Consider the following 57,671-nt stretch of genomic DNA (forward strand, 5'->3'; position numbering starts at 1 on the left):
GTCTTGGCGGTGAGGGCGGACGGGTAACCGAGCTCGCCAGTGAGTGCGATGAGGGCGAGGTGGACGCCGCGGCTGGTGGCGTCGCCCGCGGCCCAGGATTTGCGCGGGCCGGTGTTGGGCGCGTGGCGGTAAGTGCGGAGGGCGGAGCCGTCGATCCAGGCGTGGGAAAGCGCGGCGATGACCTGCTCGCGAGTGCCGCCGAGGAGCGCGGTGACAACGGCGGTGGTGGCGACGCGGACCAGCAGCACGTGATCGAGCCCGGCGCGGTTGAAGGCATTCTCGAGGGCGAGGACGCCCTGGATCTCGTGGGCCCGGGTCATGGCGACGAGGACGTCGCGCACGGTCGGGGCGGGACGCTCGGGCAGCGGGGTGTGGAACGCGGCGGGGCGCTCGCCGGCGCGGCGGTGGCGCGCAAGCCAGTCGGTGACCGCGAGGATGCCGCCGAGGTTGTCGGACGGATGGCCCCATTCGGCGGCGAGCCACGTGTCGTTGAAGTCGAGCCAGCGGATGGCGGCGCCGATGTTGAAGGCGGCCTGGATGGGATCGAGCACGTGGTCGGTGCCGGGGACGCGGGCGCCGAGCGGGAGCGACGCGCCGGGTACGATCGGCCCGAGCAGCCGGGTGCACGCCGGGTAGGCGAGCGCGAGGATGCCGCAGGCGAGGGTGTCGAGGAGGCACCAGCGCGCGGTATCAAGGGCTTCCTCGCTGGGCGGCGCGGAGCCCAGCGCGTAATCGGCGAGCTCGGCGAGGAGGGGGTCGGGGGGAGGACGAACGTTGAGGGCGGGAGCGGACACGGAGGGGAGCGGAGTGAAGATGGGGACGGGAGATCGGACGGACGGGCGAGACTAGGTCCGGGCGCTGAGCGGGGCGAACGGGACGTCCTCCGGACCGGTGTAGGTGGCGCTGGGGCGGATGATTTTGCCGTCGAGGCGTTGTTCGATGATGTGGGCGCACCAGCCGGCGGTGCGGGCGATGACGAAGAGCGGGGTGAACATGGCGGTCGGGACGCCGAGCTGATGGTACACGGGGGCGCTGTACCAATCGAGGTTGGGGAACATGCGTTTCTCGGCGGCCATGACCTGTTCGATGCGTTCGCAGATGGCGAAGAAGTTCGCGTCGCCGGCGCGCGTGCAGAGATCGCGGGCAACCTCCTTGATGAGCGCGCTGCGCGGGTCGACGAGCGTGTACACCGGGTGGCCGAAGCCGATGACGATTTCCTTGCGGGCGAGGCGGGCGCGGATGTCGGCCTCGGCCTCGTCGGGCGTGCGGTAGCGCAGCTGGATCTCGTGGGCGACCTCGTTGGCGCCGCCATGCTTGGGACCGCGGAGGGCGCCGATGGCGCCGGTGACGCAGGAGTAAACGCCGGCGCCGGTGCCGGCGATGACGCGGGCGGTGAAGGTGGAGGCGTTGAACTCATGCTCGGCGTAGAGAATGAGCGACTGGTCGAGGGCGTGGACGTGTTCGGCGGACGGACGACGCTGGTGGAGCAGGTGGAGGAAATGCGCGGCGGTGGTCGGGTCGTCGGTGCGAACCTCGATGCGCCGGCCGGTGGTGGCGAAGTGATGCCAGTAGAGCAGCATCGAGGCGAAGCACGCGATGAGCCGGTCGCCGATGGCGCGGGCGATGGCGGCGTTGTTGGGACCGCTGCCATCGGCGGCGCGGGGCTCCGGGTCGATCGCGCCCAACGCGGAGCAGCCGGTGCGCATCACGTTCATCGGGTGCGTCGAGGCGGGGAGTTGCTCGAGCATCGTGCGCACCGCGGGCGGCAGGTAGCGCAGTTGGGCGAGCCGGGCGCGGTAACCCTCGAGTTCGGCCCGGTTGGGCAGGCGCTCGTGGATCAACAGGTGGGCGACCTCCTCGAAGGAGGCGTCGCGGGTGAGATCCTCGATGGCGTAGCCGCGGTATTGGAGGTCGTGGCCGCTGGGCCCGACGGTGCAGATGGCGGTGTGGCCGGCGGGAATGCCGGACAGCGCGACGGATTTTTTCGCGGAAAGAGCGAGTGGGGCGCTCATGGGGGATGTGGCGTTGGGTTGGGTAAACCCGCTGGCAGGGGTAGCGGAACGAACCACGTTGCGCGCGAGTTGCCAGCGCTCCGCGCGAATTTTCGCCGCGGACGTCGCGGACGCGAGGATGAGCCCGGCGTTCCGTCGCCGGCTAAAGTCAGACGCGTTCCGAGCGACTGGCGTCGAGCTCCTGCTCGTACCGATGGTAATCGAGGACGTCGTAGAGCTCGGTCCGCGGCTGCATGCGATCGAGCACGGCCCGCTGGTTGCCGTCGCGGCGGATCGCAGTGTACACGTCGCTGGCGGCGGCGCTCATGGCGCGGAAGGCGGAGAGCGGGTAGAGCACCATGGCGATGCCGGCGCCGCGCAGTTCCTCGAGGGAGAAGGTGGGCGTCTTGCCGAACTCGGTGAGGTTGGCGAGCACCGGGACGCGCACGGCGGTGGTGAAAGCCTGGTATTCGGCGAGGGAGGTGAGCGCCTCGGCGAAGAGCATGTCGGCCCCGGCGGCGACGTAGGCCTGGGCGCGGGCGATGGCGGCGTCGAGTCCCTCGACCGCGGCGGCGTCGGTTCGCGCCATGAGCACGAGGTCGGAGTCGGCGCGGGCGGCGTGGGCGGCGCGGACGCGGGCGATCATTTCCTCGGTGCTGACGAGGACCTTGCCCGGGCGGTGGCCGCAGCGTTTGGCGGCGACCTGGTCCTCGAGGTGGACGGCGGCGATCCCGGCGCGGGCGCAGGCGCGGATTGTATCGGTGATCGCGGGGGCGTCGCCCCAGCCGGTGTCGATGTCGACGAGCAACGGCAGGTCGACGCGGCCGGTGATGCGGCGGGCGTCGGTGAGGACGTCGTCGAGCGTGGTGAGGCCGAGGTCGGGCAGGCCGAGCGAGGCGTTGGCGACGCCGGCGCCGGAGAGATAGAGGGCGCGGAAGCCGGCACGCTGGGCGAGGAGGGCAGAGTAGGCGTTGATGGCGCCGGCGATCTGGAGCGGCTGCTCGGTGGCGAGGGCAGTGCGAAAGCGGGCGCCGGGGGTGGTGAGATTTAGCATGGGGCCTGACCGCGAGTGGCGGTGAAGAGACGGTGGAAGGGGCCTGACCGAGGCGGGGTACCGGGCGAGGCGTGCAGAGGGCAGGAAAGCGCGATCCGCGCGCGTGCCAAGTCGGGGGATTGAAAACGCCAGCGTGGCGGCGATCGGCCTCCAGGCCCTGAGTCCCTCTCCCCGATCAAGATGCCGCAGCCATTTTGATGAGCAGCCCGCCGGACCGGCAGGCTGCTAGCGGGCGGCGGTCAGCGCGATGCAGCTGCCGACGGCGACGATGCCGCCGAGGAGGGCGCGACGCGTGGGGCGGTCGCCCTCCATCCAGTAGGCGATCGGGATGGAAAGGAGTGGCGCGGTGGCGGCGATGGGCAGGACGATGCCGCTGGGCGTGGTGGCGAGGGCCCATTGGTAGCAGCCGACGCCGAAGACGGGGCCGGTGAGCCCGGTGGCGAAGAGCCAGCCGATGGGGTGGCGTCGATCGCGCTCGTTGGCGGCGGTGGCGGGGGGCGGCGGCGGCACGCGGTTGAGCAGGCGGAGAACGACGTACCAGAGCACCATGAACAGCAGGCCGGCTAGGATGCGCTGGTACGCGGCGGTGAGGCCGAAGGTGAGGTTGCGGGTGGCTTCGCCGGCGGCGGTGGCGGTCATGACGCCCTTGCGGCTGACGAGCGCGCCGAGGCCCATGCCGGCGGCGGCGAGGAGGCCGAACAGGAAGCCGGCGGGGCGGACCTTCACGCGGGGTGGGCTCTTGCGGCTGGGCATGATGGCGATGCCGACGCCCACGAGGATCATCGTGCCCCAGAGAATCTGGGCGTGGGTGAGGGCCGTGCCGAGCCACCACCATTCGCCGAGCGCGGCGATGGGAGCGGCGAGACATTGCGTGATGAGGATCGTGATACGCGAACCGAGGAGGGGCAGGGCGCCGAAGGTGCCGATGTCACCAATGCCCATGCCGATGACGCCGCTGAGCATGAACCAGCCAACGCTCGCGCTGGTGAAACCGTTGCCGAGCAGGTGCCCGTACAGCGCGAGGACCGAACTCGCGACGATCAGCCGCCCGATGTTGAGCCGGAGCGGCCCATGCACGCGCACCCCGTGGACGCCGAACGCGGCGCTGAACGCGAAAAACAAAGCAGCAAAGAAGGCGGCAAACATCGGAGCAGTGAAAGTGAGAGTGAAAGTGAAAGTGGGAGAGCGAAAAAGTGGAAGGAGGAGTCTGTAGGTTGGAGGAGCGGTCTTGTCCGGTGGCGGCAGGAGAAGTGGCGAAACCTATCGTAGGCGGCGAGTGCCGTCACGGCCGGTGTCGTTTGCACGTCGGAGCTTGGGCCAAGGCATGGGTCGGTCCGGCGCGTTACCCCTTTCACTTTCACTCTCACTTTCACTCCCTTCGGGTGCTTTCCGCGGCGGCGATTTTGTGCTTCTTTGTCGGCTCCTGCTCACCCACCTTTATTCGCATCATGAAAGCCAAACGTCAGGGCAAGCGGCCCGAAGATATCCATGCCGCCCTTGCCGCCAAAAAGGGCCCGGTTTCCAAGTTCCTCGCCCGCAACTACCGCCACTTCAATGCCGCCGCCCTGATGGATGCGGCCATCGCCTACGACGCCCATCTGGCCGCCGGGGGCAAGATGCTGATGACCGTGGCCGGGGCGATGTCGACGGCTGAGCTGGGGATCTCCCTGGCCGAGATGATCCGGCGCGACAAGGTGCATGCGATCGTCTGCACCGGGGCCAATTTGGAGGAGGACGTGTTCAATCTCGTCGCGCATGACTACTACGAGCGGGTTCCGCACTACCGGCAGTTGTCGCCCTCCGAGGAGCACGCGCTGCTCAAGCGGCACATGAACCGCGTGACCGACACCTGCATCCCGGAGATGGAGGCGATGCGGCGGATCGAGGCAGCGGTGTTGGAGGAATGGGTCGCCGCGGATCGCGCCGGGGAGCGCTACTTCCCGCACGAGTTCATGTATCGGCTGCTGCGCAGCGGTAAGTTGAAGAAAAGCTACCAGATCGATCCGAAGAACTCGTGGCTGCTGGCCGCGTGCGAGAAGAACCTGCCGATCTTCGTCCCGGGCTGGGAGGACTCGACGCTGGGCAACATGTACACCGGCCACGTGATCACGGGTGACGTGAAGAACGTCCACACGGTGCGCACGGGGATCGAGTACATGCAGGAGCTGGCGGCCTACTACACGAAGACCGCCAAGACGCTGCGGAACGGCGAGGGCTCGATCGGCTTCTTCCAGATTGCCGGCGGCATCGCGGGCGACTTCCCCATCTGCGTCGTGCCGATGCTGCATCAGGACCTCCAGCGCACGGGCGTGCCGCTCTGGGGCTACTTCTGCCAGATCAGCGACTCGACGACGAGCTACGGCAGCTATTCCGGCGCCGTGCCGAACGAGAAGATCACCTGGGGCAAGCTCGGCCAGCACACGCCGAAGTTCATCATCGAGAGCGATGCCACCATCGTGGCGCCGCTCGTGTTCGGCTGGGTGCTGGGCCAGTAAGCGGCGCGGCTCTTTCCGGCAGAGGCGAGCGCCCGGCGGTCACGTCGGCGCTCGCGGCTGTTGGTGAGGAGACGTGAACGTGGGCGGAGTGACCGTGCGCGAGGGGGCTGGGGCCCCGCGCGAAGTCCGGAATTGCCGCCTACGTTGAAAGAGCCATCGTTCCCCGCATTGTAGATGCTTCGCATCTGTCTCGCCGCCCGCTTCCATCCGCCATGGTAGTGCCCAATTCAGCCGCCGCCGGATCGCGGGCGCCCTTCGCCAGCGCGCGCTCACTGCAGCTCATTCCGTTGGTGATCCTGCTGCTGGGCCTGGCGGGATGTGCGGTCTTCTTCGTCCAGGCGCGGAATGAGATACTGCGGTCCGATGCGCAGGACTTCGTCCGGCTGTCGGCGAACGCCGAGCAGGCCGTTCGGAGGCGGGTGGAAACGTACCTTGACGCGATGAACGCCGCCGCGGCGTTCTTGCGCGCGTCCACCACGGTGGAGCGCGCCGAGTGGCGTGAGTTTGTGGCGACGCTCGACCTGCCGAGCCGCTATCCCGGCATTCGCGGGCTCGTGGTGATCTACCCTGTGCCGGCAGGCCAGACCGCAGCCTTTCGGCAGCGGGCGCAGGAGCTCGGGGCGCAGGAGCTGACGTTGCATGGGCTCGAGGGGCCGCTGGCGCCCAATGCGGACTACGCGATCATCACTTTCGCCGAGCCGGAGCAGTCGAACTACCGGATTCTGGGCCTGGACGTGTATTCCGAAGCGGACCGGCGGGAGGCGGCGCTGCGCGCGCGCGATACGGGCCAGCCCTGCATGACGGCCCGGCTGCGCATGGCCAACGACGGTCTGAGGCGGTATGGCGCGGCACTGTACGTGCCGGTGTATCGAGCCGGGACGAACGCGCGTACCGTGGAGGAGCGGCGCGCCCTGCACGTGGGCTGGGTCGGGGCGCCGTTCATCGTCGAGGAGGTGTTCGAGGGCGCGCTCGCGCCGCGGGCGGGCAAGTTGCGACTGGAGTTTTTCGAAGGGAGCGGCCGGCAGCGCGAACGCCTCATCTATAGCTCCGACGAATCGTCCGGGCCGATCCAGGAGCCCGAGCGCGTGCAGTATATCGAACTCGCCGGGCAGCGTTTCACGATGGCCTGGGCACGGGGGCGCGAGTTCGTCGTCACCTCGCAGGCGCCGGTTTACTGGACCACGGCTGGCGCCGTCCTCGGCACGCTCCTGCTCACCGGCCTGCTCTGGAGCATCCAGAACACGGGCCGGCGCGCCCAGCGGTTGGCGGACAAGCTGACGCAGGAGATGGCCCAGACGCAGCACGAGCTCGAGGCGGTGACCCGGCTGCAGCGCGGCGTGCTCGACGCCAGCGTGCACGCGATCATCGCGACGCGACCGGACGGCGTGATCACCGTGTTCAACCTCGGCGCCGAGAGAATGCTTGGCCACCAGGAGGCGGAGGTGGTCGGGCGCGAACTGCCACTGCGGTTTCATGATCCGGCGGAACTCTCCGCGCGGGCGGCGGAGCTGTCGGCCGCCACGGGGCGGACCGTTACTCCGGGCTTTGAGGTGTTCACGGTCGTGCCGGATCGCGGACAGGTCGACGAGCGGGAGTGGACGTATGAGCGGAAAGACGGCGGGCACCTGCCCGTGCTGCTGAGCGTCACGGCGCAGCGGAACGCGGCGGGCGGAATCGCGGGCTATCTCTTCATCGCCCAGGACCTGACGCTGCGGAAGCAGGCCGAGGTGGCGTTGCGGCAGAGCGAAGAAAGGCTGAGCAGCGTGCTTGGGCACGCCGACTGTCTCGTGTGGGAGGCGACGGTGATGCTCAAGCCGGACGACTGGACCTGGCGGATGGTCGTGTATCCCTCGGCGCTCTATCGGAGGCTGCTGGGCAATCGGGAGGCGCGGCAGGAGGCCGGACTGTGGTACCATTTCAAGATTCCCGAGCAGGCCGAGATGAACCACCGCGCGCGGGCGGCGATGGAAGAAGGGCGGGAAGGCTACACGCAGGAATTCCGGTTGCTGGATGGCACGGAGACGGTGTGGCTGCGCGAAACGGTGGCGATCACGCGGGAGGGCCCGACCCAGTTCTGGCTGGTGGGTGTCGCGACAGATATCACCCAGGGAAAACGCGCCGAGGTCGCCCAGCGGGCGAGCGAGCAGCGGCTGGCGGATGTCTTCCGCTCGATGGCGGAGGGCGTGGTCGTGGTGGTGGAGGGCAAGGTGGTGGAGTGCAACACCGCGGCGCTGGAGATGCTGCAGCTGGAGCGCGAGCAGTTGATTGGTCGCAGCCTCATCGGTCCCGCGTGGCAGCTCCGCGGGGAGGATGGCATCGTGTTGCCGGAAAGTGAGTATCCATCGGCACGGGCGCGGCGCAGCGGCGAGCCGCAACGCGATGTGGTGCTGGCCCTGCGGACTTCGGGCCAAACGGAGCGGTGGCTGTCGGTGAACACCATGCCGGTGCGGGATGAGGACGGTGCGATGAGCGCAGTGGTGGTGAGCTTCATCGACATCACGCGGCGCAAACTGGCCGAGGCCGGGCTGGTCCAGAGCCAGCGGCTGCTGGAGACCGTGCTGGGCATCCTGCCCGGCATGGTCGCGTACTGGGACGCCGGCCTGCTATGCCGGTTCTCGAATTCCGAGTACATCGACTGGTTCGGGCGGACGGCCGAGCAAATGCGGGGCATGCACATGCGTGACCTGCTGGGCCCGGAACTCTTCGCCCTGAACGAACCCTACGTCCGCGAAGTGCTCGCCGGGAGGTCACAGCGCTTCGAGCGCACGCTCACGAAGCGGGATGGTACGGTGCGGCTCACGTGGGCGCAGTACATCCCGGATTTCGACGTCGACCAGGTGACGGTGCGCGGGTTCGTGGTGCTCGTATCGGATGTCACCGAGATCAAGCAGCAGGAGGCGGCGCTGCGGGCGAGCGAGGCCAAGCTGCGGGAGTCGCTGCGCGAGGTGAACAACCTGAAACTGGCGCTCGACGAGCATGCCATCGTCACGATGACGGACCCGCAGGGGGTGATCACGTATGCAAACGAGAAGTTCTGCCGGGTCACCCAGCAGTCGCTCGAGGAGGTGATCGGCCAACCCTATGACGCGGTGGCGCCGGCGGTGGTGTCGATGGAGACCCATGCGGAGGTGCACAAGCTGGTTCAGCAGGGCCAGGTCTGGCATGGGGAGATCTGCCATCGGCGGCAGGACGGGACGTGCTACTGGGTGGACGCGACGGTGGTGCCGATCCTGGGGGATGACCAGAAGCCGGTGCACTACATCACGGTGCGCACCGACATCACGCCCCGGAAGAACCTGGAGCAGAGTCTGGCGGTGGCGCGGGATCAGGCCTTGGAGGCGTCGCGGCTGAAGTCGGAGTTCCTGGCGACGATGAGCCACGAGATCCGGACGCCGATGAATGCGATCATCGGCATGGCGGGGCTGCTGTCCGACACGGCCCTGAGCCCGGAGCAGGCCGACATGGTCCGGATCGTCTCCGGCGCGGCGGAGGGGCTGCTCGCGATCATCAATGACATCCTGGATTTTTCGCGCATCGAGGCGGGCCAGCTGCGGCTGGATGTCGGGGAATTTGACCTGGCGCGGGTCATTGAGGACACGGTGAAGCTGCTGGAGGCGCGGGCGCGGGAGAAGGGCATCGGGCTGCGGAGCGAGTTCGATCCGCCGCCGCCCGCGCGGCTCCTGGGGGATGCCGGGCGCGTCCGCCAGGTCCTGATGAACCTGCTGGGAAATGCGGTGAAGTTTACAGTGCAGGGCGAAGTGGTGGTGACCGGCACGGTGGTCAGCACGACGCCGGAGCGGGTGCGTGTGCGGGTGGCGGTGAAGGACACGGGCGTGGGGATCGCGCCGGAAGCGCGGGATCGGCTGTTCCGACCATTCGTCCAGGGGGACGGCAGCACGACGCGACGCTTTGGTGGCACGGGCCTGGGCCTGGCGATCACGCGGCAGCTCGTGGTGGCGATGGGCGGCACGATCGATTTCGAGAGTGAGCCGGGCAAGGGCTCCACGTTCACCTTTGAGCTCGAATTCGGCGGTGGCGGCACGCTCGCGGCGGCGACGTCGGCGGCGCTGCCGCCCGGGAAGCGGGCGCTGGTCGTCGACGACAATGCGACGAACCGGGCGATCCTGGTGCGCCAGCTCGAGCACTGCGGGGTGGAAGCGGAAACCGTGGGCAACGGGGTGGCGGCGCTGGCGCGGCTGCGGGACCCGGCGGGGGCGCGCATCGACCTGCTGGTGCTCGACGTCGCGATGCCCGGGATGGACGGATGGCAGTTTGTCCGGATGCTCCGGGCAGATGCCGCGCTGGCGACGGTGCCGGTGGTGCTGCTTTCGTCGGACGATGCGGTCGATCCAGGGGAGGCGAAGGCGTTGCAGGTGGTGTCCTGGGCGCGGAAGCCGGTGACCGAGGAGGCGCTAGGACGCTGCGTGGCGCGGGCGCTGGCGGACCGGACGCCGGTGGCGGCGGAGGCCCGGCCGGCGCCGGCGGTGGCGAGCCCGCGCCCGCGGCGGCTGAAGGTCCTGCTGGTGGAGGACAACCTCGCGAACCAGCAGGTGGCCTCGCTGCTCCTAGTGAAACTGGGGCACGACGTGCAGATCGCGGGCGACGGACACCAGGCGCTCGAGCGGTTGGCGGACGGTGAGTTCGATGTGGTGCTGATGGATTGCCAGATGCCGGAGCTCGACGGCTACGAAACCACGCGGTGGATCCGGCACGGGCAGTTGCCGGGGATTGATCCGAAGATTCCGATCCTCGCGGTGACGGCGTACGCGCGGCCGGAGGACCGGAGGCGCTGCGTCGAGGCGGGAATGGACGGTTATCTTTCGAAGCCCGTGCGTTTCGACGAGCTGAGGACGGCGCTTGATGCCATCGCGGGCGGGGAGCCGGCGGGGAATGCAGCGAGGGAGGAAGGACGCGCGGACAATCCGGAGGTGATTGACGAGGTGGCCTACGAGACGACGCGGGCGCTGCCCGGCACCACCGGGGAGTCGCTCCTGCCGGAGGTGATCGCGCTCTACCTGGGCGAGGAGCCGGCGCGGCTGGACCGGCTGGCCAAGCTCGTGGCGGACCGCGCGGCGAAGGAAGTGGCGGCGGAGGCGCACAGCTTTGGTGGCGGGGCGGTGGTGTTTGGCGGCATCGGCGTGCGCCGGGCGTCGCTCGAACTCGAGGCGGCGGCGCGGGCCGAAGACTGGGGACAGGCCGAGGACCGGCTTGCCAGGCTGAATGCGGCGGCGGAGCAGCTGCGGGCGGCGCTGCGCCAGCGCGGACTGGCCACCTGAAGTCCGGCGCCGGCGGCGCTTTGTCTTCCGGGGAAAGCTGGGTTTGCTGCGCGACCATGCCGAATGCGCTCGCCCAGGAAAAATCGCCCTACCTTCTCCAGCACGCGGACAATCCCGTGGCCTGGCTGCCCTGGGGGGAGACGGCGTGGGCGAAGGCGCGGGCGGAGCAGAAGCCGATCTTTCTGAGCATCGGCTACTCGACCTGTCACTGGTGCCACGTGATGGCGCACGAGTCGTTTGAGCACCCGGAGATCGCGGCGCTGCTGAACGCGCACTACGTGCCGGTGAAGGTGGACCGCGAGGAGCGGCCGGACGTGGACCGGGTTTACATGGCGTATGTGCAGGCGATGACAGGGCATGGTGGCTGGCCGCTGAACGCGTGGCTGACGCCGGACCTGAAGCCGTTTTATGGCGGCACGTATTTTCCGCCGGAGGACCGGCCTGGGCGGCCGGGATTCCCCGCGGTGCTCGGAGCGATCGCCCACGCGTGGGAGAACGAACGCGACAAGCTGATGGCGGAAGGCGAGCGGGTGATCGAGGCGCTGCGCGGGCATTTCGCGGGTGAAGCGGAAGGTGGTGTCGGCGAAGCGGGAAGTCCGCCTGCGGGCGGCGGGCTGGTGGAGGCGGCGAGCCGGGCTTTCGAGGACGGCTTCAAGCACTACTACGAAGGCTTCGATCCCACCCATGCGGGCTTCGGTGGCGCGCCGAAGTTCCCGCGGGCGGCGAATCTCACCTTCCTGTTGCGCGTGGCCGCGCTGCAGGGCGGCGACACCGAACTGGGACGCGAGGCGGTGATGATGGTGGCGGCGACGCTGCAGGCGATGGCGCGCGGCGGCCTGCACGATCACGTCGGCGGCGGGTTCCACCGCTACTCGGTCGATGACCGCTGGTTCGTGCCGCACTTTGAGAAGATGCTCTATGACCAGGCGCAGATCGCCGTGAACTGCCTGGAGGCGGGCCAGGCGACGGGTGACGAGCGCTTTGCCTGGCTGGCGCGGGACGTCCTCGATTACGTGCGGCGCGACCTGGCGGACCCGGCGGGCGGCTACTACACGGCCGAGGATGCCGACAGCCTGCTGGCGGCGGACCGGCCCGAGCACGCGGAGGGGGCGTATTACGTTTGGTCGTACGCGGACTTCCAGGCCGCGCTGGGCGACGATGCCGGCTGGGTCGCGGCGCATTTTGGGGTGAAGGAGGGCGGCAACGTGCCGGCGGAGTACGACCCGCACGGGGAGTTGCAGGGGAAGAACATCCTCGCGCAGCAGCGCCCGCTCACGGAGACCGCGGCCGCGGCGAAGCTTGACCCGGCCGAGGCCAACGACCGGTTGCTGACGGCGCTGGCCCGTCTGCGGGCGGCGCGGGCCGCGCGGCCACGGCCGCACCGCGACGACAAGATCGTGACCGCGAACAACGGGCTCATGATCTCGGCGCTGGCGCGCGCGCACCAGGTGCTCGGCGGTCGGCCCGAGGCGGGAACGGAGGCGGAGGAGTATCTCCTGGCGGCGGTGCGAGCGGCGGAGTTTGTGCGCCGCGAGCTGGCGGACGAGACGGGGGGCCGGCTGTGGCGCAGCTGGCGGCAGGGGCGGTCGAACATCCCCGGTTTCGCCGAGGACTACGCGTTCCTGATCCAAGGGCTGCTGGACCTCTACGAGGCCGGCTTCGATCTGCGTTGGCTGCAGTGGGCGGAGCAGTTGCAGGGCACGATGGACGCCCAGTTCTGGGATGACCAGGCGGGCGGGTATTTCAACTCCGCGGCCGACGATCCGAGCCTCGTGCTGCGGCTGAAGGAGGATTACGACGGCGCGGAGCCGGCGCCGAGCAGCGTGGCGGCGCTCAATCTATTCCGGCTGGCGGCGATGCTGAACCGGGAGGAGTTGCGCGCCCAGGGGCGGCGCACCCTCGAGGCATTCCGGGCGCGCTGGACCCGCGCGCCACACGCGCTGCCGCAGATGATGAGCGCGCTGGAGCTCGCTTTGGAGCCGCCGCGGCATGGGGTGATTGCCGGGGATCCGGCGACCCCGGAATTCCGGCGTTTGGTGTCGGTTTTGCACGAAAAACTCGGGCCGCGCCGCGTGCTGCTGGCGGCAACCGGGGGAGAATCCCAGGCCTGGCTCGCGCAACGTTCGCCCTGGCTGAAGGAAATGATCGCCGTCGACGGCCGGCCAACGGTGTACCTGTGTGAGGAGTTTACCTGCCGCGCTCCAGTGTCTGATCCCGGTGTACTCCGGCAGCAGCTGGGGTGAAGACGGGGATTGCTGTTGCCTGCCCGCGGGTGAGCCGGCACACCCGGGGACCGCATTTTCCCCGCGGTCCCACGTGAAAATCCTCGCCGTAGAAGATGATGCTGTCGCCCGGGCGGTCCTCCGCCAGGCCCTCCGTCGCCTGGGACACGACGTGATCGAGGCGCATGACGGCGATGCGGCGTGGAATCTCCTGAACGACGACGTGGTGCGGGTCGTCGTGAGCGACTGGGTGATGCCGCGGGCCGACGGGCTGGAGTTGTGCCGGCGGATCCGGGAGCGCACCGGCGTGGAGTACATCTACTTCATCCTGCTGACCGGACTGGATGCCACGAATGACAACCAGCGGACGGCGGCGGACGCCGGGGTCGACGATTTTCTGACGAAGCCGCTGAATGTGGCGGAACTCTGGACGCGGCTGCGGGTGGCGGAGCGTATCCTGCGTTACACGACGCAGGTGCGGCAGCTCGAGCAGATGCTGCCGATCTGTTCCTACTGTAAGAAGATCCGCGACGATCAGAACTACTGGCAGCAGATCGAGGGCTACATCAGCGAGCGGACCGGCAGTGATTTCAGCCACTCGGTGTGCCCGGACTGCTACGAGCGCGTGGTGATTCCGGAGATTGACCGGATGAAGGAGGAGTTCCCACGCTCGGTGCCCCATGTTGAACGAAGATAGTCGCCGGCTGGAGGAGAAGATCGCCTACCTTGAGCGGCATGTGACCGAGCAGGACAAGGCGATGTTCGAGATGGCGGAGGACATCGCGAAGCTTCGGCGCGAGCTGAAGCAACTGCGCGAGCAGCCGAGCAGCCGCAGCGGAGCGGACGAAGACCTCCCCGACGAACGTCCGCCGCACTACTGAGGTTATTCGCGCTAGAACGTGGCGGTGACCTCGTGCTGGTGGCCGGGGTCGATGGCGAGTTCGCCGAGGGCGCTGCACTCCTGTTCGTCGTTCTTGTACAGCTTGCAGCGGATCGGGCCGCTGGCGTCGCTGGTTTCCCAGCGCCACTTGCCGATGGAGATGAACTGGAGCGGCACGCCCTTTTCCCAGCTCAGGCCCGGGCCTTCGCCGCGGACAAACAGCCGGTTGCCGATGCCGATGTAGGCGGTGACGACGAGGCGCGTGGCGCCGTCGGAGGTCAGCACGCGTTCGACGACGCCGGCGGGCTCGCCATTGGCGTCGCCCATGTCGCCGAGATCGAGGCCGAGACCGGGTTGGTCGTCGTCGACGCGGCGCGAGGCGCGCTTCCGCGCCGGCTTCGGAAGTTCGGGCGCCGCCGAGGGAGCGGGGACCGCGGTGGGCTCGGGCGTCGGAGCCGCGACGGAAACGGGCTCAACGGCCGGCTCCGAGGCAGCGGAAGCGACGGGCACGGGGGCCGGCGCGGAAGAGGGGGGCTCGACGGGAGTCACGGTCGGGGCCGGGGTGTCGGCGACAGCCGCCGGCGTGGGCTGAGGCTCAAGGCGGGGTGACTCGCTCGGGGCGGATGCGGCGGTGGGCTCCGACGGGGCGGACGCGGTGGTTTCGGGGGCCGGGGTGGTGACGGCGTCGGCGGGGGTTGCCGGTTCGGTCGAAGCGGGCGCGGTCTCAGTCGGAGCAGGCGCTTCGGTCGTCGCGGTGGGTGAAATCACGGGTGCGACGGGCGCCGGCTCCTCGCGGCGCTTGCGCGAACGCTTAGCGGGGGCAGGAGCCGGGGCTGGCGTGGCTTCGACCGGTATGGAGGGCGACGACTCAGCACCCGACGAGCTGGGCATCGGGCTGACGGCTTCGGCGGCGCTCGGCGTCGAAATGGGTTCAGCGGGCGAGGGAGTGGACGCACTCGGCTCGGAGGCGGGCGCCGTAGGGGCCGGGGCGGCGACTGCAGTCGCGGTCGTCGGGAGGGACGCTGCCGGGGCGGTGGCGAGTGAGGTCACGGCGGCCTGCAAGGCGACTATCTTGCCGTCGAGCTGCTGGCTGAGCTCGGTGAGCCGGACGAAGGAAGCGTCAAACTGGGTGGCGAGGCTGGAGATTGCCGCGATGCGGGCGGTCTCGATGGCCTGGAGGCTGGCGGCGGTCGACTGGCTGATCTCGCGGTTGGCCTGGCCCTGGGTGTCAGTGAGCGCCTGGCTTGCGGCGGCCTGGGCTTGGGCGACGGCGGCGGTGGTGCCGGTGGCGAGCTTGGCCAGGGCCTCGGTGGCGCCCTTGAGATGCTGCTGGGTGGCGGCTTCGAGTTTGGCCAACTCGGCGGTGGTCTTGGCGATGCGATCGGCGGTCGACTGCAGGCGTTCGCTTTCGCTCGAGCGAAGCTCCTCGAGCTCCTTTTCCAATTCCTCTTTTTCGACGTCACCGGCGTTGGCGAGCTGGGCCTGGAACTCGGCGATCTTCTCCTGCAGCTTGTGCGGCAGCTGTTCGGCGGCCTTGAGGTTCTTCTGCGCGACCTCGGCGATCTCGTGCAGGCCATTGGCCGCGATGCTGATCTGCTCGGCTGAGTTCGAGACCGTGCGGGCAAGGGCTTCGAGCGCCCGCTGGCGGTCGTCGAGCATCTCGTTCTTCTGGCGCTCGTAGAAAATGATCAGCGGCACAAGGCCGATGACGGCGCCACCGATGATGCAGGCCACCACGGCGAACATCGCCGGTTCGGACAGCGGGCGCGGGCTCGTGTAGGCGATGTAGCCGGCGGCTGCGAGGAACGCGACGTCGGTGACGAGATAGATCCAGAGCGGCAGTTTCGGAGCGGGGGAGGTCATTGGCTTCGTCCCGCGTCCGCGTCGGGCTCTGGGGCCGGTCCTTCCGATGGGCAAATCCCACGCGAACAGGTACTGGCGACAGAAGCGGCGCGACCGACGGGTGCGGAATGTTTCTGCGCGTCGCGTTGGCGCGGCTCAAGGACAAAGGCGAGGCCGGGCTGGGCGCTCAGCGCAGGTGTCGCCACCAGAGCATGGCGCACAGGGCGAACAGGAGGCCGATGCGGATGGCGCCCTCGAGCGTGAGAATGACGAGAATCCACTTGAGCGGGGCGCCGCGGCGGATGGCGAAGCCGAGCATCGACACGGCCAGGAGCGCGATACCCTGGCTCCGGCCGGTGCGGGTGAAAAGGAGCAATGCCATCCAGGCCCAGTAGACGAAGAGCGTGGTGGACCAGAAGAACGCGGTGACCTCGCGGAGCCCGAGCGTGCGCGGATCGGCGCCCCGGGCGATTTGTTTCAACCCCAGGTAGCGTTCGCTGATGACGAGCTGCCACACCTCAAACAGGAGGAAGAGCGGGGCGAGGAACGTCAGCAGGTCCACGGACGGAAGGAACGCGCTTCGGCGGGCGGAGGCAAGGCGGTGGGCGGGCGACCGGGCGGCCGGCCTCGATTTGGCGCATTGGTTTTACCGATTACCCGGCGAGGGCCGCCTGGGTGTAGCGTGCCGGCGTTCAACCCATGGCAACATGAAGACAATCCTCGGAACCATGCTCCTTGCCGGGATGCTTGCATCCCTTCTCCCAACGTCGACGACGGCCGCGGAAGCCTGCGCTGCGCCCGCGATGGAAAAAGTCGGCGTGTACGATTCTCGCGTGCTGGCCTACGCCCATTTCTGGAACCCGGAGACCACGCGCGCACGAAATGAGCTGGTCCGGTCGGCCCGCCAAGCCCGGAAGGATGGCAACGACGCGGAGTATCAGAATCTCCACGACAGGATCGAGCAGCTGGACCGGCGCAATCACCTCCAGGTGTTCAGCACGGAGTCGGTGGCGGAGCTGCTGGCGGCAATCGCGCCGCGGCTGGAGTCGCTGCAGCGCGAACTCGGGGTGGTGCGGTTGGTGTCGCGTTGGGACGAAGCCGCGCTCGCGGCGGTGCCGGAGACGGCGCGGGTGGATGTGACGGACCGGCTGGCGGCGGAGTTCCTGCCGGCACCGACGGACCGGCAGCGCGAAATCATGGCGCAAATGAAGGAGAAGGCGCCGTTGCCGCTGCCGGTGGCGCGGATGATGGCCGCGGCGAACAAGCTCTAGCAGCCTGTCGGACTTTGTCCGCAGGCTGCTTATCAAAATGGCTGCGCCATTTTGGTTGAGGTGAAGGAGCGCGGAGTCGGATGGGAGCTTTTTGGGGAAAAGGGGCGGTGTTTTGTCATGCCAATCAGCCAAGTAGGCCGTCGATACGTCTGCGGCGAAAATGGCGCAAGCGAGGCGGGGGAAGCCCGGGGGCTACGCGCTCATGCTGCGCTCGGTGGGGCGCGCGGAGAACTCGCGGACTGGCGCGTAGCCGTCGGGCATGGCGTGGTCGAACTTGGCGATGAGCCGCTTGCGCCAATGCGTCGGCGTGAAGGCGTGGGCGCGCTTGTACTCGCGGCAGAGGTGGCTGGCGCTGACGAAGCCGCACTGCCGGGCGATGGCGTCGAGCTTGTACGCGGAGCTGCTCATCAACTCGTTGGCGCGCTCGAGCTGCAGACGTTGGAAGGCGGTCTTGGGGCTGGTGCGGCGGACCTGCCAGAAGAGCCGGCGCAGGTGGCTGGGCGAGACGTGAACGGCGTCGGCCACTTCGCGCACGGCCGGGTTGCGGCTCATGTGTTCGGTGTACCAGGAGATCGCGCTCTCGACCTTGAAGTTGGCCAGATCGGGCAACGCAGGTGTCTGGCTGGTGGCGAAATCGGCGAGCACGATCGTCGCGAGATCCATCAGCCGTGCCTGGAAGAACAGTGGGCTGAGGAGGCTGGGATTGACGAAGTGCGGCTCGAGCTCGGCGGCGATCTGCCGGACGCGCTCGATTTCGGCGGGGGTGAGCTCCTTGGCGAACCAGCCGCGCTCGCGGACGATCTCATCGAGCGGGTACGGCACGCTGCTGAAGTGCAGGGCGATGCGGTGGAACGAACGGTGGTCATCGCCCCAACCGTGGGAGCAGCCCGGGGCGAAGACCCACAGCGTCTTTTCGGTGAGGAGGGGGGCCTCGCCGTCGCGGAAGATCGGGCCGCAGCGGCCGCGGATCACGGCATAGAACTCCCAGTTTGTTCGGGTGTTGCAGCGGATCCATTCCTTCCAACGGATGCGACCGTTCGCGAAGTAGCGCAGCATGGGGAGAGGGGTGAGAGCGGACGTTGTGCGATATGGGGGACCCCACAACTGGAATGCTGCCGGCCAGTCCGACCAAAAAGAAGGCGCGGCCGCGGAGGACCGCGACCGCGCCTGTAACCAGGCCGGCGAACCCGAGGGACCGGACCTAGAACTTGTAGGTGAAGGACGTCTTCCAGTTGCGCGGCGTGCCGACCACGACGGACGTGCGGCTGCCGGCGGCCTGGATGTAATCCTCGTCGAGGACGTTGTTGACCATGAGCGCGACGCTCCAGTTCTTGGCGCGGTAGCTGATACCCGCGTTCACGAGCGTGCGGCCCTTGACCCAGAAGGAAGGCTGGTTGGCGACGAAGGTGCCGTTCGGCAGCGGACGGGTCGTGGTGTAACCGGTAGCATTTTCACCGGCGACGTCATCCTTGTAGTCGACGCCGACGTTCACGCCGAAGCCGTTGAGCGCGCCGGAGGTAAACTTGTAGTCGGCGAATGCGCCCCAGCTCCGATCGGGCACGCCGCGGAGGCGGACGTCGGTGACCGGCTGGCGGATCTTCATCGTGGTGAGATTGGCCACGAGGGTGAGGTTCTTGTTCACCGACCACGTGCCTTCGAACTCCCAACCCTTGGACTTGAGGTTCATGTAGAGCGCCTGCGGGAGGGCGGCCGCCTCGGCCAGCTTGCCGGCCGCGACGAGCGCGTAGTACTCACTGTTCGTCACTGCGTAGTTCTGTTGCTCGATATCGAAATGCGCGATCGAGCCGGTGAGCTTGCCATCGAAGAAGTCGGTCTTGACGCCGAACTCCTTCTGGCCACCGCGAGCGAGCTTGGCGGTCGGATCGGTGACGCCGGCGTTCAAGGAACCCGGGAGCGAACCGCCGGTGGTGTTGCGGCTGTAGAATACGGACACCTGCTTGATCGGCTTCACGACGACGCCGAAGGAGGTGGCGTTCGTGGTGAGGTTGTAGTCCGGCGAAGTCGGCAGCGAGGCCAGGATCGCGGAGCCGTTGGTGTCGGTGCGGCTAAGGGAGCCGAAGAAGCGCGAGACGCCGCCCGAAAGCTGGATCCGATTCTTCCAGAAGCCCAGGGTCTCATAGGAGAAGACCTGGAGGTCGTTCTGCAGGCCGGTGCGGTCGGTGCCGCGGTTGTCGGTCGTCAGGCCCGGCAGGATGGCGTTGAAGCTGTAGGGCGGGTAGGTGATCGAACCCAGGTTGTTATTCGGCACGTTGGGCCGTGCAACGGGCACCCAGGAACGGTAGCGAACCTTCGAGGTATTCGCGGCGAAGCCGGCGATGGTGGTGGACTTGACCCAGGGCCACTCGAACGCCGCGGCGTAGTCGTTCTTGACGTGCGCCTCGGTGTACTCGAGGTCCACCTTGCCGTTGTTGCGGGTGTAGAACCAGGTCGAGGGATCGGTGATCGGAGCGGCGGAGCCGACGAGAGTGACGGTGCCGTCCGCATTGTAGGCGGAGGTGTTCCAGTTCACACCCGGCTCGTACATGCCGGTGAAGGGGTTGCGGCTGCCGCCGCCGGCGCCGCCCACGGCGGCACTGGTGCCGCCGACGTCGATGCGGCGGATGTGGTCGGCCATGACGAAGAGGCGGGAGGTGATGTGCGAGGACAGCGTCGAAAGGAGCTCGGCGCTGATGCGCTGGGTCTTGCGGCGACGACGGTCGATCTCGTTGCCGAACTGGAAGTCCCGGGGTAGTCCGCGGGCGATGGTGGCGTAGTCATTGCTGCCGACGCTCGGATCCAGCGGCAGGCCGCCGAGGTTGGTCTCGCGGTTGAGGACGAAGTCGGCCTTGAGCGTGAGCTTGTGCGCCGGCCCGAGCTTGAACGAGAAGGACGGGGAGATCTCGTAGCCGTTACGTACCTGGCCATTGATGTAGTAGTCGGTCTTCCAGAAGGCCGCGATCAGGCGCGCGCTGATGCCGTATTTCTTCGAGAGGACACGGTCCACGTCGATGCTGACGGCGTTGGTCGCGTACTGGGCGATTTCAACGGTCAGCGAATTCTGGTTCGTGCCGGACGGCGCCTTGGTGATCGGGTTCATCACGCCACCGGGGCTGCCGCCGGGGACGAGGATGGCGTTGGGGCCTTTGATGACCTCGATGCGCTCAATGTTGTACGGCATCTGGGACATGCTGTAGCCGTCCGCGCCGGAGATGTTGGTGCCGTCGACGAACTCGGCGGACACGGTGAAGCCGCGGATGGTGTAGCGGTCGCCGCCGAACGGGAGGGTATTCTCCTGCACGGGCGTGACGTACTTCGCGACGTCGAGCATGCGCATGCCCTGGGTGTCCTGGATCAGCTCCTTGGGCACGACCGAGAGGGTCTGCGGGATGTCGAGGATGGGCATCGCGATACGGGAGGCGGAGAGCGCCTGCCGCGCCTGGTACGGATTGGATTTGCTCTCCGTGACCGTGAACTTGGGCAGCTCGACGACGTTCTCGTCGGTGGGTGGCTGCTCCTCGGCCTGCGCCCACGCGGCGGCGGGGAGGGCGAGAGCGGCGAGAGCGGTGGCGGCCACCAACCCTCGGACGGTATGAATCGAATGCAGTGCGGTTGTCATGGTTTGGGTGAGGCGTCCGCTCCGGACGGGACAACCTGAGCCGGTGCAACCCGGATTCGATCGGTGGCCGGACGCGAGGTACGGCCGGGACGAAGGGCGGGACGCGCTAGGGTTCGGGGTGTCGGGGTGGTCAGGAATCGCTCGCCTTGCGTTCGCTACGACATGCCGGGTGCAGAGGAGGTAAAGGCGGGGCGGCGCTCAGAAAATTGCACAGAACGCTCCTCCGTCCGAATTGGGCCGCGGTGGGCGCGAGCGACCGGAGTGATCAGCGGGCCAGGATGAGGCCGGTGACGCCGACGACGGCGAGAACCGCCCCGGCGTAGTATGGCGCGCGCGGGCGGCTGCCCTCGAGCCACGCGGCGAACGGTATCGTGAGCAGGGGCGCGGCGGCGACGATCGGCTGCACGATGCCGGCCGGCGTGGTGCGCAGAGCCCACTGAAAACAAGTCACGCCGAGCACGGGCCCGGTGAGCGCGTTGGCGGCAACCCACGGCGTGGCGGACGAAGCGGCGGGCGGGGTCGGCGTCCGCCGCCGCAGCAGCCAGCACATCGTGACGGCGGCAACGCCGAGTCCGCCCAGGGCACGCAGGTACGCCGCCGTGCCGGGGTCGGTGAGCACGTGGTGCGTGGCGGCGACGGCGAACGCCTTGCGGCTGATGACCACGCCGACGCCCTGTCCGAGGGCGGAGACGAGCGCCCACGCGACGCCGGCGGTCCACTCCCGGGGAGAGCGCCGAGGGAGGCTGCGCGGGAGGAGTCCGAGGGCGACGCCGAGGAGGGTGAGGGCGGCACAGGCGAGCTGGACGGCGGTGAGGCCGGTGCCGAGCCAGAGCCACTCGACGCCCGCGGCGACCACGGCGGAGACGCACTGGACGATGAGCGTGGAGAGGTTGGAGCCGAGGCGCGGGAGCGACTGGAACATCGCGACTCCGCCAACGCCGAAGCCGGCGATGCCGCCAAAGACGAACCAGCCCACGGCGGGGCCGTGCAGCCCGCGGCCGGCGAAATGCGCCCAGGCGCCGAGCAGGGAGGTGGCGACCAGGAGCCGCCAGAAGTTCGCGCGCAGGCTGCCGAGCAGGCGAGCCGCCCGATGGGCAAACACGGGGGTAAGCGCGAAAAGGAAAGTTGTGGCGAGGGCGCCGAGCATGGCGGGGGGCGGGGTGAGGCGAGCGTGGAACCGGTGGGTGAAGTCGTCCAGCGTGCCGCGCGTCGGGCGAACGCGCCGCCGCCGTGTTCACCAAGCGAGCTTCACGGCGAGCCATGGAGCGCGGCCGGGACTGGGCACGCGCTCGCCGGGCTGGAGGGACCCGCTCGCCGGCCGGGACGGCGACACCGGTGGGGAGAGATACTCGGTGTAGTTGCGATCGAAAAGGTTCTCGATCCCGGCGCTGACGCTCACGGTGTCGGTCAGCGAAAGACCCACGCGCAGGTGCCAGACGGAGAAGCCGGCGGTGGTTCCGAACAACGGGTTGTCGAGGGGGGCGGGGTTGGTGCGCGCGCCGGCAAGACGCGCGCCAAAGTCGAGCGCGCTGAGGTGCTGGCGCAGGCGGCCAGCGTAGCGAACGGCGGCGGAGGCCTCCCAGGGCGGGAGGTCGGGCAAGCCGGTGCCGGTGGCGCGGAGCCAGCCGGTGGCGCGCGCCAAGGTCAGTGGGATGCTCCAGCCGTCGGCGGGGCGCCAGGTGGCGCTGAGTTCGCCGCCGCAGAACGCGGCATCGGCGTTGCGATAGCCAAACACGACGACGCGGCTGGCGGTGGTGCCGATGGGGCGGCGCTGGATGAAGGCGTCGATTTGATACGCGTAGGCCGCGGCCTCGACCAGCAGCCAGGGCGTGCGCCAGGTCGCGCCGGTTTCAAGGGCGAGCTTGCGCTCGGCGGCGAGCGCGGGGTTGCCGAGCTCGAAGGCGTTGCCCCCGCGGCCATCGCCGCCGAGGGCGTTCAGAAACGCGCGGTAGCGCTCCGTGGCGGCGGCGGGTTGGGCGCTGAGCCCGGCGCCCAGGAAGGCGGAGAACGGGGAGCTGGGTTGCCAGCGCAGGAGGAGATTGGCGGCGCCGACGGCGTCATGGCGTGAGACCCTGGCGGCGGCCGGCCCATTGTAGGCGATGAATTGCTCCCGCACCGACCGGCCGAGCGCGGGCTGGTCGGCCGCGCGCGCGTCACTGCGCAGGGCGTCGCCGCGCGCACCGGCGCGAAGCGACCAGCCGGGGGCGAGATCGCCATTCCACTCCGCGTATAAGCCGAGTTGGGACGTGATGACGTCGGGCCAGATGTGATCACGGCCGGCACTGGTGGTGCGGATGGCGCGGCGCTGGTGCCACGAGGCATCGGCGCCGACCACCAGCGTGGCGGTCGGCGCGGGGTGCCAGGTGGAGGCAAGCCCGGCCCCGGCGGAGCGGGCGACGCTTTGCGAGAAGATGAGCGGGGAGGCCGGCCGGGCGGCGTTGGTGAGGTAGGGATCGGCGGAGGCGTACCCGATCCGCCATGACACGGCCTGGAGCGACGCCGGGGCGAGCGTGGTCCAGCGGTCGCGCAAGGCCACGACGAGCGTGTCGGTATCGCGAACGTCGAGCGGCAGCGCGAGCGTGTCCTGCCGGAGCAGCCGCCGATGGGTCACTTCGAGGCGGGCGTCGTGTTGGGCGTGCTGCCAGCCGAGTGCGACGGAGCCGCCGTGGTCCTCGTAACGAGCGGCGACGTCGCGACCTCCGCCGATGTAGTTGCCGAGCCGGTGCTGGAACAACGAGGCGTCGACGTACGCAGTGTCGTGTCGGGCGCTGACGCTGGCGACCGTGCTGAAGCCAGCGCGGCCGGCGTCGTAGCTGGACGTGAGCGAGGCGGAGTTGGCCGTCACGGTGGCCGCGCGTGATCCGCCGTGCAGGACGATGCGGCCGCCGGTGGGGACGGGACCGAGGGTGACGGACGGGAGCGCCTTGCTCACGGTGATCGCGGCGGCGGCGGTTGGGCCGAGCAGGGCGATGGGAGCGCCGGTGCGGTCGGGGGAGGCGTTGAGGAGCGGGAGACCGTCGAAGCTGGTGGCGATGCGATCGAAACTGAAACCGCGGATGCCGGGCTCGAGCGCATCGGCGCCGCGGGCTTGGCCGAACACGCCCGGCAGGGCGAGGAGATCGGCGGCGAGGTTGGGGCTGGGCGCGCGCAGGCCCTCGCGGGGTACAGGGAGCTCGAGCTGACCGACGCGCTCGCCCGGCACGAGAAACTCAGGGAGGCGTGTCGGAGTATCGCTGCTGGACGTGGACTGGCCGCCGCGGGTGGTGGCCGCGAGGAGGGCGAGGGTGGCGGCGAGCGGGAGGAGGCGACGCGTCAGGCAGGCCATGGGGCGGGCGTGCGTGGAGGAAAGGCGAGGCAGGGTGGGACGAGTATCCGGACATTATTTCCAAGTATCCGGACATTATTCCGGAGTATCTGGACATTATCCCGGTACTGATTGCCGTTGTGGTGGTTATAATTGTTGGCCTCGTTGCCTCTGTGTCCTGGGGGGTGGTGGTGAGGAGGGCGCAGACGGGAAGATGAGAGAAAGAGTAGGAGTAAGAGAAAGATATCCCGGGCCGGCGCCGAAACGGCGCCGGGGGTTGCATCCCACGTTCAGTTTTCGCGCAGCGAAGACTACGAGAACCGGGGGATGGCTGTCGCCCCCCCGGTTGGTTCGAGGAGGGCTATCGCTTGTAAACCGGGCGGGCGGTGTAGCGGGTGTGGAGGAGCTCGTGGGCGCGCTGGCCGAGCGGTTTGCCGAGGAACTCCTGATACAGGCGGATGACCTCCGGGTTCTCGTGGGAGAAGCGGATCGAGCAGTCGCGGTCATCCTGATACAGCCCGGCGGTGCGCAGCTTCCGGCGTTCGTTGTCGACGCCGTACGGCTGGCCGCCGCCGCCGATGCAGCCGCCGGGGCAGGCCATCACCTCGATGAAGTGGTAGGGCGTTTCGCGGCCGGCGTTGCGCGCCTCGCGCACGCGATCGAGCACCTGCTCGACGTTGGCGAGCCCGTGGGCAACGGCGACGCGGATCGGGGCGCCGCCGACTACGACGGTGCCTTCCTTCACGCCCTGGAGCCCGCGGATCGACTCGAGCTCGACCTTTTCGAGCTTCTTGCCGGTGGCGTAGAAGTAGGCCGTGCGGACCGCGGCCTCCATGACGCCGCCGGTGGCGCCGAAGATCGTGCCGGCGCCGGAGTAGTCGCCGAGGATGGAATCGGCGGCGCCGTCGGCCAGCTGGAGGAACTCGATGCCCGACTGCTTGAGCATGCGGGCGAGCTCGCGGGTGGTGAGGGCGACGTCGACGTCCTTGTGGCCGGAGGCGTACATCTCCTCGGTCCGTGACAGCTCATACTTCTTGGCGGTGCACGGCATGATGGAGACGACGTACATCTTCGCCGGGTCGATCCCGAGTTTCTTCGCGTAGTAGGTCTTGGCGAGGACGCCGAGCATCTGCTGGGGCGACTTGGCGGTGGAGAAGTTGTCGATGAAGTCGTAGTGGCGCTTCTCCATGAAGTCGGTCCACGACGGGCAGCACGACGTGATGAGCGGCAACTGGCCGCGTTTGTGGACGAAGCGTTCGATGAACTCGCTGGCCTCCTCGACGATGGTGACGTCGGCGGAGAAGTTCGTGTCGAACACGGCCTTGAAGCCGAGGCGCCGGAGGCCGGCGTAGAGCTTCTTGGTGAGGTTGGTGCCGGGCGGGAGCCCGAAGGCTTCGCCGACGGTGACGCGGACCGACGGGGCGATCTGGACGACGCAGACCTTGTCGGGGTCGTGGAGGGCACGCCAGACCTCGGCGGTCTCGTCGTTTTCGACGATGGCGCCGGTGGGGCAGTGGGCGGAGCACTGGCCGCATTTCACGCAGGGGGATTCGGCGAGGGTGATGTCACCGGCCGGCGCCATGCGGGTGTTGATGCCGCGCTCGAGAAACGACAGGGCCCAGACGTTCTGCATCTCCTGGCAGACCTGGATGCAGCGGCCGCATTTGATGCACTTCTGGAACTCGAGGATGATCGAGCCGGTGGAGCGGTCGGGCGGCGTGTCCTTCACGTACCGCTTGATGGACTCCATCGGGATATTGAAGTCGGCGGCGAGGGACTGGAGCTCGCATTCGCCGTTGCGGCCGCAGGTGAGGCACGCCTGGGGGTGGTTGGACAGGATGAGCTCGAGCGTGGAGCGGCGGACGTCGACGATCTCGCGGTCGTGCGTCGTGATCTCCATGCCGTTTTCGAGCGGGGTGCAGCAGGCGCGGATGAGTTTGTTGCCGCCCTTGTTGCGGACGATGCAGATCCCGCAGGCGGCGGTGGCGAGCAGGTCCTTGTGCTTGCAGAGGGTGGGGATCTTGACCTGCACCTGGCGGGCGGCGTCGAGAATGCTGGTGCCCTCGGGGACCTCGACTTCGATCTGGTTGATGCGGGCTTTGATCATGGCTTGGACCCTCCTTTCGCGGCGAGTTCAGTGGGGAGCGGCGCGATCATGGGGGGCGCCGAGGGAGGAGGTGGAACCGCAGCGCCGCCGCCGCGGCTCATCTTGCGGGCGTAGCTCGGGCCGCCCTCGATGAACGCCTGATACTCTTCTCCGAAGTAGCGGAGCGTGGAGAGGACCGGGTTGGGGGCGGTCTGGCCGAGGCCGCAGAGGGAGGCGCGCTGCATGGCGACGCAGATGCGGTGGATGAGCGGGATGTCGTCGGCGGTGCCGCGGCCGCGGGAGATGCGGTCGAGAATCTGGAGCAGCTGGTAGCCGCCGATGCGGCACGGCGCGCATTTGCCGCAGGACTCGTCGACGCAGAACTTGAGGTAGAACTTGGCCACCTCGACCATGGAGTCGGACTTGTCCATGACCAGCATGCCGCCGGAGCCCATGATGGACCCGAGCTGCTGGAGGGATTCGTAGCTGACGGGTGTCTTGAGGTGTTTGACCGGGATGACGCCGCCGGACGGACCGCCGGTCTGGACGGCCTTGATTTCCTTCCCGTCGAAGACCCCGCCGCAGACGTCGTAGATGATCTCATGCAATGTGGTGCCCATGGGCACCTCCACGAGCTGGGCATTGCGGACCTTGCCGGTGACGGCGAAGACCTTGGTGCCCTTGGAAGTGTCCGTGCCGAAGCCGGCGTACCAGGCGCCGCCGCGGATGAGGATGGCCGGAACGCTGGCGAGGGTTTCGACGTTGTTGATGGCGGTGGGCATCTGCCACAGCCCGCGTACGGACGGGTAGGGCGGCCGGGGCGTGGGACTGCCGCGGCGGCCCTCGATCGAGGCGATGAGGGCGGTTTCCTCGCCGCAGACGAAGGCGCCGGCGCCGAGCCGGATCTTCGCGTTGAAGGAGAAACCGCTGCCGAGGATGTTTTCCCCGAGCAGGCCGCGTTCGCGGGCCTGGGCGATCGCGTGCTCGACGCGTTCGACGGCCTTGGGGTACTCGGCGCGGATGTAGAAGTAACCCTTGCTGGAGCCCATCGCGTAGGCCGCGATGATCATGCCCTCGAGCACGGCGTGCGGATCACTCTCGAGCACGCTGCGGTCCATGAACGCGCCGGGATCGCCTTCGTCGCCGTTGCAGATGACGTAGCGCTGGGGCGAAGGCTGGGCGCGGGTGAGCTGCCACTTCATCCACGTGGGGAAGCCGGCGCCGCCGCGGCCGCGCAGGGCGCTGGCCTTCATCTCGGCGATGACCTGCTCCGGGGTGAGCTCAAACAAGGCGCGGCGGAGCCCTTGGTAGCCCTGCATGCGCTGGAGATAATCATCGAGACTCTCGGGATCGACGTCGCCGCAGTGGCGCAGGACGACGCGGACCTGCCGGTCCGAGGTCTTCCAGAGCAAGTCCTCGACGACGCGGCCGCCCTCGACCGACTCGCTGACGATGCGTGGGATGTCGTGGGCGAGGACGTTGGCGTAGGTGACGCCGCTGGGCAGCAACTGCACCACGGCGCCTTCGTCGTAGATGCCGATATCGAGCACGCGGACGACCGGGATGCGATCACTGAGGCCGCGGCGCTTGAGTTCCTCGACGAACGAGAACTGCAGGAACGGCGTCTTGGCCGCGCCCTCCGCACCGGTGTCGCGGACGAGCAGGTGGGTGACGGGAGCGGTGAGGGTGAGGCTGCGCTGGCGCGGGGCGACGATGTGGTCGTCGACGAGGCGGTGCCCAACGAGGTGCTGATCCGCGATTCGAAGGGCGGCTTCAGGGGTGACGTGGCCGTAGTGGATGCGGGGCAGGCCGGCGGCCTGGACCTCGATCACGGGATCAGCGAAAGAGTAGCCGACGGAGCCGGCGCGCAGGATGGGGGCGCTGAGATGGCGCTCCTCGACGTGCTGGCAGAGGGCTTCGTAGACGGCCTGGGCGCCGGCGGCGATGCCGCCGGTGTCGAGCTGGACGCGGATCCACTCGGGCGGATCGGAGACGGGCGTCCGGGCCAGGTGCTCGAGGTCGGCGCGGGTCAGCGGGTTCATTTCTTCACCTCCGTTTTCTTGGCGCGGACGGTGGCGATGTGGCCGGCGATGTCGGCCGGCTTGGCATGTCCGCAGGTCTTGCCGTCGACGACCATGGCCGGGGCCATGCCGCAGCAGCCGATACAGCGGACAACATCGAGGTGGATCTGGCGGTCGGCGGTGGTCTGGCCCTCGGCGACGCCCAGCTGCGTGCGCAGCTCGTTGAGCAGGTCGGTGGAGCCCTTCAGGTAGCACGCGGTGCCATTGCACACGGTGATGTTGTGAGCACCCGGGGGCTGCAGTTTGAAGTAGTGGTAGAAGGTGATGACCTCGTAGATGCGGGCCAGCTTCACCCCGAGCTCGCGGGCGAGCTCCATCGCGACCTCACGCGGCACGTAGCCGTGCTGATTCTGGATCGCGTGCAGAATCATGATCAGATTGCCCTCTTCGTCGCGCCACCGGGCGACGTGGTTCTGGACGTCGCGGCGAATCGTGGTGTCGAGTTTGGACTGAATCCGCCGCAGGCGCTCGAGTTTCACCTCGACCATGCGGGAGATCTCGTCGGAGACCTCGCGGGGAATGAATCCGTGTTTCTGAACGAGTTGATCGAGGAGATCGATCAACGCGGCTTCGTCGCGTTTCACCAGATCGGGTTCGGCGCTGCTCTCCGCGAATCTGGGGTGTGATGCGGTGGGGTTCATGACCGAAAACGGTGACAGGGTGGACCGGGGGCAAAAGGTTAGCCACTCGCAACGGCCCGGCGGACGAAGTGTTAGGGGAGATAATCTTTAGGATGATAGCCTTGCATCCGGCGGCGGCTGAAATTGTCCCACGTAAACAGAAAATGCGCATTGCGCGCCGCCGGGCGGGCCGGCAGGTAAACGGAGCATGAACGCGGCCCACGAGCGGAACCGGATCTGGAAGGTGGTGACGGGCTGGTGGGGGCGACGGACGCTGCGTTTTCGCCTGGCGCTTTGGTATGCGGCCGGCGGGACGGTGCTGCTGACGCTGTTCAGCGTGACGCTGTATCTCTTTGTGAGCGCGCGGATGGCGACACCGCTGGACGGTGAACTCCGGCGCGATTTGGGCATCATCCAGCAGCGGCTCAGCGTGAGCACGGACGGACGCCTCTGGTGGGCGGGCCGGCCCTTGCCGGAGCGCGGGGCATGGGGGACGCAGAATCCGTGGTTTGAGCTGTGGGATGATGAGAGCCGGCTGGTCACGCGCATGTGGCCGTTCACGGACAACCGCGTGGAGCAGATGCCCGCGGCGCCGGTGCGCGGACGGGAGACGATCTCGGTGTTCAACGTCGCGCAGGACCTGCGGCTGCGCGTGCTGTCGGTGCCCTACACCGGGCCGGGGGGCGACACGTCGTGGATGATCCGTGTGATGCGCGTGCACGAACCGGCGGCGGATGCGCTCGGGGCGCTGCGGTTGATCATCCTGGTGGCGCTGCCTGTCGTCGTGGCGCTGCTGGTGATCGGCGGCTATGTGCTGACGCGCCGCTGGCTCGCGCCGTTGAACGAGATGGTGGCGGAGGCGAACCGGATCACGGCGGACAACCTCGGGCGGCGGCTGCCGACGCCGAACCCGAATGATGAGCTCGGCCGGCTGGCCCGGGTTTTCAACGAGACGCTGGACCGGCTGGAGGCCTCGTTCACGGCGCTGGATCGTTTTGTGACGGATGCCTCACACGAGCTGCGCACCCCGCTGACGACGCTGCGGAGCGTGGGGGAAGTCGGCCTGCGGCGCGGCCGGTCGGTCGAGGAGTATCGCGAGATCATCGGGAGCATGCTCGAGGAGGCGCAGCGGCTGCAGGTGCTGATCGAGCGCCTGCTGGAGCTGGCGAGCGCCGAAGGCGGAGCCGCGGTGCCGCATCCGGCGGAGGTCCGCGTCGACCAGGTGGTGGCGGCCAGCGTGACGGAGCTTGGGATCCTGGCGGAGGCGAAACGGCAGCAGCTGCTCGTGGAGGCGGCGCCCTGTGCGGCGGTGACGGACGCGGTCCTGCTGCGGCAGGCGCTGCAGAACCTCATCGACAACGCGATCAAGTACAGCGCGGAAGGTGCGACGGTGACCGTGCGGGTGCAGGACCGGGAGACCGAGGTGCGGATCTCGGTGCAGGACGAGGGTCCGGGCATCAGCGAGGCCCATCGATGCCATCTCACGGAACGCTTTTTCCGGCCGGACCGTTCGCGGGGGCGCGATCGGGGCGGCTTTGGCCTGGGGCTCTCGATCACGAAGGCCTACATGCGCGCGTTGCGGGGCGCGCTGGATTACGAGCCGGTGCAGCCGCACGGCAGCATTTTCCATCTCACGCTGCCGAAATGAGAGTCCAGGCGACGGGCTACTGGCCCTTGGGCCGGAACCGCCGGATTTCGATGTTGGGCAGGTCGGCGTAAAACGCCTGCACGTCCGAGAGCGGCGAGATGATCCACGGGATGGAGAAGGCGGCGCCGTTCTTGGTGAAGACGAGGTCGTCGGCGAGGTAGACGCACGAATGGATGACGACGGAGTCGGGCCGGACGAACATGATCAGGTCGCCGAGCCGGGGTTCGCCATAGACCGGGTAGTACTGGTCGAGGATCGTCTGGCGCACCACGTCGATGTCGGCGAAGCGTTCGTCGGGGTCGGCGTTGGCGAAGTTCAGCGACGTCCAGTGACAGTCGTGGTTGGCGTCGGCGGGGCGGTCGGAAGGGAGCGGGTAGGTGTAGACGTGCTGGCGGGCGAAGCGGGGGAGCAGGTGAACGATGTCGATGGAACCGCCCTGCGGGCGGCGGGCGAGGGACTGGAGCAGCGGGGTGAGATCCTTGCTCCGGCCGCCCCGGCCCCAGTACTCGGCGATGGCGCTGACATCCTGGCCGGGGAGAATGCGGAGCTGGACCATGAGGGCGGACTTGCGCGCGAGGGTCTTGATGTAACGGGTGCGTTGGGCGGCCGAGGTGAGCATCGGCAGCACGATGCGGTCGTCGGCGAAGCACATCACGTTGCCGCGCGAGTAGAAGAGCTGCTGGGTGAGCGTCACGACGGACTCGGGCAGTTCCGCCTGATCCAGCCAATGTGGGGCATCCTGGATGCGCAGCCGGAAGGGGTTGGCTTGGGAAAAGTTTTCCGGCCACTGCGCGAGAACGGCGTAGAGGTGGGCGCGGCTGTCGGGGGAGAGGCCGATGATGAAGTCGGCCTCGGGGTGCAGCAGAATGCCCTCGGGGTGGCTTTCGCGATGGGTGGGGGCGGTGAGAAACTCGCGCTGGGCGGAGGTCAGGTGGGCGGCGTCGGCGAGGGTGGCGAGCATCGCGTCCGAATAGCCCTTGAACAGCCACGGGCGGATGCCGTCCTGGGCGGCGTCGTCGGCGACGAACTCCTCCGGCGGCTCGAGCAGGATGCGCGCGTACTCAAGCTGCCCCCACGGGCCGGGGTGGCCGGCCTGGACATCGCCACTGGCGGCGGGCGCGGTGGCGACCGGAGGTGAGGCCGGGGCGGTGGCGTGACGCGCGCGGCCGTGCAGGATCCACCCGGCGAGCAGGATCCAGGGGGCAAGCAGGAGCAGGCTGAGTATCCAGAGACCGGATCGCGAGAGGTGAAACTGGACACTGCGATCGGCGGGCATGTTGGTGCTCAAGAGCATGCGGCGGGGGCGGGGCTGCCAAGCGTGAAACCCGCGGGATGGGAGGTGGAACACTACGCATGCGCGCAAACAAAGAGGCCACGGCGATCCGCCGTGGCCTCCCCGCAACCGGCAGGGGGATCCGGTCGCGCTGGTGTGGGGTTTACTTGGCCAGCGGAACACCCATGACCGGCGGGCCTTTCTGGTGCTCCGTGTCCGGGGAGTGGCCGGGCTCCGGCTGCGCCGGAATCCGCATCAGGTAGAACGAGCGGTAGACGAAGAAGAGGGCGACGACGAAGAAGACGGATCCGATCAGCGTCTTCGCCAGCTGGTCTTCCATCGTGACCGCGATCTCGACGGCGAGGAGGCCGAAGAGGGTGGTGAACTTGATGACCGGGTTCATCGCGACGGAGGAGGTGTCCTTGAACGGGTCGCCCACGGTGTCGCCCACGACGGTGGCCGCGTGGAGGTCGGTCCCCTTCTCGCGGAGCTCCACCTCGACGATCTTCTTGGCGTTGTCCCACGCGCCGCCGGCGTTGGCCATGAAGATGGCCTGGAAGAGGCCGAAGAACGCGATCGCGACGAGATAGCCGATGAAGAAGTAGGCGCTGAAGAACGGCAGGGCGAGAGCGAGGCAGAACACGACGATGAAGATGTTCCACATGCCCTTCTGGGCATACACGGTGCAGATCCGCACGACCTCCTTGCTGTCGCCTGCGGAGGCGGTGGTGGCATCGAGCTTCATGTGCTCCTTGATGTATACGACTGCCCGATACGCGCCGGTGACGACGGCCTGGCAGGAAGCGCCGGTGAACCAGTAGATGACGGCGCCGCCCATGAGCAGGCCGAGGATGATTTCGGGCTGCACGATGGACAGGCGGGTCACGACGTTGCCGAAGAGGTTTTCGAGCAGCATGATGATGCCGAACACCATGGTGGTGGCGCCGACGACGGCGGTGCCGATGAGCACGGGCTTGGCGGTCGCCTTGAAGGTGTTGCCGGCGCCGTCGCCCTTCTCGAGGAGGTACTTCGCGTGTTCGAAGTCGGGGGCGAAGCCAAACTGCTGTTCGATCTCCGCGGCAATGTTGGGCCGCGCCTCGATGCGCGACAGCTCGTACACGGACTGGGCGTTGTCGGTGACCGGGCCGTAGCTGTCGACCGCGATGGTCACGGGGCCCATGCCGAGGAAGCCGAAGGCCACGAGGCCGAACGCGAAGATCGGCGCGGCGAACAGGAACTTGTCCGGCATGATCGAGAGCAGGCCGGCGTGCTGCGAGAAGTAGTACGACGTGAACATCAGCAGCATGATCGCGAGCCCCATCCAGAAGGCAGAGAAGTTGCCGGCGACGAAGCCCGACAGGATGTTGAGCGAGGCGCCGCCGTGCCGGGAGCAGTTGGTGACCTCCTTCACGTGGCGGGAGTTCGTGCTGACGAAGATCTTCGTGAACTCCGGAATGACGGCACCGGCGATCGTGCCGCAGCTGATGATGGCGGAGAGCACCCACCAGAGGCCGGGGTGCAACCCCGGTTGATGGGCGAGGAGGAAGTAGGAGGCGGCGAAGGTGATCGCGATGGAAATCGCGGAGGTGAGCCACACCAGGTGGGTGAGCGGCGCCTCGAAGTCGAAGTCCTTGCGGTGGGCATAGAGCGCGCGGCTGATGACCTCGTTGACGAAGTACGCCGCGAGTGACGTCACGATCATGAGCGCGCGCATGGCGAACAGCCACACGATGAGCGTCGCGCAGACGACCGGGCTCGCCGCGAGGGCGAGGGCGAGGAAGGCGATGAGGGCGACGCCGGTCACGCCATAGGTCTCGAAGCCGTCGGCCGTGGGCCCGACGCTGTCGCCGGCGTTGTCGCCGGTGCAGTCGGCGATGACGCCCGGGTTCTTCGGGTCGTCCTCCGGCAGCTTGAAGACGATCTTCATGAGGTCGGAGCCGATGTCGGCGATCTTGGTGAAGATGCCGCCGCAGATGCGCAGGACGGAGGCGCCGAGCGACTCGCCGATGGCGAAGCCGATGAAGCAGGGCCCAACGAGGTTCCGCGGCAGGAACATCAGGATGCAGATCATGAAGAACAGTTCGACGCACACGAGGAGCAGGCCGACGCTCATGCCGGAGCGGAGCGGGATGCCGAGGGTGGCGAACGGGTGGCCCTTCAGGCCGGAGAAGGCGGTGCGGGAATTGGAGACGGTGTTGATGCGAATCCCGAACCAGGCGACGCCGTACGAACCGAGGATGCCGAGCACGGAGGACAGCAGGATCACGAGCACGTGGCCGAGAGGCTCCCCTTCGAGCACCTTGAAGTAATAGAAAATGCAGGCGGCAATGAGCAGCCAGAGGAGCGCGAGAAACTTCCCCTGGGTGAACAGGTAGGTCTTGCACGTCTCCCAGATGGAATGGGAGACGCTGGCCATCGATTCGTGCACGGGCAGCGCCTTCGTCTGGCGGTATTGCACGATGCCAAAGGCGGCGCCGATCGCGCAGAGGGCGATGCCGCCGTAGAGGAGGGTTTCACCGCTGATGCCTCCGAGGCCTTCAAACCGGACCTGAGTCAGTTCCGGGATCTTGATGTTCGCTTCGCTCGCGCGAAGGAGGGTGGGACAGAACGCAACCATGCCAGCTGCGCCCAGTTTCAGGGAGTCGCCGAGGTTCATAGGAGGGAAAGCAAATTTCCGGTTGTGGGCCGGATACCCGCCACAGGCGCGGGTAAGGGGGTGACCCCTTTCTGGCGATGCTCGCGCGACGCGGCCAGCTTTTAGTGGCGCGCGGGGGCGCGGGAAACCCCGAGTCCTTGGTAGGGATTGCGTTGATGCGGAAGATCGGGCGGCGGTTGCCGCGGGGCGGGCGGCATGCATCCGCGGCGTCACGACGGCGCGGGTCCGCGATGGATACGGTCGGCCGGCGGCCGACGGCGGCGAACCTCAGGAGGCGGCCGGGGTGGCGGCGCGACGGCGCCGATAGCGATGCCAGCCGAGGAGGGCGCCGCACGCGCTGAGGAGGATCGCGCCGTACGTGCCGGGCTCGGGGGTCGGACGGATTTCGTGGTCAAACCAGCCCGGCCAGGTGTTGTCGACCCAGGTGGTGGTGTTGCCGTTGCCGCCGATCGGATTGGGGAAGGTGATCTGGTCGAGGGGGGAGCCACCGTTCTGGTCCTGCCCGCCGAGCGTGCCATTGTTGATCGTGCTCAGCACGTACCAGATCGTGCTCTGGGAGGCGTTGTTCGCGGTGCTGACCCAATTGACGACCTGGATCTTGGCGTTGGGGTTTTGGATGTCCAACACCCCGGAGGTGAGGGTGGTGCCGCCGGAGCCGCCGAAATCCAGGATCGTGTCGCCGGTGATGATGATCTTGCCCACGGTCACATTGCTCCCGCCCAGGTACACGGTGACAGGGGCGCTGTTGTCGCCCGCGCTGCCGCCCGCGAGGACCAGGGTGAGGTTGGAGGCGTTGATGCTGCCGTTGAAGGTGAGCGAACTGTCACCGCTGATCTGCAGGGTGCCGGCGCTGGCGGAGTTGATCGTGTTGTTGTTGAACACGGCATCGCCGGTGACGTTCACGGTGCCGCCGCTGGCGATGAGCAGGGAGGTGCCGCTGGCCGCGGTGAAGTTGCCCGTGTTGAGCGTGCCGCCGGTGACGCTGATCTGGCCCTGATTGAGGGCGACGGTGCCGATCGAGCCGCCGCCGCCGAGTGTCAGGATGCCGTTGGTGCCGCTGACCGCGCCGCCGTTCTTCACCAGGTTCACCTCGTTGATGGCGCCGGAAATCTGCATGCCGCCGTTCTGGGTGGCGGTGCCAACGGTGAGCGTGCTGCTGCCGTTGCCGGTGAGGCTGCCGCCGATCGTCAGCCGCGTGCCGGTGTCGGCCGTGAGGAGCGAGGAGGATGCGAGGGAGACCGACCCGTTGAAGAGGTTGGCGCCGGCGGTATTGCGGAGGGCACCGGCGCCGCCGAAGCCCTGGCCGTTGAGGACGACGGTGCTGTTGACGGTCGCGAGGTTGCCGCCGGCTCCGGTGTTGTCGAAGGCGAGGGTCGCGCCGTTGTCGACGATCACGGTGTTATTGGTGCCGAGGGCGGTGTTGCTGCGGGCGCTCAGGACGCCGCCCTGGACGCTGACGTTGCCGCTGAAGGCATTGCCGCCCGAGAGAATGAGGGTGCCGTTGTCCTGTTTGGTGATGCCGGTCACGCCGGTGCCGATGTCGCCACTGACCGTAACCGTGCCCGCGCCGCCGGTCTGGAGGCTGCCGCCCGAGCTCGAGTTCATGTTGCCCGACAACGTGAGGGAGGTGCCGGCGTCCGCGGCGATGCGGGCGTTGGTGGTGGAAAGGACGGTCGAGCCGGTGATGGTGTTGTTGCCGGCAACGTTGTGGAGGGCGCCGGCGCCGTTGTAGCCGGTGCCGGAAAGGGTGAAGCGTTCGGCAATGGTGAGGTCGCCGTTGGTGGCGTTGCTGAGCTCGACGGTGCTGCCGGCGTTCACATAGGTGCGGCCCAGGTTGGAGCCGAGCGCCTTGTTGTGCTGCACGCTGACCACGCCATCCATAATCGAGAGCGCGCCGGTGAAGCTGCTGTTCCCCGTCAGGAGCAGGGTGCCGGATCCGTATTTGTCGATCTGGCCGTAACCGCTGAGTGCGGCGGACACCGTCAGGTCGTACTGGGCCGCGCTCGAGTCGTTGACCGTGAAGAAGTGAGTGCCGGAAGTCAGGACCACGTTGCCGCCGATCGTCGCGCCGTTCGGATTGTTCGTGGCGTCGTAGGTGACGTCGTGGCCCAGCGTGAGGGTGCCGGTTCCCATCGTGATCGCCGCGGTGGAGCCGGCGGCGCCGCCACCCATGATGATGTCACCCTGCGAGGTGGCGCTGTAATTCCCGAGCGCGAGGGTGCCGGAATAGATCGTGATCAGCGAATCGGTGTTGCGCGTGGGCAGGGCGTTGGAGGCGCCGAGGGCGAGGGTGCCGGTGCTGGAGCCGCCGGCCGTGCCGATGGTGGTGTTGCCGTAGTAGTAGTTACCCGAGTTCGCGAGAATGACCGTGCCGTTGCCCGTCTGGGCAACGTTGAGGGGGTAGGTAAAGTTCAGCGTGTCGTTGATCTTGCCCGTGACGTTGATCGTGGCCCCGCTGGCCGCGTCGAATGTGAGGGTCGTGCTGGCGGTGGTCGTGCTCGCCAGGTCGATGCCGCCCGACAGGTTGAGCGTGCCGCTCTGGGCCCCGATCGTCGTGTCGGCGTAGATCAGAATGTCGCCGGTCTGCGTGTTGGTGCCGGAGACGTTGTACAGGGCGCCGTTTCCGCTCACGCCCGAGCCCGAAAGGTCGAGCGCGGCGGCGTTGGTGATGCCGCCCATGAGGCCAAGGGAGGCGTTCGGGCTCACCGTCACGGTGGCGCTGCTGGACCCGAGGGCGGAGCTGTTGGCGGCGATGAGAGTGCCGCCGACGACGTTCATGGCGCCGTCGAAGGACGAACTGGCGCCGGAGAGAGTGAGCGTGCCGGTCCCGGCCTTGGTGATACTGGTGGCGGTATCGCCGGTGAAGACACCCTTGTATTCGGTGATCGCGGACGAATTGACCGTGAGGTCGTGGGCGCTGCCGAGAGCGATGGTGCCGCCGTTGCCGCTGAGCGAGCCGACGGTCTGCGCGGCGTTGTTGAGGTTCAACGTGCCGCCGTTGACGACCAGGCTGCTGGTGGCGGCGGCCAGCGATGCGCTGGCGTCGACGGTGAGGGTGCCTTCGCTGAGCGTGGTGGTCCCCGTATAGGAGTTGTTGCCGGCAAGGACCCAGAGTCCCGTGCCGGTCTTGGTCAGGCTCGTCTTGCCGGAGGAAGGATCACCGATCGCGCCCGAGACCGTGTTGAGGGCGGTGCTGGTGCCCGTGAGGGTGAGGGTGCGGTCACCGGTTCCCGTCACCTGGATCGTGCCGGCGAGTTGGAGGGCACCGGAGCCAGTGGAGGCAAGCGTCGCGCCCGCGGGGCCGAGCCGGAACGTGCGGTTGGTGTATCCGGTGCTGGCGCCGGTGTACTGCAGCGTGCCACCGTCGATCGTCAGGGTGTTGCTGGCGCTGCCGAGGGATCCGATCGAAGCGACGGAAAGCGTGCCGGCCGTGACGCTCGTGCCGCCGGTGTAGGTGTTGCTGCCGGAGAGGGTGAGAACACCGGTGCCGGTCTTGGCGATCGAACCGCCGCCGCCAATGTTGCCACTGGCGGTCATGGCGCCCGAACTCGAGACATCGAACGACAGCGTCGTGTTGGTCGTGACGTTGGCGTTGCCCGAGAGGGCGAGTGAACCCGTGTTGGCGACGATGGTGGCGTTGCCGGAGGTGGTGAGGGCGGCGGACACGGTGCTGGTGCCTCCGGCGTTGTAGAGGGCGCCACTGCCGCTCACACCGGTACCGGCCAGGGTGAGGTTGCCGACGCTGAGGGCGGAGCCGTTCACGCCGACCGCGGCGCCGGAGGAGACGGTGGCGCGGGCGCTGGTCCCGCCAAGGGCCCCGGCGCTGGTGGCAAGCAAGGTGCCCGCGGTGATGTTGATGTTGCCGGCGAAGGACGAACTGGCGCCCGAGAGTGTCAGGGCGCCGGTGCCGGTCTTGGTAAAGGACGTGGTACTGTCTCCAGTGAATGCACCGGCGAAGGTACTGCTACCGGTTCCGCCGGCGGTCAGACCGATGCCCGAGCCGAGCGCGATGGTGCCGCCACCACCCGATAGGGAGCCAACGGTCTGGTTGGAGAGAAGACCGAGCGTGCCGCCGTTGACCACGAGATTGCCCGAGGTCGCGCCCAGCTTGCCGGTCGCGGTGACAATAAGGTTGCCGGCGGAGACGGTGGTGCCGCCGGTGTAGTCATTTGCGGCGGTGAGATAGGTCGTGCCGCTGCCCGTGTTGGCGATGCCGAGCGAAGCGCTCGTGAGGGAGTCCGAGATCACGCCGCTCGCGGTGATCACGCTGCCGGTCGCGGCGTTCAGCGCCAGCGTGCTGCCGCTGGTGACGGTGCTGGCGAGATTGACGGTGTTGCCGAGGGTGAGGTTGCCGGCGGTGCTTCCGATGGTGGTGTCACCCAGCAGGGAGATCTTCCCGACGATGTTGTTGCCGCTCACGTTGTAGAGCGCGCCGCTGCCGCTGCCTGAGCCGGCGAGCACGATGCTGCCGGCGGCAAGGTTGATGCCGCCGGAAACGCCGAGGGCGCCGGAGGAGGAGACATTGGTCGTTGCGCTGCTGCCCCCAAGGGCGCCCGCGCTCGAGGCGATCACGGTGCCGCCGGTGATGTTGACGTTGCCCGCGTAGGAGGAGCTGGTACCGGAGAGGGTGAGGGTACCGGAGCCGGTCTTGTTGAGGGATGAACCGCTGGTGCCGGTAAGGTTGCCGGCGAAGGTGTTGGTCGCAGTCGAGTTGACGGTCAGTGCCGTGGACGAGCCGAGGGCGAGGTTACCCCCGGTTCCCGACAGGGCGGCGACCGTCTGGGCGGCGTTGTTCAGGGTAACGGTGCCCCCGTTAATCACCAGGCTGCTCGTGGCGGCGCCGAGACTTCCCGTGGTGGCGATCGTGAGGCTTCCGGCCGAAACGGTTGTGGTGCCGGTCTGGGAGTTGGTGCCGCTGAGCGTCAGGCTGCCCGTGCCGGACTTGGTGAGCGAACCGGCGCCGCTGATGTTTCCGGCGTACGACGCGGTGGTGGAGGAGTTGACGGTCAGGACGTGTCCGCTCCCGAGCACGATATTGCCGCCAGTGCCGCTGAGGGCGCTCACGGTTTGCGCGGCGTTGTTGAGCGAGAGGGTGCCGCCATTGACCGCGAGGCTGTTGGTTGCCGCGCCCAGCGTTCCGGTGGAACTGACGACGAGATTGCCCGAAGTAACGGTGGTGGTGCCGGAGTAGGTGTTGGCACCGCTGAGGGTCCAGGTGTTGGTTCCGGTCTTGTTGAGGCTGCCGCTTCCCGTGATGGCGGAGGTGACTCCGTAGGCCCCGGTACCGTTGCCGGTCAACCCGAGGGTAAATCCGTTCAGGGCGACGTTGCCGGCGATCGTAAGGCTCCCCGCGTTGCCCTGGAAGCTGGTGGCGGCGCCAAGGCGCAGGCTGAGCCGGTTGTTGCCCACGGTGTTTGAGAACGTGCTGTTTCCAACGATCCCGTAGCTTCCGAGGGTCAGTATCCGGTTGCTGGTGGCAGTAATCGAGTAGGCGCCCGTGGCTCCATTTCGAAATTCCAGCCCGGAAATGCTGCGATTCTGGTCGACCGTCACCGTTGCGCCCGTCCCCCGGAAGGAGGCAAAGTTGGTCGTGATCGAATTCGCAGGTACGGTGTTGCCGCTCCAATTGGAGGCCTTCGTCCAGTTGCCTGTCTTCGTGGTGTTGCCCCAGTAGACCGCGGTTTGCGCAAAGGCCGACGATCCGAACACACTCGCGATCGCCACGCCGAGGCCACTGACGAGCAGGGTTGCCAGGCTATGGGTACGGAACAGCCGCGAAAGCGCCGGCTTTCGAGTCGAAGCGCGGGCAGGGACTATCGGAGTGCGCGGCATGTCAGCGGGAGAGTCTCACCTTCATCGGTCCGGCGCCCAGGGTCAACGATCAAATTAGGGTGTACCCCCTAGGCTGCCTGGGTGACAAACAGCTGCATTTACCTCTGAAGCGCGGGGGAAACTCCCGATCTTTGCCCAAAAAAGGGGTGGACTTTCTGGGGGGATGTACCTAGGCCGGTTGCGGATCACTTCCTTTAACCCGTTCCCAACGGTTCTTTTCGGAGCACTCTCATGAACACGATCGCCCTACTCGCCGGACGGCTTCCTCGATGGATGCTGGTTGTTTGCGCATTTGCATCATTGGCGGCGGCATCGCTGCGAGCCACGGATGATGCTGGCCTGGTGATCTATCGCAACGGTGATCTGGCAAGCTATGGCGTCGCGGGAGTGCCGCCGGTCACGGGGACATTTACCTTGAGCATCACCGCCCCGAAGGGTCCCGATTATACCGGGGGCAAGACGGTGACGCTGACGAACACGGTCCTGACGAGTCCCGTGGTTGAGAACGAGGTGGCTTTGGGCTATGTCACCTTTGGCGCTCCAACCCTTACCTTTACGGCGGCGGGAGAGACCAAGAGTGTGGAGGTGACGGTTACGATCCCCAAGGAGGCTTTGGACAATGAAATCACCTCCGGGACCTATTCCTACGCGGTTTCGACGACCGGCTGGGGGAGTGGGGTTTTGCCTGGGTCATTCCGGATTGATGCCGCCGTGGATGCGACTCTGCCGGAGGACGGTTTCAAGCCAGTGGTGAGCATCTCGACGCCGGCGGACGGCAGTTCCTACACGCTGGCTTCGGGGTCGATGACCATCCCCTTCGCCTTCTCTGTCATCGTGAATGAAGGCCGGCCCATGGTCGAAGCGGTCAGCGCTTCGTTTGGGCCGCAGGACGGTGACGCGGCTTCGATGCTGCCCGTGGCCCTCACGTCTGAAGGCGTGGGTACCGCTGCGGTGACCGCCTCGGGCAACATCACGGTTACCAAAGCGGGGACGTACACCTTGCTGGTGACGGGCACGAACTCGATCGGGACGGCCTACGCCAGCGCGCACTACACGTTTACGGTGGGGGAGACGACCCCGCCGACCGTCACGATCAGCAGCCCGGCGGAAAACTCGAACTACACCTACCGCACGGGCCAAGCACCGGTCGAGGTACCGCTCGCCTTTGTGGGCAGCAGCGCCATCACCACCATCACGAACCTGACCGTGACCGACAATGGGGTGGCGTTGACCTATCTGCCGACCGGCCTCGGCACCGCTACGGCGGCGGGCAATGTCACGCTGCGTTACTCCACCGCCGGGACCCATGAGATCGTCGTGACCGCGACCGATGCCAACGGGAAGACCGCGACGGCGACGACCCATTTCACGGTCAATGTGGTGGCGCCGACGCCGACCGTGGCGATCAGCACGCCGTTGAATGGGGCGACGCTGACGCTGCCGACAGGCTTCACCACCCTGGATGTCGACTACGCGTTCGCGGCGGCGTCGAACAATGGATTTGTGGTGGATGCCGTGACGGCGGTGTTGGGCACGACGACGCTGAGCCCGACGCTGGTGAATCCTGGTACGGCGGCCGTAACTGGATCCGGCACCCTCACGAACCTCCCGTCCGGCAGCTACACCCTCACGGTCACCGCCAAAAGCGCGGGGATCACGGTGACCGACACGGTCAGCTTCACGATTGTGCCGGCGACGACGTTGCCGCCCAAGGTGGTGATCAACTCCCCGGCTGACGGTGCCGTCTTCTATCGCATGCCCTGTGGACCGGCGGCGAGCGTGCCGCTGAGCTTCACTGGCACCAGCCGGACCACGGGTGCGGTGATCACCGGCCTGACTGCCACCCTGGACGGGTCGCCGGTCACAATTCAGAAAGCGAATCTTGGCACGGCCTCCGCAACCGGTACGGCGACGTTGAGCGTCTGCTCGACCGGAACGCACACGGTGGTTGTCACGGCAACGGACATCTACGGGACGGCCACGGCGACACACACGTTCAAGGTCGACGTCACCTGGCCGCGTACGCTCGTCGGTGAGGTCTTCTTTGATGTGGACCGGGACGGACGAGACGACTGTGCCGACTTTGGGCTGAGCTGCGTGACGGTCACGCTGCTCAACGCGAGCAATCAGGTGGTCGATACCACCAAGACCGGCTGCAATGGCGTCTACGCCTTTGTCGATCTGGTGCCTGGCCTCTACACGGTCGTTGCCACCGCCCCTGAGGGCATGTCGTTGACGACGTGCAGCCCCCTGAAAGTGCGGGTCGACTGCTGGCTCGAAGTCGCGCCGGACATCGGTTTCGGACTCGATTTTGCGAAGATCAAGGGGATGACGGCGGACGGCAACACGATCGGTTTCTGGAAGAACAACCTCCAGAAGGCGGATGCCTGCCGCACGAATGGCACGCAGGTTTCGCGGACGGACCTGCTCAGGTACACCTGCCGCATCGAGGATTTTGCGTTCTGGCCGTTCGATTGCCTCTCGCTGTCCACCGCGACTTCCATTCTGAGCAAGTCTTCATCCCGTCCGGCGGATCTCCTGGCCAAGCAGTTGCTTGCTTCGGAGTACAACTATCAGAACGGCGCGTACCTGAACGGGAATGCGCAGCTGACCTTCGCGTTCCTGTATTGGGGCGAGTACGTGCTGACCAACGCCAACTGCTATTCGAGCACGTATGTGCTCTGGGCAAAGGACTGGTTCGATGCCTACAACAATTCCCATGGCGGCGCGGTGAACGGCCCGTCGTCCTGATCACGACTCCATGAACGGGGCGTAATCCCCCCTGAGGCCGGGCTTGGTATCGCCCGGCCTTTTTTGCGCCTGCCGGCGGCGACACGCGCCGGCGCGTGTCGCCCAAGGGGGCCAAGACCGCCGCGCGGCTGCCCTGGGGCGGGCGGTTGGGCGGACGGGCACTCCGCCGGGCGCGGCGCAAAACCGCGGCCAAATGGATTGGCGCCAGTTGGCGGCGAAAGGCGTTGGGTGGTGCCCGGAGCGGGGATCGAACCCGCACTTCCTTGCGGAAATCGGATTTTAAGTCCGATGCGTCTACCATTCCGCCATCCGGGCAATTGCGCAGCACCGTGACACAATTTGAGGCGGGGGCGAGCCAGTATCGGGAGAGGGCGGCGCCGGGCCCACCATGGAGCGGCAGCGGTGTCGGCGCGGGTATCAGGCGACAAAAAGTGGCGCATTTCGTTCGCACCCAGGCTCCTCGTTTTTTGACCGTATCTCGCCCAATTCGGGGCAGAATTAGAATTCCCACCAGTGCTATCACATTCCGGCCAAACTGCTCGTTTCTTGCTGTTCCGCATTGCTCGGCTAATGGCGCAGTCTATCCACTGGCACGATGGATTCTCGTGAACCTTCAGCTCAGCAGAGCCGCGCGCTGGTCGCGCAGTTGAAGCGTTCCCAGATCTTTCGGGATTATGAGCAGGCGTTTCGCGATACCACGGGCCTGCCGATCGCGCTTCGTCCCATCGAGGCGTTCGACCTGCCGCATCACGGTGACCCGAAGGAGAATCCTTTCTGTGCTTTGATGGCGGGGAGCAATCACTCCTGCGCTGCCTGCCTGCAGCTGCAGAAGAAGGTTGAGGAGGAGGCACGGCTCGCGCCGCGGACGCTGAAATGCTTCGCCGGCATGTGTGACTCCGCCGTGCCCGTGCGGGTGGGGGAGAACCTCATCGCGTTCCTCCAGACCGGCCAGATCATGGTCCAGTCGCCCACCAAGCCGCAGTTTGATCGCGCTGCGCGGCAGTTGTTGAAGTGGGGCACCGAGATTGATGTCACCCGTCTCGAGGAGGCCTATTTCCAGACGCGGGTCATCACCAAGAAGCAGTACGAGTCGATCCTGCGGCTGCTGACCATTTTCGCCCAGCACCTCTCCACGCTGAGCAATGAGCTGATGGTAAAAGAGGCCGCGGCGGAATCGCCGCCGGTGGCGAAGGCGCGGCTCTTCATTGCGGAGCACCATGCGGAGGAGCTGTCCCTCGCGCAAGTGGCGCAGTCGGTGAACATGAGCGCCTTCTATTTCTGCAAGATGTTCAAGAAGGCGACCGGGATGACCTTCACGGACTACCTGGCGCGGGTGCGGGTCGAGAAGGTTAAGAATCTCCTCTTGAACCCGCACAAGCGCGTGAGCGAAGCGGCCTACGAAGCCGGTTTTCAGTCATTGTCGCAGTTCAATCGCGTGTTCCGGCGCATTGCCGGCGAGTCGCCCTCCGCCTTCCGCGACCGGCTGCACGGCGCAGCGGCCAAGCCTTAGGACGCGGCGACCGAGGCAACCGCGCCGTCGGCGCGGGCCTCGCGGAACTGGCACACCGAGCAGAATGCCTCGATCTCACGGCGGGCGATCTCGCGCACGGTGAGTTTCAATTCGGCAAAAGCATCGTCCCGCTGCACCGGATCAAGATCGGACGCGCTGGCCTGCTCCAGGATGAGGGCCTCCTCGATGGCCTGTTCGCCGGCGGCGAAATAGGCGAGCAGGGGGTTGCGCCCGCACGGGCAGTCCGCCTTGAGCGTTTGGGCGTCGCAGCCGCGGCCATTGCGCCGCCGGTTGGTCGAGCCATGCAGCGAACGCAGGGTTGCGAAACACTCGTCGAGGGTCCAATCGATCATGAACACCAACGCGTCGGGGTTCGCCAGCGGCGTGTTGACCTTCTCGATACGCAGCAGCGCTTCCCATCGCGCGTGAATCTCCGCACGCCGGGCTCGTAGTGCGCGCACGAGTTCGTCCTGCATGGAGACATTATGCTCGCCGCCTATGGCAGTCGCTCCGCGGAGATTGCCCAAGCGTGCGCATCCCTTGACTGCGCGCATCTTGGCAGCGCCAAGATATGCACAGCCCTTGGCAACCCCTGCGGAGTGAGGGGGTAAGGCTTGGGCCATAGTTGCGCCTCCTACACCCACCCACATGACCACCACCGCCCTACTTGGCCGGCGGGTGTCGCGTATCCGCGAACCCGAGCCGGGCCTGGTTCCGCCGCTCCCGCTGGCTGCCGCCGTTGCCCCGTGACGTTGCCGCTGCAGTCACATTGGCGAGCGTCAATTTCTCCTTCCAATCCCCTTTCCACCATGCCCGTTGTTCCTCTCACCCTCACCATCAGCCTGTGTCTGGTGTTCACTTTCATTGTCTTCTTTCTGCGCGAGCACGCGCGCGGCCGCATGAGCAGTGCGGAACGCGACTCGCTCCTGCCCTTGGCGGAGGAGGGACGCCGCGTGGGCGGCGCCGCTTCCGTCCGGACCACGTCGTCCTCGCGTGAGGACGGCCCGGGTCGGGCCTGAACCGTTTCGCTCCGGCTTACACTCCTGCGCTCTCCCCATGTCCGCTTCATCCGCTCCCACCCTGACTCCCGCCCCCGTCACCCTCGAGTTTAACGACCGCATTGTCCGCCAGTTCGTCATCGCCACGATCGTGTGGGCGGTGGTCGGCATGCTGGCCGGCGTCTTCATCGCCTCACAGCTGAACTTCTGGCAGCTGAACTTCGAGACCTCGTGGCTGACGTTCGGCCGGCTGCGCCCGCTGCACACGAACGCGGTCATCTTCGCCTTTGTCGGCAACATGATGTTTGCCGGCATCTATTATTCCACCCAGCGACTGGTGAAGGCGCGGCTGGCGAGCGACTTCCTGTCGCAGCTGCACTTCTGGGGCTGGCAGGCGATCATCGTGGCGGCGGCGATCACGCTGCCGCTCGGCCTCACGCGCGGCAAGGAGTACGCCGAACTCATCTGGCCCATCAACATCGCGGTTGCGTTCATCTGGGTCGTATTCGCGGTGAACTTCTTCTGGACGCTGGCCCGCCGCCGCGAGCCGAGCCTGTACGTCGCGCTTTGGTTCTACATCGCGACGATCATCACGGTGGCGATGCTGTACATCGTCAACCACCTCTCCATCCCGACGAGCCTGCTGCACAGCTATCCCGTCTTCGGCGGCGTGCAGGATGCGTTGGTCCAGTGGTGGTATGGACACAACGCCGTGGCGTTCTTCCTGACCACCCCGATCCTTGGCATCATGTACTACTATGTGCCGAAGGCGGCGGAGCGCCCGGTGTATTCCTACCGGCTCTCGGTGGTGCATTTCTGGTCCCTCGTCTTTGTCTATATCTGGGCGGGCCCGCACCATCTGCTGAATACGGCGCTCCCCGGCTGGCTGCAGACCCTCGGCATGACGTTTTCGCTGATGCTGTGGGCGCCGTCCTGGGGTGGCATGCTCAACGGCCTGCTCACGCTGCGCGGTGCCTGGCACAAGGTCATGGCCGATCCCGTGCTCAAGTTCTTCGCGGCCGGCGTCACTTTCTACGGCATGGCGACCTTCGAGGGGCCATTGCTCGCGATTCGTTCGGTGAATGCGCTCGGCCACTACACGGACTGGGTCATTGGCCACGTCCACGCCGGTGCGCTCGGCTGGAACGGGTTCATGGCGGCCGGCATGATCTATTGGCTCGTGCCGCGCCTGTGGAACCGGCCGCTGCACTCGGTCGCGCTGGCGAACGTCCATTTCTGGATCGGGCTCGTCGGCATCCTGCTCTACGTCGCGGCCATGTGGACCAGCGGCATCACGCAGGGGCTGATGCTTGGCGCCACCGCCGAGCAGGGCACGATTCTCGCGTATCCCAACTTCATGGATACGCTCGCGACGATCAAACCGATGATGCTGATGCGGGTGGTCGGCGGCGGGCTCTACCTGACCGGTTTCCTCCTGCTGGCCTACAACGTCTGGCGTTCGGTGCGCGGCGCCCAGGTCGTGAACGGCACGATCGCGGTGTACGCCGACGACGAGCCGGCGGCCGGGCGGGGGGAGCGACTGGGCCTGTTTGGCACGGTCTTCAATCCCCCCGTCATGTTCTCCGTGCTGGGCGTCGGGTTCGCCTGCGTCTGGATGTTCGGGGGCGACGTCCTCGGCACCATCGGCCTGGTGGGCCTCGTGCTGTGCGTCGTGCTCTGTTACGCGCATTTCGAGTCGCGCGGCAAGGCGTGGGCCGGTTGGTACGACCGGCTGCTGGTCAACGCCGCGCCCTTCACGATCCTGACCTTCATCGCCGTCTTTGCCGGCGGCGCCATCCAGATCATCCCGACGGTGCTTGCGCACAAGGCCGCCAACGTGGAGGACCGGCGGCAGATCCCGTATTCGCCGCTGGCGCTCGCCGGTCGCGACATCTACGTCCGCGAGGGCTGCTACGTGTGTCACTCGCAGATGGTCCGCACCCTCGTGCCGGACGTGCTGCGCTATGGCCGGGCCGGCGAAAAGTTCGACTATTCGCGGCTCGGTGAGTCGATCTACGACCATCCCTACCAGTGGGGCTCGAAGCGCACGGGGCCCGATCTGGCGCACGTGGGCGGCAAGTACACCAACATCTGGCATTTCCAGCACATGGAGAATCCGCGCATGACGCCGGGCTCGATCATGCCGCCGTACCCGTGGCTGTATCAGCAGGACACGGACGTTGCCGCGCTCACGAGCAAGCTCGCCGTCCAGCGCAAGCTCGGTGTGCCCTATCGCCCGATGACGCCGGCGGAGATCCAGACCGACGTCGCCCGCGAGGCGAAGGCCATCGCGGCCGACCTGCGCGCGGCCGGGGCCTACATCGCGCCGGAAAAGGAAATCGTCGCGCTGATCGCGTACCTCCAGCACCTGGGCAAGTACGAGAAGGTCGCCCCGGCCGAGGGCGGCGAGCGCAGGTCGGCGAACCGCTGAACGAACCCCGTAGCCCGAATTCTCTTCCGCCCATGTTTCGTCGTCTCGTCTTCGAGGATGCGGCCGCGATCTTCACCATCGCCGCGTTCATCACCGCCGTGTCGTTCTTCGTCACCATCTCCTGGCGCGCCCTGCGGATGAAACGTCCGCAGGTCGAGCGCCTGGAGAACCTGCCCTTTGCCACGCCCACACCTTCCGCCCATGACGCCCAGCCAACCTCCGACTCCGCCTCCTGAAGACGCCGTCCGCCCGCACGTCTACGACGGCATCCAGGAATACGACAAGCGCCTCCCCAACTGGTGGCTCTACACCTTGTACATCATGATCGTCTTCTGGGTGGGCTACTGGGCCTACTACGAATGGTTCCGCGCGGGGCCGACCGACGTTCAGGGCGTGGAGCTCGCGCTCACCCGCATTGAGACCCAGAAGCTGGCGAGCAACACGAAGCTGGATGACGCGACGCTGTGGCAGATGAGTCGCACCCCGGCCTTCGTTGAGGCCGGCAGGGCGACTTTTGCCGCCAACTGTGTCGCGTGTCATCTTCCCAGCCTGCGCGGCAAGTCCGAAAACCCGTCGGCGATCGGGCCGGATCTCACGGATCAGATCTGGATCCATGGCGGCAAGCCCACCGAGGTGCATGCGCTCATCACGCAGGGCGTTCTGGCCAAGGGCATGCCCACGTGGGGCCCCGTCCTGGGCCAGAAGAAGATCAGCGAGGTGGTCGCGTATGTGCTCAGCAAGCACCACGAGGGTGAGCCCATCACCATTGATCCCGCCGCGCCCGCCACCCCGGCGGCTGCGACGCCGTAACCCCTCCAGCCCGGGTCACCCATGGCCGCAATGCACCTCGAACGTCCGACGCGTGATACCGTCACGACCATCCGGTCGGACGGTTCGCGTTCGTTCCTGTATCCGGCCGACACGAAAGGGCGGTTCACCCGCTGGCGGCGGGGCTCCGCGCTCGCGTTGATCGCGTTCTACCTCGCGCTGCCGTGGGTGAAGATCAACGGGTACCCCGCGGCTTTCCTCGATATCGCGGACCGACGTTTCCACCTGTTCGGCCTGACGCTGGCCGCGCAGGACATGTGGCTCCTGTTTTTCGTGATCACGGGAGTGGGATTCACCCTGTTTTTCGTCACGGCGCTGCTCGGCCGCATCTGGTGTGGCTGGGCCTGCCCCCACACCGTGTTCCTGGACCACGTGTACCGCCGCATCGAGCGATGGATCGACGGCGATGCACTCAAGCGCCGCGCGCTGCACGCGGCGCCACTTTCCGCCGGGAAGATCGTGCGCCGCGTGGTGAAGCACACGCTCTATGTGCTGGTGTCGGCGGCGATCATGCACCTGTTCCTCGCCTACTTTGTCTCGCTGCCGGAGGTCTGGAGCATGATGCGCACGGCGCCGAGTGAGCACTGGGGGGCGTTTGGCTTCATGGCCGTGTCGACGGGCATCCTGTATTTCAACTTCGGCTGGTTCCGGGAGCAGCTGTGCATCGTCATCTGCCCCTATGGCCGGCTGCAATCGGTGCTGATCGATGATCACACGATGGCGATTGGCTACGACAGTCAGCGCGGCGAGCCGCGGGGGCGGGCGGGAACCACCCGGGGCGATTGCGTGGATTGTGCGCGCTGTGTGCAGGTCTGCCCGACCGGCATCGATATCCGACAGGGGCTGCAGATGGAGTGCATCGGTTGCACCGCCTGCATCGACGCCTGTGATGATGTGATGCGTCGGCTCAACCGCCCCACCGGTCTCGTGCGTTACGATTCTCCGGCTGGTTTTGCCGGGCAGAAGACGCGCTGGCTGCGACCCCGGACGCTGTTGTACATGCTGTTGCTGCTGGTGGGAGCCGCGGTGGCGACCTGGGCGATTTCGACCGTGAAGCCGGCGAGCTTCGGGGTGACGCGCATGGTGGGCACCCCTTACATCGTGGACGACGCGGCCGTGCGGAATCAGTTCATGGTTCGCATCGTGAACAAGCGGAATGTGCCGGCGACCTTCCGCGTGTCCGTTGACGGTGCGCCGGCTGGTTCGCGCTCACTAGGTCTCGGTGATCCCGTTGTGCTCGGTCCGATGGAGGAGGCGGTTCGGCCATTGATTCTGATGCAGGAGCGCGCGACCTACACCGGACCTTTCCGGTTCAGCGTGCGGATGGACGACGCGGAGAGAACGTTCCAACTGGAGCGTGAGGTCCGGTTCCTCGGCCCCGAGGCGCGATTGCTGCGCGCCGAAGAGGAGGAGCATCGTGCGCGACGCTGACGCGGTCCTGACCGAGCCGGTGCGGCGGCCGCGGACCTCCCGACTTTGGTGGTGGGTCGGGCTGGCCTTTGCCCTGCAACTGGCCGCATGGACGGCCTGGCTGATTTTGGCGGCGAAGAATCCGGTGGCGGAGGTGCCCCTCGCGACCCCTTCCGCCCCCACGCAGCGATGATGGAACTTGCGTCAGTCAATTCCCCTTCGGCTGCCTTTGTGGCCGGACTGGTGACGAGCCTGCACTGTCTCGGCATGTGCGGTCCGCTCGCGTGCTCGCTCGCCACGCGGCAGGGTCCAGCGGGAACGGGCGCCGTCGGCGATGCCCAGACGATCAACACCGTATATCACGGCACCCGCCTGGTGGGTTATACTGCGCTCGGCGCGATTGGCGGTGCGCTGGGCCAGGCGCCGCTGACCTGGTTTTCCCAGTCCAGCTTGAGGTGGCTGCCGTGGGTCCTGGTCCTCTTCTTTGTGGCCCTCGCGTTTCGTTGGGATCGCTTTCTGCCGCGGCTACCCGCGCTCGGCCGGCTCATCTGGTCGCTCCAGGCGTGGGCGCGCCAACGGTCGCCCGTGAGTGCGGCGGCGGCGCTCGGGATCGCGACGCCACTGCTCCCCTGCGGACCGCTGTACTTCGTGGTCACGTTGGCGCTCCTGTCCGGTTCTGCGGTGCGGGGCGCCTCGTTCCTGCTCGCGTTCGGGCTGGGCACCGTCCCGCTGCTGTGGCTCGCGCAAACCCAGGTGCACTGGATCCGGCGGAAGCTTTCGCCCGTCTGGCTGGAACGCCTGCGCATGGTGCTCGCGCTGGCGGCGGCGCTGATGATCGCGTGGCGCCTGCGGGCCACGCTGGGGCTCGCGGGACCGGATCCCGCGACGTTCTGCTGTCACTGAACCGCATGCGGTCCGTAAGCCTCCTCCCCGTCCCGGGTCCGGCCAGCGCCTGATCCCGGTGTTCCGACGCCATGCCCGCCATTTCGCCCGACCCAGTTGATCGCGCCGCCGCCGCGGAAAAATCGCCGCGGCCGGTCTGCCGGCATTGCGGCGCGACCCTGATCGATGCGCGCATGGTGGAGTCGGGCTTCTGCTGCGCCGGCTGCCGGTACGTCTTTCGCCTCGTGCAGGAGCAGGGGCTCGGGACGTATTATGAGATCAAGGACGACGTGACGGCCCCGGCGGACGCCGCCGTGTTTCAGCCGCGCGACTACACGTGGCTGGAAGCGGCCCAACGCGAGGCGGAGGCGTCGCCGCGCATCCCGGAGCTGGTGGTGAACGTGCAGGGCCTTTCGTGCGCCGCCTGCGTGTGGCTGATCGAGCGCGTCTTTCAGCAGCAGCCCGGAGGCCGGGACATCCTGGTGAATGCGCCCTACGGCACGATGCGGCTGCGGTGGGTGCGCGGCGTATTCTCGGCGGCGGAGTTCGCGCGCCGGCTGCAGACGTTCGGCTATGTGGTCGGGCCGATGACGGGGGGCGGCGACGATTCCGAACTGCGCGGGCTCGTGCGGCGGATCGGTCTGTGCGCGGCGTTCGCCATGAACGTCATGCTTTACGCGCTGCCGGCGTACTTCGGGATGGAACCGTCGTACGAATGGGCCGGGCTTTTCTCGGTGCTGGCGTTCGCTTTCGGCACGCTGAGTTTCCTGGTGGGCGGAACCTACTTTCTGGGGCGGGCGTGGCACGCGTTGCGGGCGCGGGCGATGCACATCGACCTGCCGATCGCGCTGGGCGTCCTCGGGGCGTACGCCGGATCGGTGTACGGCTGGTTCGCTGGCGCCGAACGGTTCGTGTACTTCGACTTCGTCGCGACCTTCATCCTGCTGATGCTCGTGGGGCGGTGGGCGCAGACGGCGGCGGTGGAGCGTAACCGTCGGCGGCTGCTGAACCAGCAGCCCACGCTCCCGCCGGTCCGGCTGGCGACCGGCGAGACCGTGCCGCCCGCCGCGCTGGAGGCGGGGCGGGAGATCGTGTTGCTTTCGGGACAAGCGTTGCCCGTCGAGTCACGGCTCGAAAGCGCGGCCGCCCTGTTTTCGCTCAGCTCCATCAACGGCGAATCGGAGGCGCGTGAGTTTCGCCGCGGCCAGCGTGTTCCCGCCGGGGCGATCTCCGTGGCGCGAGGAGAGTTGCGGCTGACGACGCTCCAGGGCTGGAGCGAGTCCCTGCTGGCGGAGCTTTTGCGGCCGGCGGAGCGTCCCGGGGAACGGGCTGATTTGCTGGAGCGCATCGTGCAAGGCTACATCATCGGTATCCTGTTGGTCGCGACGCTGGCGGGCGTGGGGTGGTGGCTGGCAACCCAGGATGCGCTCCGGACGGGGGCGGTGGTCACGGCGGTGCTGGTGGTCTCGTGCCCTTGCGCGATCGGGCTGGCCTTCCCGCTGGCCGACGAGATCGCGACGGTGGCCCTGCGCCGGCGCGGCGTGTTTGTGCGCGAGAGTGATCTTTGGCTGAAGCTGGCGCGCGTGCGGCGGGTCGTTTTCGACAAGACAGGTACGCTGACGCTGGAGACGCCCACGCTGCTGAATCCGGAGAGCGTGCGGAGCCTGGAGCCCGGGGCCCGCTCGGCGTTGCTCGCGCTGGTGTGGGACAACGCGCATCCCGTCAGCGAGTGCCTGCGTGAGGAGCTGCTGGCCACGGGGGCGGTTGAGCCGCTCGCGGGTGAGTTGCGCGAGACGATCGGGGCGGGCGTGGAAATCGAAGGCTGGTCATTGGGTCGGCCGGGGTGGCGGGCCCCCGCCGGAGTGGACGCGGCGGCGCAGGAAGGTGCGGTCGACACGGTGCTGGCCCGCGACGGCACGCGGGTGGCGAGCTTCCACTTTGCGGACCGGCCGCGCGCGGACGCGGTGCGTGAGATCGAGGCGCTGCAGGCGCGCGGGTTGCCGGTCTACATGCTCAGCGGCGACCGCGAGGAGAAGGTGCAGGCGCTGGCGCGCGAGCTTGGGCTGCCCGCGGCACAGGCGGTGGGGTCGGCATCACCGCGCGAGAAGGCGGCGTGGGTCGCGGCGAACGGCGCGGCCGAAATGCTGCTGCTGGGCGATGGCGCCAATGACAGTCTCGCGTTCGATGCCGCGCTGTGTCGCGGCACGCCGGTGATCCACCGCGGGGTCCTCGAGCAGAAGGCTGATTTCTACTATCTCGGCCGAGGCATCGCCGGCATTCGCGCCTTGTTTGAGGTCGATGCGGTGCGCCGGCGCACCCATCGCGTCATTCTCGTGTTCTCGGTGGCGTATAACGCGCTGGCCGTGGGCCTGGCCGTCGCCGGGCAGATGAATCCGCTGCTGGCGGCGGCGCTGATGCCGCTGAACTCGCTGCTCACGTTGGCCTTGGTTACGGGCGGCATGCGGCCGACGCTGCGGCGCGGCTGATCGGGATCGAAGGACGGCAATGGCTGGTCGCATGTGCGGCGGCCTCCGGTCGGGCCAAAAAAACGGGCGTGAGCCCACGCCCACGCCCGGTGTTCCCACATACCCAAAGTCTTAGTTGGTCGCTTCGCGTTTTTGCCGCGGTGACGGCATGATTACGACGGGGCAGGGCGCGCGGAACAGAATGCCGTGCGTGGTGCTGCCAACGAGGAGGTCGTAGAGAGCGGTGTGACCATGCGAGCCCATCACGATATAGTCGGCCGAAAGTTTTTTCGCCTGCTCGAGGATGTGTTGGACGGGCGCGCCGTTGAGTTGGATCCCCTCTGCGGGAACGCCCTGCTGCTGCAGGGATTCTTCGAGGCGGGCGAGGTTTCGAGCCGCGGACTTTTCACCGGCGGCGGTGACCTCAGCCACATCTTCGATCAAGGGGGCATACTCACTGGTGATCACCGGCGGCTGGATGACCGACAAAAGAACAACTCGACCTTTCATCGCTTGGGCCAGCCGGGCCGCTTCGGCAACCACCACATCGGTAGCGCCTGAGAAATCGACTGGGGCAAGGATCGTTTTCAACTGGAGAAGTTAGCAGCACGGATTCACCGCGGCTATGCAGCGATTGGCAGGCATTATGCGGTTTTTGACCGTGTTTTGCATGTTTCTCGCGCCCACGGCCATGGGTTTGACGGGCGTGCAAATGGGTCTTGCGGGATCGAAGGCGTCGAAACACGTTGCGCCCGGTGAAAATTGGATTCCTTGGCGGGAGCTTCGATCCCGTGCATTTCGGGCACTTGCTCGCCGCGCAGGACGCCTTCGAGCAGCATCATCTTGATCGCCTGGTCTTCGTGCCGGCCGCGCAGGCGCCGCTGAAGCCGAATGACGTGCAATCGACGGCCGCGGACCGCCTGGCGATGCTGCGGGCGTCAATTGAGTGGGACAAACGCTTCGAGATCTCCGACCTGGAGCTGCGGCGGGGCGGGGTGAGCTACACGATCGATTCAGCGCGGTACTTTCGCGCGCAGTATCCCCAAGACCAGCTGTACTGGATCGTCGGCGGCGACCAGTTGCCGCGTCTCCACCTTTGGAAGGACATCCAGGAGCTGGTGCGCCTCGTCGATTTCATCTTCCTCGAGCGGCCTGGCTACCCCGTGAAGGCGCAGCCTGACATCCCGGGCCTGAAACTGCACCGTTGCGACGGGCACTTGCTCGGCGTCAGCTCCACGGAGTTGCGGGATCGGACTCGCCGCGGCCTGTCGCTCGACTATTTTGTGCCCCACAAGGCCATTATCTACATCGAGGAAAAGACACTTTATCGCGACGCAACATGACTAAATTGACGAAGACGGCGGGACTCGAGTTGGTGAAACTCTGTATCCGGGCGCTGGACGACAAAAAGGCGGAGAACCTCAAGGTTTTCGACGTTAGTGCCCAGTCGTCGATCACCGACTACCTGTTGCTCGCGACCGCGACCTCCGAGCCCCACTTGCGCGCGCTCCGCATCGAAATCGAAAAGGCCCTGGATGCGACGGGTTCCCGGATCGTGGGCATCGAGATGGCGCAGGAAAGCGGCTGGGTCGTCATCGATGCCTTCGACGTGATGATCCACCTGTTCCTCGCGCAGGTACGCGAGCATTACAGCCTGGAGCGGCTTTGGAGCGATGCGACGGAGCTCTCCCTGCCGCGCTTGCTCGCCAAGCCGGAGCCACGCAAGGCGACGAAACGGGCGACGGCCGCGGGCAAACCTGCGGCCGGCAAAGCCCGGAAGCCGGTGTCGCGGCGGAAACCGCGCGGCTGATCGGCGCGCTCCCCAGCGTGCATTGACAAATTTTTGCACTTGTTCGGGCTGGCCGAACGGTCAGCCTTAGCCCCACTGCTCACCCATGAGCGTATATAATCCAAAGTCATAACTCAGAGGTACCATGAAGAAATCCAACCAAGGCTTCACGCTCGTCGAAATCATGATCGTGGTCGTCATCATCGGCCTGCTGGCGGCGATGGCCATTCCGGCGTTCCAGAAGGTGCGTGCGAGCTCGCAGGACAAGGCGGTCTTGAACAACCTCCGTCAGCTGAGCTCGGCGGCCGACCAGTACTTCCTGGAAAAGGGCGCCACCCAGGTGGCGACCAACGTGCTCGTGGGCACTGACACCACCCAGTACATCAAGGCCATCCAGACGGTCGCCGCGGAGACCTATTCCTCCCCGATCGTGCAGGGCGCGGGCCTCACGGCCAGTGGCGTTGCCGCCTCGCGTACCGTCACGTATTCGAACTGATTCGGATCGGACATACGCTGGTCGCTTTCAGCCGCCCCGTCCGTGGGGCGGCTTTTCTGTGTCCTCATGAGCGGGCTGCGCGGCTTCGTTGATGTCCTGAATGGGCGGCGCCGCATACCTCGGTTGCAGGCAACGGCCCTAGCCACTGGGAGTTCCATGCGGTTGCGTTAACCGCAATCCGCCCGTTGTTTACAGGTTTTTGCGCTTGCTGATAAGCGTGATTTCGCCAGTCTTTGCCGTTACTGCTCACCCCTGAGCGTGTATCATTATCAATAAGATCCGTTAGGTGCCTACCCATGAATAGAAATAACAAAGGCTTCACCCTCGTCGAAATCATGATCGTGGTCGTCATCATCGGCCTGTTGGCGGCGATGGCCATTCCGGCGTTCCAGAAGGTGCGTGCGAGTTCGCAGGACAAGGCGGTCCTGAACAACCTTCGTCAGCTGAGCTCGGCGGCCGACCAGTATTTCCTGGAGAAGGGCGCCACCCAGGTCGCGACCGACGTCCTCGTCGGCACCGACACCACCCAGTACATCAAGGCCATCCAGACGGTCGCCGCGGAGACCTATTCCTCCCCGATCGTGCAGGGCGCGGGCCTCACGGCCAGTGGCGTTGCCGCCTCGCGTACCGTCACGTACTCGAACTGAGGTTCGGCGCATCCCGCGCATTCGTTCTCAAGCCGTCCAGCTCTATGGACGGCTTTTTTTGTGTAGATGTGGTTACGTGCCGTGGCGTTCGTCCACGGCCGTCGTACGTTCACATCCCCTCCTCCTTCCATGCCGCAACCTCATATGCATCGGAAAGGCTTCACCCTGGTGGAAATCATGATCGTGGTCGTCATCATCGGCCTTCTCGCCGCGATGGCGATTCCCGCGTTCCAGAAGGTTCGCGCCAGTTCCCAGGGCAAAGCCGTTTTGAATAATCTGCGTCAGCTCAGTTCGGCCGCCGACCAGTACTTCCTGGAACACGGCGTGACTCATGTTGAAACCAACGTGCTCGTGGGCAGCAACAGCACCCAGTATATCCGCAACCTTGAGACGGTCGCGGGCGAAACCTACGCCACTCCCATTCTCCAGGGCGGCGGCCTCACGGCCTCCGGCGTGGCCAACTCCCGCACCGTCACGTTCGCCAACTGAGTTTCGTTTCGCCAAAGCTAGCCGGGCCGTCCATGTGTCCGTGGACGGCCCTTTCTGCATGTCACTGCTTCGCATCCTGGTTCGTGACCGCCGGGTCTGGCTCCTGGCTCTTCTCGCCGGACTGACGCTCGTGGTCAGCCGGTACTCGCTTCCTCCCGACGCTGCGGTCAAGACCGTGGTCAAGGGTGGCTACTGGGCGCTTCTGGTCGTACTGGGGTACTTCGGCTTCGCGCTCGCGCGCGTGATCCGCGAGACGTGGCGGGAGCGCCGCTGGGGCCGGGTTGATGCGGCGGTGCTCGCGATGATCCTGGCGGCGGGGAGCGTCCTGCTCGCCCACGAGCGCTATGGCTACAAGATCCTGGCCGACGAACTGCTCCTCGCCGGCACCTCCATGGGCATGCACTACGAGCGCGACGTCGCGTATCCCGTGCGGGGCACGGATGTGCAGGGCCCCTTCCAGATCACCCAGAACGTCATCGACAAGCGGCCGTTCTTCTATCCGTTCCTCGTCGCCCTTGCCCACGACCTCACGGGGTACCGCCCGGCGAACGCGTTCTACGTGAACACGGCGCTGGGGTTCGTTTTCCTGGGGCTGGTCTTTGTCCTCGGCTGGCGCATTGCCCGTTCGCGCTGGGCGGGCGCGTTTTTGGTTCTGCTCTTTGCCGGGCTGCCGCTGCTGTCGCAGCAGATGAAGGGCGGCGGTTTCGACCTCCTCAACCTCGTGATGCTGACGGTCGTCCTGCTGCTCGCGATCCGGTACGCCGAGCGGCGGGACGTGGTCACCCTCGAGGCCCTCGGCGCCGCCGCCGTCCTGCTGGCGTTCACGCG

The 57,671-nt window shown here is 67.1% G+C and carries 41 protein-coding genes and 1 tRNA gene (2 of these 42 only partly in view); 23 read left to right on the top strand and 19 right to left on the bottom strand.

The features are described from left to right. The 4 genes from DB354_RS08755 to DB354_RS08770 form a co-directional block, all read right to left on the bottom strand. A protein-coding gene (locus DB354_RS08755; RefSeq protein WP_107835078.1) for a bifunctional 2-methylcitrate dehydratase/aconitate hydratase crosses the window boundary here: on the bottom strand, positions 1-794 show its 5' portion. The gene continues 682 nt to the left of window position 1, outside the view; the window shows 794 of its 1,476 coding nt (coding positions 1-794); its start codon is at positions 792-794; its stop codon lies off the left edge, out of view. A 51-nt stretch (positions 795-845) separates the two neighbouring features. Continuing rightward, entirely contained in the window at positions 846-2,012 is a 1,167-nt protein-coding gene (gene prpC, locus DB354_RS08760) for a 2-methylcitrate synthase (RefSeq protein ID WP_107835079.1), read from the bottom strand. Positions 2,013-2,160: 148 nt separating this feature from the next. Next, positions 2,161-3,045: a methylisocitrate lyase gene (gene prpB / locus DB354_RS08765; protein WP_107835080.1), complete on the bottom strand. Its 885-nt coding sequence runs from the start codon at positions 3,043-3,045 to the stop codon at positions 2,161-2,163. Between the two features lie 225 nt (positions 3,046-3,270). After that, positions 3,271-4,191: an EamA family transporter gene (locus tag DB354_RS08770; protein ID WP_107835081.1), complete on the bottom strand. Its 921-nt coding sequence runs from the start codon at positions 4,189-4,191 to the stop codon at positions 3,271-3,273. Positions 4,192-4,493: 302 nt separating this feature from the next. Here DB354_RS08770 and DB354_RS08775 point away from each other — a divergent pair, with 302 nt between their 5' ends. The 5 genes from DB354_RS08775 (at position 4,494) to DB354_RS08795 (ending at position 13,919) form a co-directional block, all read left to right on the top strand. Continuing rightward, positions 4,494-5,540 carry a deoxyhypusine synthase family protein gene (locus DB354_RS08775; RefSeq protein ID WP_107835567.1) on the top strand — a complete coding sequence of 349 codons (1,047 nt, stop codon included), beginning with the start codon at positions 4,494-4,496 and terminating at the stop codon, positions 5,538-5,540. Positions 5,541-5,752: 212 nt separating this feature from the next. Continuing rightward, positions 5,753-10,816: a PAS domain S-box protein gene (locus DB354_RS08780; RefSeq protein ID WP_107835082.1), complete on the top strand. Its 5,064-nt coding sequence runs from the start codon at positions 5,753-5,755 to the stop codon at positions 10,814-10,816. A 56-nt stretch (positions 10,817-10,872) separates the two neighbouring features. Beyond that, positions 10,873-13,059, top strand: coding sequence for a thioredoxin domain-containing protein (locus DB354_RS22900; RefSeq protein WP_107835083.1), 2,187 nt, complete (start codon positions 10,873-10,875; stop codon positions 13,057-13,059). 73 nt (positions 13,060-13,132) lie between these two features. Next, positions 13,133-13,735 (top strand): response regulator, encoded by a 603-nt coding sequence (locus tag DB354_RS08790; protein WP_107835084.1) that lies wholly within the window; start codon positions 13,133-13,135, stop codon positions 13,733-13,735. Continuing rightward, positions 13,719-13,919: a SlyX family protein gene (locus DB354_RS08795; protein ID WP_107835085.1), complete on the top strand. Its 201-nt coding sequence runs from the start codon at positions 13,719-13,721 to the stop codon at positions 13,917-13,919. Before DB354_RS08790 ends, DB354_RS08795 begins: the two co-directional genes overlap by 17 nt. Positions 13,920-13,930: 11 nt before the next feature. On the opposite strand, the gene DB354_RS08800 is transcribed toward DB354_RS08795, so the two are convergent. Both DB354_RS08800 and DB354_RS08805 read right to left on the bottom strand, forming a co-directional pair. Next, positions 13,931-15,781, bottom strand: coding sequence for a hypothetical protein (locus DB354_RS08800; protein ID WP_107835086.1), 1,851 nt, complete (start codon positions 15,779-15,781; stop codon positions 13,931-13,933). 166 nt (positions 15,782-15,947) lie between these two features. Continuing rightward, a complete protein-coding gene (locus tag DB354_RS08805) occupies positions 15,948-16,322 on the bottom strand; it encodes a hypothetical protein (RefSeq protein ID WP_107835087.1) in 375 nt (124 codons plus the stop codon). A gap of 145 nt (positions 16,323-16,467) precedes the next feature. Here DB354_RS08805 and DB354_RS08810 point away from each other — a divergent pair, with 145 nt between their 5' ends. Beyond that, the gene (locus DB354_RS08810; RefSeq protein WP_107835088.1) at positions 16,468-17,031 is read left to right on the top strand and encodes a hypothetical protein; all 564 of its coding nucleotides are present in this window, start codon (positions 16,468-16,470) and stop codon (positions 17,029-17,031) included. Positions 17,032-17,223: 192 nt separating this feature from the next. On the opposite strand, the gene DB354_RS08815 is transcribed toward DB354_RS08810, so the two are convergent. From DB354_RS08815 to DB354_RS08845, 7 genes are all read right to left on the bottom strand, one after another. Next, positions 17,224-18,087, bottom strand: coding sequence for an AraC family transcriptional regulator (locus DB354_RS08815; protein ID WP_107835089.1), 864 nt, complete (start codon positions 18,085-18,087; stop codon positions 17,224-17,226). 145 nt (positions 18,088-18,232) lie between these two features. Then, the gene (locus tag DB354_RS08820) at positions 18,233-20,647 is read right to left on the bottom strand and encodes a TonB-dependent receptor plug domain-containing protein (RefSeq protein ID WP_146180163.1); all 2,415 of its coding nucleotides are present in this window, start codon (positions 20,645-20,647) and stop codon (positions 18,233-18,235) included. Between the two features lie 265 nt (positions 20,648-20,912). Continuing rightward, positions 20,913-21,794 (bottom strand): DMT family transporter, encoded by an 882-nt coding sequence (locus DB354_RS08825; RefSeq protein WP_107835091.1) that lies wholly within the window; start codon positions 21,792-21,794, stop codon positions 20,913-20,915. Between the two features lie 87 nt (positions 21,795-21,881). Beyond that, on the bottom strand, positions 21,882-23,972 hold the full coding sequence (locus DB354_RS08830) for a TonB-dependent receptor (protein WP_107835092.1): 2,091 nt from the start codon (positions 23,970-23,972) through the stop codon (positions 21,882-21,884). A gap of 340 nt (positions 23,973-24,312) precedes the next feature. After that, positions 24,313-26,058, bottom strand: coding sequence for an NADH-dependent [FeFe] hydrogenase, group A6 (locus tag DB354_RS08835; RefSeq protein ID WP_107835093.1), 1,746 nt, complete (start codon positions 26,056-26,058; stop codon positions 24,313-24,315). Next, positions 26,055-28,079, bottom strand: coding sequence for an NADH-ubiquinone oxidoreductase-F iron-sulfur binding region domain-containing protein (locus DB354_RS08840; protein WP_199226816.1), 2,025 nt, complete (start codon positions 28,077-28,079; stop codon positions 26,055-26,057). Before DB354_RS08840 ends, DB354_RS08835 begins: the two co-directional genes overlap by 4 nt. Next, positions 28,076-28,759: an NAD(P)H-dependent oxidoreductase subunit E gene (locus DB354_RS08845; protein ID WP_199226817.1), complete on the bottom strand. Its 684-nt coding sequence runs from the start codon at positions 28,757-28,759 to the stop codon at positions 28,076-28,078. Before DB354_RS08845 ends, DB354_RS08840 begins: the two co-directional genes overlap by 4 nt. A gap of 187 nt (positions 28,760-28,946) precedes the next feature. On the opposite strand from DB354_RS08845, the gene DB354_RS08850 reads away from it, so the two are divergent. Further along, positions 28,947-30,386: an ATP-binding protein gene (locus tag DB354_RS08850; protein ID WP_107835094.1), complete on the top strand. Its 1,440-nt coding sequence runs from the start codon at positions 28,947-28,949 to the stop codon at positions 30,384-30,386. Positions 30,387-30,402: 16 nt separating this feature from the next. Here DB354_RS08850 and DB354_RS08855 read toward each other — a convergent pair whose 3' ends face one another. The 3 genes from DB354_RS08855 to DB354_RS08865 form a co-directional block, all read right to left on the bottom strand. After that, entirely contained in the window at positions 30,403-31,680 is a 1,278-nt protein-coding gene (locus DB354_RS08855; protein WP_107835095.1) for a hypothetical protein, read from the bottom strand. 142 nt (positions 31,681-31,822) lie between these two features. Beyond that, positions 31,823-34,276: a sodium-translocating pyrophosphatase gene (locus tag DB354_RS08860; protein ID WP_343205572.1), complete on the bottom strand. Its 2,454-nt coding sequence runs from the start codon at positions 34,274-34,276 to the stop codon at positions 31,823-31,825. 306 nt (positions 34,277-34,582) lie between these two features. Beyond that, positions 34,583-40,147, bottom strand: coding sequence for an autotransporter-associated beta strand repeat-containing protein (locus DB354_RS08865; RefSeq protein WP_107835097.1), 5,565 nt, complete (start codon positions 40,145-40,147; stop codon positions 34,583-34,585). A 231-nt stretch (positions 40,148-40,378) separates the two neighbouring features. Here DB354_RS08865 and DB354_RS08870 point away from each other — a divergent pair, with 231 nt between their 5' ends. Further along, entirely contained in the window at positions 40,379-42,898 is a 2,520-nt protein-coding gene (locus tag DB354_RS08870) for an SdrD B-like domain-containing protein (protein ID WP_107835098.1), read from the top strand. Positions 42,899-43,127: 229 nt separating this feature from the next. Here DB354_RS08870 and DB354_RS08875 read toward each other — a convergent pair. Continuing rightward, positions 43,128-43,213: transfer RNA gene (locus DB354_RS08875), tRNA-Leu, on the bottom strand. A 280-nt stretch (positions 43,214-43,493) separates the two neighbouring features. On the opposite strand from DB354_RS08875, the gene DB354_RS08880 reads away from it, so the two are divergent. After that, positions 43,494-44,408 (top strand): helix-turn-helix domain-containing protein, encoded by a 915-nt coding sequence (locus tag DB354_RS08880; RefSeq protein WP_107835099.1) that lies wholly within the window; start codon positions 43,494-43,496, stop codon positions 44,406-44,408. On the opposite strand, the gene DB354_RS08885 is transcribed toward DB354_RS08880, so the two are convergent. Then, positions 44,405-44,884, bottom strand: coding sequence for a hypothetical protein (locus tag DB354_RS08885; protein WP_107835102.1), 480 nt, complete (start codon positions 44,882-44,884; stop codon positions 44,405-44,407). The genes DB354_RS08880 and DB354_RS08885 overlap by 4 nt on opposite strands. 333 nt (positions 44,885-45,217) lie before the next feature. Here DB354_RS08885 and DB354_RS08890 point away from each other — a divergent pair, with 333 nt between their 5' ends. From DB354_RS08890 to DB354_RS08925, 8 genes are all read left to right on the top strand, one after another. After that, positions 45,218-45,427 carry a hypothetical protein gene (locus DB354_RS08890; RefSeq protein WP_107835104.1) on the top strand — a complete coding sequence of 70 codons (210 nt, stop codon included), beginning with the start codon at positions 45,218-45,220 and terminating at the stop codon, positions 45,425-45,427. Between the two features lie 37 nt (positions 45,428-45,464). Continuing rightward, positions 45,465-47,837, top strand: a complete 2,373-nt coding sequence (gene ccoN / locus DB354_RS08895) for a cytochrome-c oxidase, cbb3-type subunit I (protein ID WP_107835106.1) — start codon at positions 45,465-45,467, stop codon at positions 47,835-47,837. 32 nt (positions 47,838-47,869) lie between these two features. Next, entirely contained in the window at positions 47,870-48,073 is a 204-nt protein-coding gene (locus DB354_RS08900) for a hypothetical protein (protein ID WP_107835108.1), read from the top strand. Next, entirely contained in the window at positions 48,039-48,647 is a 609-nt protein-coding gene (locus DB354_RS08905; protein WP_107835109.1) for a cbb3-type cytochrome c oxidase N-terminal domain-containing protein, read from the top strand. The genes DB354_RS08900 and DB354_RS08905 overlap by 35 nt, the downstream gene beginning before the upstream one ends. Before the next feature lie 30 nt (positions 48,648-48,677). After that, a complete protein-coding gene (ccoG, locus tag DB354_RS08910; RefSeq protein WP_107835111.1) occupies positions 48,678-50,096 on the top strand; it encodes a cytochrome c oxidase accessory protein CcoG in 1,419 nt (472 codons plus the stop codon). After that, entirely contained in the window at positions 50,083-50,268 is a 186-nt protein-coding gene (locus tag DB354_RS08915) for a hypothetical protein (protein ID WP_107835113.1), read from the top strand. Before ccoG ends, DB354_RS08915 begins: the two co-directional genes overlap by 14 nt. After that, complete coding sequence (locus DB354_RS08920; protein ID WP_107835115.1) at positions 50,268-50,978, top strand: sulfite exporter TauE/SafE family protein; 711 nt, start codon at positions 50,268-50,270, stop codon at positions 50,976-50,978. The genes DB354_RS08915 and DB354_RS08920 overlap by 1 nt, the downstream gene beginning before the upstream one ends. A 71-nt stretch (positions 50,979-51,049) precedes the next feature. Next, positions 51,050-53,443, top strand: a complete 2,394-nt coding sequence (locus tag DB354_RS08925; protein ID WP_107835117.1) for a heavy metal translocating P-type ATPase metal-binding domain-containing protein — start codon at positions 51,050-51,052, stop codon at positions 53,441-53,443. A gap of 111 nt (positions 53,444-53,554) precedes the next feature. On the opposite strand, the gene DB354_RS08930 is transcribed toward DB354_RS08925, so the two are convergent. Next, positions 53,555-54,013, bottom strand: coding sequence for a universal stress protein (locus DB354_RS08930; protein ID WP_107835119.1), 459 nt, complete (start codon positions 54,011-54,013; stop codon positions 53,555-53,557). A gap of 164 nt (positions 54,014-54,177) precedes the next feature. On the opposite strand from DB354_RS08930, the gene nadD reads away from it, so the two are divergent. The 6 genes from nadD to DB354_RS08960 all read left to right on the top strand — a co-directional run. Continuing rightward, entirely contained in the window at positions 54,178-54,765 is a 588-nt protein-coding gene (gene nadD / locus DB354_RS08935) for a nicotinate-nucleotide adenylyltransferase (RefSeq protein ID WP_107835122.1), read from the top strand. Further along, positions 54,762-55,232 (top strand): ribosome silencing factor, encoded by a 471-nt coding sequence (gene rsfS / locus DB354_RS08940; protein ID WP_107835124.1) that lies wholly within the window; start codon positions 54,762-54,764, stop codon positions 55,230-55,232. Before nadD ends, rsfS begins: the two co-directional genes overlap by 4 nt. Positions 55,233-55,356: 124 nt before the next feature. Then, the gene (locus tag DB354_RS22905; protein ID WP_107835126.1) at positions 55,357-55,707 is read left to right on the top strand and encodes a prepilin-type N-terminal cleavage/methylation domain-containing protein; all 351 of its coding nucleotides are present in this window, start codon (positions 55,357-55,359) and stop codon (positions 55,705-55,707) included. Between the two features lie 296 nt (positions 55,708-56,003). Next, positions 56,004-56,354 (top strand): prepilin-type N-terminal cleavage/methylation domain-containing protein, encoded by a 351-nt coding sequence (locus DB354_RS22910; RefSeq protein ID WP_107835128.1) that lies wholly within the window; start codon positions 56,004-56,006, stop codon positions 56,352-56,354. Between the two features lie 129 nt (positions 56,355-56,483). Continuing rightward, positions 56,484-56,843, top strand: a complete 360-nt coding sequence (locus tag DB354_RS22915) for a prepilin-type N-terminal cleavage/methylation domain-containing protein (protein ID WP_304595625.1) — start codon at positions 56,484-56,486, stop codon at positions 56,841-56,843. A 58-nt stretch (positions 56,844-56,901) separates the two neighbouring features. Continuing rightward, positions 56,902-57,671, top strand: partial view of a hypothetical protein gene (locus DB354_RS08960; RefSeq protein ID WP_107835132.1) — the beginning only. It continues 1,117 nt past the right edge of the window; only the first 770 of its 1,887 coding nucleotides appear in the window; it begins with the start codon at positions 56,902-56,904; its stop codon lies off the right edge, out of view.

This window comes from Opitutus sp. ER46 (assembly GCF_003054705.1).
Taxonomy (GTDB): domain Bacteria; phylum Verrucomicrobiota; class Verrucomicrobiia; order Opitutales; family Opitutaceae; genus ER46.

What these genes read in the sequence shown, in the direction of transcription:
- prpC (WP_107835079.1), bottom strand. Translation starts at nt 2,012, where the DNA reads ATGAGCGCCCCACTCGCTCTTTCCGCGAAAAAATCCGTCGCGCTGTCC.
- prpB (WP_107835080.1), bottom strand. Translation starts at nt 3,045, where the DNA reads ATGCTAAATCTCACCACCCCCGGCGCCCGCTTTCGCACTGCCCTCGCC.
- DB354_RS08770 (WP_107835081.1), bottom strand. Translation starts at nt 4,191, where the DNA reads ATGTTTGCCGCCTTCTTTGCTGCTTTGTTTTTCGCGTTCAGCGCCGCG.
- DB354_RS08775 (WP_107835567.1), top strand. Translation starts at nt 4,494, where the DNA reads ATGAAAGCCAAACGTCAGGGCAAGCGGCCCGAAGATATCCATGCCGCC.
- DB354_RS08780 (WP_107835082.1), top strand. Translation starts at nt 5,753, where the DNA reads ATGGTAGTGCCCAATTCAGCCGCCGCCGGATCGCGGGCGCCCTTCGCC.
- DB354_RS22900 (WP_107835083.1), top strand. Translation starts at nt 10,873, where the DNA reads ATGCCGAATGCGCTCGCCCAGGAAAAATCGCCCTACCTTCTCCAGCAC.
- DB354_RS08795 (WP_107835085.1), top strand. Translation starts at nt 13,719, where the DNA reads ATGTTGAACGAAGATAGTCGCCGGCTGGAGGAGAAGATCGCCTACCTT.
- DB354_RS08800 (WP_107835086.1), bottom strand. Translation starts at nt 15,781, where the DNA reads ATGACCTCCCCCGCTCCGAAACTGCCGCTCTGGATCTATCTCGTCACC.
- DB354_RS08810 (WP_107835088.1), top strand. Translation starts at nt 16,468, where the DNA reads ATGAAGACAATCCTCGGAACCATGCTCCTTGCCGGGATGCTTGCATCC.
- DB354_RS08815 (WP_107835089.1), bottom strand. Translation starts at nt 18,087, where the DNA reads ATGCTGCGCTACTTCGCGAACGGTCGCATCCGTTGGAAGGAATGGATC.
- DB354_RS08820 (WP_146180163.1), bottom strand. Translation starts at nt 20,647, where the DNA reads ATGACAACCGCACTGCATTCGATTCATACCGTCCGAGGGTTGGTGGCC.
- DB354_RS08825 (WP_107835091.1), bottom strand. Translation starts at nt 21,794, where the DNA reads ATGCTCGGCGCCCTCGCCACAACTTTCCTTTTCGCGCTTACCCCCGTG.
- DB354_RS08830 (WP_107835092.1), bottom strand. Translation starts at nt 23,972, where the DNA reads ATGGCCTGCCTGACGCGTCGCCTCCTCCCGCTCGCCGCCACCCTCGCC.
- DB354_RS08835 (WP_107835093.1), bottom strand. Translation starts at nt 26,058, where the DNA reads ATGATCAAAGCCCGCATCAACCAGATCGAAGTCGAGGTCCCCGAGGGC.
- DB354_RS08840 (WP_199226816.1), bottom strand. Translation starts at nt 28,079, where the DNA reads ATGAACCCGCTGACCCGCGCCGACCTCGAGCACCTGGCCCGGACGCCC.
- DB354_RS08845 (WP_199226817.1), bottom strand. Translation starts at nt 28,759, where the DNA reads ATGAACCCCACCGCATCACACCCCAGATTCGCGGAGAGCAGCGCCGAA.
- DB354_RS08850 (WP_107835094.1), top strand. Translation starts at nt 28,947, where the DNA reads ATGAACGCGGCCCACGAGCGGAACCGGATCTGGAAGGTGGTGACGGGC.
- DB354_RS08855 (WP_107835095.1), bottom strand. Translation starts at nt 31,680, where the DNA reads ATGCTCTTGAGCACCAACATGCCCGCCGATCGCAGTGTCCAGTTTCAC.
- DB354_RS08860 (WP_343205572.1), bottom strand. Translation starts at nt 34,276, where the DNA reads ATGGTTGCGTTCTGTCCCACCCTCCTTCGCGCGAGCGAAGCGAACATC.
- DB354_RS08865 (WP_107835097.1), bottom strand. Translation starts at nt 40,147, where the DNA reads ATGCCGCGCACTCCGATAGTCCCTGCCCGCGCTTCGACTCGAAAGCCG.
- DB354_RS08870 (WP_107835098.1), top strand. Translation starts at nt 40,379, where the DNA reads ATGAACACGATCGCCCTACTCGCCGGACGGCTTCCTCGATGGATGCTG.
- DB354_RS08880 (WP_107835099.1), top strand. Translation starts at nt 43,494, where the DNA reads ATGGATTCTCGTGAACCTTCAGCTCAGCAGAGCCGCGCGCTGGTCGCG.
- DB354_RS08885 (WP_107835102.1), bottom strand. Translation starts at nt 44,884, where the DNA reads ATGCAGGACGAACTCGTGCGCGCACTACGAGCCCGGCGTGCGGAGATT.
- DB354_RS08890 (WP_107835104.1), top strand. Translation starts at nt 45,218, where the DNA reads ATGCCCGTTGTTCCTCTCACCCTCACCATCAGCCTGTGTCTGGTGTTC.
- ccoN (WP_107835106.1), top strand. Translation starts at nt 45,465, where the DNA reads ATGTCCGCTTCATCCGCTCCCACCCTGACTCCCGCCCCCGTCACCCTC.
- DB354_RS08900 (WP_107835108.1), top strand. Translation starts at nt 47,870, where the DNA reads ATGTTTCGTCGTCTCGTCTTCGAGGATGCGGCCGCGATCTTCACCATC.
- DB354_RS08905 (WP_107835109.1), top strand. Translation starts at nt 48,039, where the DNA reads ATGACGCCCAGCCAACCTCCGACTCCGCCTCCTGAAGACGCCGTCCGC.
- ccoG (WP_107835111.1), top strand. Translation starts at nt 48,678, where the DNA reads ATGCACCTCGAACGTCCGACGCGTGATACCGTCACGACCATCCGGTCG.
- DB354_RS08920 (WP_107835115.1), top strand. Translation starts at nt 50,268, where the DNA reads ATGGAACTTGCGTCAGTCAATTCCCCTTCGGCTGCCTTTGTGGCCGGA.
- DB354_RS08925 (WP_107835117.1), top strand. Translation starts at nt 51,050, where the DNA reads ATGCCCGCCATTTCGCCCGACCCAGTTGATCGCGCCGCCGCCGCGGAA.
- rsfS (WP_107835124.1), top strand. Translation starts at nt 54,762, where the DNA reads ATGACTAAATTGACGAAGACGGCGGGACTCGAGTTGGTGAAACTCTGT.
- DB354_RS22905 (WP_107835126.1), top strand. Translation starts at nt 55,357, where the DNA reads ATGAAGAAATCCAACCAAGGCTTCACGCTCGTCGAAATCATGATCGTG.
- DB354_RS22910 (WP_107835128.1), top strand. Translation starts at nt 56,004, where the DNA reads ATGAATAGAAATAACAAAGGCTTCACCCTCGTCGAAATCATGATCGTG.
- DB354_RS22915 (WP_304595625.1), top strand. Translation starts at nt 56,484, where the DNA reads ATGCCGCAACCTCATATGCATCGGAAAGGCTTCACCCTGGTGGAAATC.